The sequence below is a fragment of the Sphingomonas sp. OTU376 genome (assembly GCF_038440415.1).
In the GTDB taxonomy this organism is placed as follows: Bacteria; Pseudomonadota; Alphaproteobacteria; order Sphingomonadales; family Sphingomonadaceae; genus Sphingomonas; species Sphingomonas kyeonggiensis_A.
Genome location: NZ_JASATQ010000036.1, coordinates 1 through 51306 on the forward strand (window position 1 = coordinate 1; position 51306 = coordinate 51306).

Consider the following 51306-nt stretch of genomic DNA (forward strand, 5'->3'; position numbering starts at 1 on the left):
CCCCCCCGGGTTCCCGGCGGGCCCCCCGGGGGGCCCCCCCCCCCCCCCCCCCCCCCGGGAAGCTGTCTAAAAAGACACGCTTTCGCCTTGCAGCGACGAACGGACGAGGCCATAGGCGCTGCCCATGAAGCTCCGCATCATCGTCACCTTGAAGAACGGCGTGCTCGACCCCCAGGGCAAGGCCATCCAGCACGCCCTTGGCGGCCTCGGCTTTGACGGCGTCGAAGACGTCCGCGCCGGCAAGATCTTCGAGCTCGTGCTCGCAGACGACACCAGCGACGAGGCCATCGACGAGATGTGCCGCAAGCTGCTCGCCAACACCGTCATCGAAAACTACCGGGTGGAAAAGCTGTGAAGACCGCGGTCATCGTCTTTCCGGGCTCCAACTGCGATCGCGACATCGCAGTCGCGCTGGAAGCGGTGACGGGCGTGAAGCCCGCCATGGTGTGGCACGGCGAGACCGAGCTGCCCCAGGGTCTCGGCCTGATCGCCCTGCCCGGCGGCTTCTCGTACGGCGACTATCTCCGCTGCGGCGCCATCGCCGCGCGCTCGCCGGTGGTGAAGGCCGTGATCGAGGCAGCCGACAAGGGCATGCCGGTGATCGGCATCTGCAACGGCTTCCAGGTCCTGACCGAGACCGGTCTGCTGCCCGGCGCGCTGATGCGCAACTCCGGCCTCAACTTCGTCTGCCGCGACGTGCCGCTGACGGTCGACAATTCGCAATCGATCTTCACCTCGGCCTATCGCGCGGGCGAGCAGATCACGATCCCGGTGGCGCATCACGACGGCAACTATTTCGCCGATGCCGAGACGCTCGACCGGATCGAGGGCGAAGGCCGGGTCGCCTTCCGCTATGCCGCCGACATCAACGGCTCGGCCCGCAACATCGCCGGCGTGCTCAACAAGGCCGGCAATGTGCTCGGCATGATGCCGCATCCCGAGCGCCGCATCGAAGCCGCGCATGGCGGCACCGACGGCCGCCGCCTGTTCGAGGGCCTGCTCGAGGCGGTGGCGTAAGCCGCACCTTCGGGTCTCCAATCCGGACGACGCCCCGCTCCCCGGCGAAAGCCGGGGGCCAGCGCTCCCATGCCTCGCCGCTTGTGCCCCCGGGTCTTCCCGGCCGGATGCGCGTGGGAGCCGCGGAGGCAATTCCGGCGCCGCGCACTGAAGCAGTCAAGTCACGCACCGAACAGCGGACTGAACCCCCATCCCGCCATTGCTGCCCGTGCGTGCGCGGACCATAGTGCGACAAATGATCGCCCGAATCTCATGGCGGGCAATCGATGTCGTTTCTTTGGCGACCACGAACGAGAACATTGAGAGGGGTGGACGGGGTGCAGCCGACAATCCTGGTTTCATGGGCCCGGCGCAGTGCATTGGCGATAGCCGGCGGCCTGTCCTTGTGGATGGTCGGCGGCTGCACGCGCGGGCCACAGGGCATCGAGGCGCTGACCACCGCACCGAACCCCATCGTCCGCAGTCTCGCCAACGCCGCGCACAGCGGCGACAAGCAGTCGCAACTCACGCTCGGCATCCTGCTCGAGGAGGGCGTCGTCGCGCCCCGCGACTGGCCGACAGCCCTGTACCTGTACCGCCAGGCCGGGCAGTCGCGGGGCGGCACGCTGTGGATCTACACGCCGAATGTCGGGTCCAAGGGCGGCCAGGTCATGCCCTATGATTCCGGCCCGGCGGAACCCGGCCTCCCCGAAGCGCGGGAACGCTATCGCGCGCTGCGCAAGCGGATGCGGTAATGCGCATCCCGCGCATCCCCCGAAAGCGCCTGGCCGGCATCGGCCTCCTCCTGCTGGCGATGTCGGCATGCGGCACGCCGCAGGGGATCAGCCAGGGCAATCGCTCGGCCGAGGCAAGCTCCAGGCCCCACTCCGCCGCCAGCGCGTCCAAGGGCAATTGCCACGTTCCGGCCGGGCCGGAAGCCCGGCGCCAGTGCGGGACCGAGAAAGTCCCGCTCGAACATCTCGGCGGCTTTGAACTCCCCGCCCTTACCCTCCTGGGCTATGGCGAGGAGGCGCAACCCATTCGCGAGGCCGTCTCGACCTATAACCAGGTGGTGGTCAGGCTGCGCAGCGCCGCGCCCGAGGATTTCGCCGGCACCCTGGCCCGCGCGGCAACCGAAGTCCGCCGGCATCTCACCACGGTCTGCGCCATCGAAGCCCATCGCTTCCGCGGCGACGACGATTCCGTGACGACCAGAATTTTCGAACTCTACGCCTGGATCGGCTTCCGGCGATCCCTCATCCAGGGCGCGTCGCAGGACCTGCTCGAATGGAACGAGATAACCGCCCTGCCCTGCTTCACGCGGACGCGGGACTTCCTGTTCGCCGACCCTCCCGGCTTTCTCGCAGCGGGCGAGTCCGCCGCCTATGACTTTCCTTCTTACTTCGCCCGGCCGCTCGCCGCCCATTTCCATGCCGAAGGGCGCACGCTGCTCGCGGATGCGCTCTGGTATCGCGCCCAGCTGTCGGAGATGGACGATCGCAAATTCGCATGCGTCGCGGGCCCGCTCGCCCGCCAGCAGCCGAGCTTGCGCTCCGCGATGCCGGAACTCTGGGGCCGCTGCACGGCCAACGTGACCCGAGGGCAGTCCTGCCTCAAGACGCTGGGATCCTGCGGTGCCCTTGGCACAGCCCCGCCATGGCAAGGCCGGCGATGACGGCGAGCCCGCCCCAACGAAGGAGGCGGCCGCGGATAGCCCCCGCGACCGCCTCACCCCGTGACGAACCGTGATGCCGCCCCGCGCCCAATCGCGGGGTCGCAAATCAGTTGTACGCATGCTCCCCGGCCAGCGCGTCCGACGACGCAGCCAGCCCCCGCGCCGGGAAGGAGATCGGGCGCCCGCCCGAGACCGTGGTCGCGGCGCCGGTGGTGCGGAAGCGCGAAGCCTGCTCGGCCAGTGCCGAGATCTCGACGGTGAGATTACGCGCCGCGGCCGAGGTTTCCTCGACCATCGCGGCATTCTGCTGGGTCGACTGGTCCATCGTGCCGATCGCCGAGCTGATCTCGCTGATCACCGTCGACTGGGCGCGATTGTCGGTCGCCATCTGGTTGAGCAGCTCGTGCACGCCGCTGACATCCTCGGCGATATGCGCCAGCGCCCCATCGACCTTCTCGACCATCGCCACCGCGGCGACGATGTCGACCTGGGTCGCGGTGAGCTGTTCGCGGGCGCGGCCGGCTTCTTCCTCGGCGCGCATCGCAAGCGCGGAGACGAGATCGGCGACGACCGCGAAGCCACGGCCCGCCTCGCCGGCGCGGCCGGCTTCGACGGCGGCGTTCATCGCCAGCACCCGGGTCTGGAAGGCGATCTTGTCGAGGCCCTCGATCACGCTGTCGATGCCCTTGGCGCTGTCATTGACGCGGTTCATCGCCTGCACCGCCTCGTCGACGACCTGGCGGCCGTCAGAGACCGTCGCGGTCGCGCCATCGGCACGCTCCACGGTGCGGTTGGCGGCTTCGGCGGTGCCCTTCAGGCGCTGATCCATCTGGCTGATCGCTGCCGTGGTCTGCTCCAGGCTGGCGGCATTGGCTTCGGTCCGGCGGGCCAGGCTCTCCGAGGCCTGGGCGATCTCGCCCGAGCCGGTGCGGATGGCAATGGTGCTCTCGGTCACCGTGCCGAGCAGCGCGCGCAGCGACGCGAGCGCCGCGTTGAAATTGTCGCGCAGCTTCGCATAGGTAGCCGGATATTCCTCGATGATGTCGGCGGTCAGGTCGCCCTGGGCGAGCCGCTCGAGATTGCTGGTCATGCCGCGCACGATCTCGCCGTGACGCTCGGCTTCCTCATTCTGGCGGATCTGCGCCGCGGCGGCATCGCGGAAGGTGAACATCGCCTTGGTCAGGCGGCCCACGCAGTCCTGATATTCGGTGAACTGGATCGCGCTGGCGAGATCGCCGGCGGCAAGCGCCTCCATGCGCACCACGGTGGTGACATAGGGATCGGCGATCGCCTTGCGATACCAGACGCTCATGCCCGCGGCAGCCACGATGGTGGCGATGCCGACGGCCAGGGCAAGCGCGGGGAACAGCAGCAGCGTCAGCGGCGTGAGCGCGACGAGCGCCGTCATGGAGCCGAACGCTACTAGCAGCTTACGGCGGATGGGCGCGTTAGCGACGAACCAGTGCATGGGCACTCCCTCAGATCATGCAACAAAATGTTGCTACCTCGGAGCATTATAGAGAGCCCAGTCACGGGAAACGCCGCTTCGGCAATATACGTAACAATAATTTTTGCCTTTGCGTACAATTACATAAATTACGCAAAGTTGATCGTTACGTTCGCGCCTCGACCCATTCGAGTATGTCCGCCATCACGCTTTCCTTGCCAAGATCGGCAAGCAAGTCATGGTAATGGCCCTGATAGATCTTGAGCGTCTTGTCGCTCGATCCGGCGTGTTCGTAGAAGAACTCGCTGCCGTGGCAGACCGTGGCATGGTCCTCGGTGCCGTGCAGGATCATCACGGGAATCGTGATCGTATCGAATTCCTTGCGCATCCGCTCATCGGCGCGGACCAGCGCGGCCACGGTCGCGGCGGGCTGGACCTCATCCTTGATGTACGGATCGGCGTTGAGCTTCGCGACCCATTCGGGATCGCGCGAGAAATCCTCGTTCTTCAGCTTGAGCACGCCGAGATGCGGCGCGACATGGCTGAGCCCCTTGATCGCGGCGAGCGCGAAGCCGGGCGCGGGCACCTGGAAGGCGAAGCTCTCGCAGATGAAGCCGGCCAGTTCCTCCTGGTTGTCGAGCGTATAGGTGCAGGACGTGACGCCGCCGGCGCTGTGGCCGAGCAGGAAGACCTTCTTCCCCGGATGGCGCGACTTGGCGATGGCGATCGTACCGGCGACATCGTCGACATAGTCGGAGATCTTCTCGACATAGAAGCGCTCGCCGTCCGAACGGCCGCGCCCGCGCAGGTCGAGCGCATAGGCGGCATAGCCCTTCTCGACGAAGCGTTGCGCGGTCCATTCATGCTGGCCGCCATGCGAGTTCACCCCGTGGCAGATCACCACCACCGCCCGCGGCTCGCCCTCGGGCAGCCAGGAGCGGAAGAAGATGTTGACGTGGCCGGTGCTGCCGAAAGTTTCTTCCGTGGTCGCGGTCATGCTCTGCCCTCCTCAGAGAATTACGCGCGGAGGATGCCAGCGTTGTCGGGCTGCGTCAGCTACTCCTTCGGGTATTCGCAGGTGTCTCGAAGATCCTGGTGGTGCGGGCAAGGAGCACCAGCATCGCGGGCCAGAACATCGTGTTCCAGATGTCGTGCCAATTGCCCCACAGGTCGATACGGGTGCGGTAGATCAGGCTGTCGCGCAGATCCCAGGCCTCGCCCAGCAGCGCCGCGGCAAGCACCACGGCCAGCGGCTTCCAGCTCCGCAGCGGCCAGCGAAAGGCCAGCGCCGCGCCCAGGAACAGCGTGAGCCCGACATAGATGTGGAGTGCATCCTTGGCGAGCCCGACATGCTGGATCAGCCAGAACTTGGTCGATTGCAGCGGGCTCATCGCCTCACACCCGGGTGGCGAAGGGGGTGAAGTCGGTGCCTTCGTCGAACACGTCGACGCCCTCGCGGCGCTTGAGGAAGCCGACGACGAGATAGGTGACCGGCGTGAGGATCACTTCCCAGGCGACCTTGAGCGCCCATTGGGTGAAGAGCACCTGGATGACCAGGGCGGTGGTCCAGCCCTGGGCGCCCAGGAAGGCGAGCGGGTAGAAGATCAGGCTGTCGATCCCCTCGCCCGCGATGGTCGAGCCGATCGTGCGGCTCCACAGCATCCTGCCGCCGGTCCAGATCTTCATGCGGGCGAGGACATAGGAATTGACGAACTCGCCGGCCCAAAAGGCGCAGACCGAGGCGAGGACGATGCGCGGCACCTGGCCGAAGATCGTCTCGTACGCGGCCTGGTTGCCCCAGCTCGGCGCCGGCGGAAGTGCCACGACCACCCACGACATCAGCGCCATGAACAGCACCGCGCCGGTACCGGCCCAGATCACCCGGCGGGCGCGGGCATAGCCATAGACTTCGGTCAGCACGTCGCCGATCACATAGGAGACGGGGAAGAACAGGATGCCCGCGCCGAACGGCCAATAGTCGTTGTAGACCGGCAGCCAGATCTGCGAGACCTTGCCCGCGCCAAGCACGTTCGACAGCAGGATGATCGCGACGAACGCGGCCATCACGAAGTCGTAATAGCGGAAATGCCCGCCGCGCAGCGTGTTTGCGGCGACCTGCGCCGGCTTCCCTTCCCCCTGGCTCATGGCGGCATTTATGATCCCGGTTCCGCTGCCGCGCAATCCACGCTAGGGAGCCCCGGCGCGCGTCCGTAGCTCAGTTGGATAGAGCACGTGCCTTCTAAGCTCGTGGTCGCTGGTTCGAATCCAGCCGGGCGCGCCAATTTCCTGTTCTTCGCCCGTCCTCCGGAAGTCTTCATGCTCGAAATCTGCATCGACACGCTCGCCGGGATCGACGCCGCCATCGAAGGCGGGGCGGACCGGCTCGAGCTTTGTGCCGCGCTGGCCGTGGGCGGGCTCACTCCGCCTCTCTCGCTGGTCACCCGCGCCGCCGCCGCGCCGATTCCGTCGCACCTGCTCTGCCGCCCGCGCGACGGCGACTTCCGCTATGGCCCGGCCGAAGCCGCGATGGTCGCCGACGACATCCGCCTCGCCGCCGAGGCCGGGCTGGCCGGCGTGGTGATCGGCGCCAGCGCCGCCGACTACCGACTCGACGCCGGACTGCTCGCATCCTGGGTCGCCCATGCCCGTGCCGAAGGTGCGAAGGCCGGGCGCACGCTCAGCCTCACTCTCCACCGCGCCTTCGATCTCGTCCCCGATCCGCTCGAAGCGCTGGAGACCGCGATCGCGCTGGGCTTCGACCGGATCCTCACCTCGGGCTGCGCGCCCCGCGCCGCCGATGCGCTCGACACGCTCGCCGCCCTCGCCCGCCAGGCCGAGGGCCGCATCCGCATCCTCGCCGGCAGCGGTATTGACGCGACCAATGCCCGTGCCATCCTCGCCACCGGCGTGCCCGAGATCCACGCCTCGTGCCGCAGCCCCGGCGGTACGCCCGGCGAGGCCGAGCAGCGCTTCGGCTTCCAGACCGGCCCCAGCCTGCACACCGACCCGGAAAAGGTCGCCGCGCTGCGCCGCATCCTTGCCGACTATAGAACCTTGAACAGTACCAATATATGACTTATCACTGCCCGCTTCGATAGTAAGCGGGGGTATGATGGCGGCTGACGAAGACCTGACGACGACGACGACCGTCACGCTGATGGAGTCCGAAGCGGCCGAGGCGCCCGAGGCCGTGCGCCGGCTGGTCGCCGCGAACCAGGCAAGCTTCGCCGCGCTGGCCGAGCGGCTACGGGCCAACCCGCCCGCGCGCATCGTCACCTGCGCCCGCGGCTCGTCCGACCATGCCGCCAGCTACGGCAAATATCTGATCGAGACGCTGATCGGCATCCCCGTCGCCTCCGCCGCGCCCTCCGTGGCCTCGGTGTTCGCCGCACCGGTCACGCCCGGCTCGGCGCTGTGCATCGCGATCTCGCAGAGCGGCCGCAGCCCCGACCTGCTCGCCACCGTCCGCGCCCACCAGGCAGCCGGCGCGCATGTCGTCGCCTTCGTCAACGACGAGACCTCGCCGCTCGCCGAGATGGCCGACACGCTGATCGGCCTCAAGGCCGGCCCCGAGCGCTCGGTCGCCGCGACCAAGTCCTACATCACCGCGCTCGCCGCCTTCGTCGCGCTGGTCGCCGAATGGGCCGAGGACGACGCCCTGCGCGCCGCGCTCGACACCCTGCCCGCCCAGCTCGAGACCGCCCGCGACCTCGACTGGAGCGACGCCGTCCAGGCCTTCCGCGACGCGAACAACCTGTTCGTCATCGGCCGCGGCTACAGCTTCGGCATCGCCCAGGAAGCCGCGCTCAAGTTCAAGGAAACCTGCGGCCTCCATGCCGAGGCGTTCAGCGCCGCCGAGGTCCGCCACGGCCCGATGGCGATCGTCGGCCCGGGCTTCCCGATTCTCGCCTTCGCCACCTCGGACACCGCCGGCGACAGCGTCCGCGAAGCCGCCACCGAGTTCGCGTCGCGCGGCGCCCGCATCTGCCTGGCCGACGCCAAGGCGAGCGGCAGCCTGCCCGGCATCCCCGGCCATCCCGCGATCGAGCCGATCCTGATGGTCCAGAGCTTCTATCCGATGGCCAATGCGCTCTCGCTGGCACGCGGCCATGATCCCGATCGCCCGCTCTACCTCAAGAAGGTGACCGAGACGCGATGACCGTGTTCGCCTTCACCAACGGGCATATCGTCACGCCCGGCGGCATATTGGAACAGGCAGCCATCGAGGTCATCGACGGCCGCATCGCCGGCATCACGCCCGATGCCGCGGGCGATACCGCCATCAACCTCGACGGCGGCTGGATCGTCCCCGGCTTCATCGACACCCAGGTCAATGGCGGCGCCGGCGTGCTGTTCAACGATTCGCCCGATGTCGAAGGCATCGCGGCGATCGGCCGGGCGCATGCGCGCTACGGCACCACCGCCTTCCTGCCGACCCTGATCAGCGACACGCCCGAGATCGTCGCCCGCGCGCTCGACGCGACCGACGCGGCGATCGAAGCCGGCGTGCCCGGCGTCATCGGCGTCCATATCGAAGGCCCGGTCATCAGCGTCACCCGCAAGGGCATCCACGACGCCGACAAGTTCCGTCGCCTCGACGCGGACTTCCTCGCCTTGCTCACCCGCCCGCGCCGCGGCAAGGTGATGCTCACGCTCGCGCCCGAGATGGTCTCGCTCGAGGATATCGCCACGCTCCACAAGGCCGGCGTGATCCTCAGCATCGGCCATAGCGACGCGGACTATGACACCGCCAAGGCGGCGATCGCCGCGGGCATGACCGGCGTCACCCACCTCTACAACGCGATGTCGCCGCTGCTCCACCGCGCCCCCGGCGTGGTTGGCGCGTCGATCGAGGACCAGGCCATCTATTGCGGCCTGATCCTCGACGGCTTCCACGTGCACGACGCCCCCGTCCGCATCGCGATGCGCGCGCGCCCGCTCGATCGGTTCCTGCTGGTCACCGACGCGATGCCCTGCGTCGGCGCGGACGTGGCCGAGTTCGACCTGCACGGCCGCCGCATCCTGGTGGAAGGCGGGCGCTGCCTGGGCGAAGACGGCACGCTTGCCGGTTCGTCGCTCGACATGGCCGGCGCCTTCCGCAATGCTGTCAACCGCATCGGCCTGTCGCATGCCGATGCCGCGATGATGGCCGCGACCAGTCCTGCCGCCTTCCTGGGCCTGGGCGACGAGCGTGGGGCACTTGCCCCCGGCCTCGTCGCCGACTGGGTCCAGCTCACCAGCGACCTGATGCCCGCGGGCACCTGGATCGCTGGCAACCGCATCGCCTGATCTCCGGGAGACAAGCCCTGCCCACGCACTCGCCGCCGCCGCTCGACGAAACTCTCGCGGGGCGCATCGCCATCGTGTCTCCGCTGGCCGGCTGGCTGTCCGGCCTGGACGAGGTTCCCGATCCCGTCTTCGCCCAGCGCATGCTGGGGGACGGCGTCGCGATCGATCCCACCGGGGACTGCCTCCACGCCCCGTGCGGCGGCGAAGTCACGGTGCTTCAGCCCAGCGGTCATGCCGTGACGATCCGCACCGCCCAGGGTGCCGAGATCCTGATGCATATCGGCCTCGACACCGTGGCGCTGAAGGGCGAGGGCTTCAGCCCCTGCGTCGCCGTCGGGGACCATGTCGCGACCGGCGCGCCGCTGATCCGCTTCGATCTCGACGCGATCGCCTGCGCCGCCCCGTCGACGATCACCCCGGTGCTGCTGCTCGAGACCCCCGGCTTCGCGCTGGTCCGCAGCCGCGCGGACGGCCCGGTCCAGGTCGGCGACGCGATCTTCGCGCTCGAACCCCAGGCTGGCACTGCAGCCGAAACCGTCAAGGCTAGCGGCGAGACCGTCGAGCGCACGATCATCGTGCCGCTCGCGCACGGCATCCACGCCCGCCCCGCCGCGCGCATCCGCGATCTGCTCGGCGAGCATGCCGCCGATGTCACCATCACCAAGCAGCAGCGCAGCGCCAATGCGCGCAGCCCGGTCGGCCTGCTCACGCTGGCGATCGGCTATGGCGACGAGATCCAGATCCTCGCCACCGGCCCGGACGCCGCCGCCACGGCCGCGGCGCTGGCCGCCCTGATCGAAAGCGGCATGGGCGAGAAGGGCCATGGCCCCGCCCCCGTCGCCGCGCCGGCAGCTCCCGTCGTACAGGCTCCGGCCACCCTCCCCGCCGACGGCATCCTCACCGGCGTCACCGCCGCTCCCGGCCTCGCCGTGGGCCAGGCCCGCCGCTTCCGCCTGCCCGAGATCCAGGTCGACACTACCAGCAAGGGCGCGGCCGAGGAACAGGCCCGGCTCGACGCCGCCTGCGCCAGCCTCACCGCACGCCTCGATGCCGAGATCGGCCATGCCGCCGGCCCGCAGCGCGCGATCATCGAAGCGCACCGCGCGATGCTCGGCGATGCCGACCTTCGCGCCGGCGCCGCCAAGGCCATCCAGGACGGCGCCAGCGCCGGCATCGCCTGGCGCGCCGCGATCGCGCCGCAGGTCGAAGCGCTCGCCGCATCGGGCGACGCGCGCCTCGCCGAGCGTGCCGACGATCTGCGCGATCTCGAACGCCGCGTGCTGCTCGCCCTTTCCGGCGCCGAGGAAGCCCCGCTCACCTTCCCGCCGAACACCATCCTGATCGCCGATGACCTGCTTCCGTCGCAGGTGACCGCGATCGATCCGCGCCAGGTGATCGGCCTCTGCGTCGAGCGCGGCGGCCCGACTTCGCATGCCGCGATCCTGGCCGCGAATATCGGCCTGCCGATGCTCGTCTCGCTCGGCCCGGTGCTGCGCCAGATCGCGGAGGACACGCCGCTGATCCTCGATGCCGGCCTCGCCCGGCTCCAGGTCGCGCCTGCCGAGGCCGCGCTGGAGGAAGCCCGCCGCGAAGTCGCCGAACGTGCCGCGCGCCGTGCCGTGGCGCTCGCCGCCGCCGCCCGGCCCTGCCACATGGCCGACGGCACCCGCATCGAAGTGTTCGCCAATCTCGGCTCGCAGGCCGATGCCCGGATCGCCATCGCCAATGGTGCCGAGGGTTCGGGGCTGCTGCGCACCGAATTCCTGTTCCTCGACCGCGAGACCGCGCCGAGCGTCGACGAGCAGGCCGCCGACTATCAGGCGATCGCCGATACGCTTGCCGGCCGCCCGCTGATCGTCCGCCTGCTTGATGTCGGCGGCGACAAGCCCGCGCCCTATCTGCCGATCCCGGCGGAGGAGAACCCGGCGCTCGGCCTGCGCGGCATCCGCGTCGGCTTCGCCCATCCGCAGCTGCTGGAAGACCAGATCCGCGCGATCCTGCGCGTCCGGCCGATCGGCCAGTGCCGCATCATGATCCCGATGATCGCCGGGGTTGATGAGCTGCGCCGCGTCCGCGAAATCCTCGATCGGGCGCGGGCCGAACTCGGCATCACCGAAAAGGTCGAGCTGGGCGTGATGGTCGAGACCCCGGCAGCGGCGGTCACCGCCGATCTGCTCGCCGCCGAGGCGGATTTCCTCTCGATCGGCACCAACGATCTCACCCAATATGCCCTGGCGATGGATCGCGGCAATGCGAGCGTGGCGAGCGCGATCGACGGGCTCCATCCCGCCGTGCTGCGCCTGATCGCCGACACCTGCAAGGGTGCCGCAAGCCGGGGCCGCTGGACCGGCGTATGCGGCGGGCTCGCGTCCGATCCGCTGGCGGTGCCGATCCTGATCGGCCTCGGCGTGACGGAACTGTCCGCCACCGCCGCCATCGTCCCCGAGATCAAGGCGCTGGTGTCCGAGCTCAAGCTCGACGCCGTCCGAGCCCATGCCCAGGCCGCGCTTGCCTGCGCAACCGCCGCCGATGTCCGCGCTCTTGCCCGGGAGTTCACCGCATGAAGTCGATCCTCGAACTCCTCCAGCCGCTGGGCCGCGCCCTGATGCTGCCGATCGCGGTGCTGCCGGTCGCCGGCCTGCTGCTGCGCCTCGGCCAGCCCGACCTGCTCGACATCGCCTTCATCAGCGCCGCCGGCGATGCGCTCTTCTCCCACCTCGGCCTGCTTTTCGCGATCGGCGTCGCCACCGGCTATGCCCGCGACGGCAACGGCGCCGCGCCGCTGGCCGGCATCACCTGCTTCCTGGTCGCCACCGAAGCCGCCAAGGTGCTGCTCACCGTTCCGGCCGACGTCACCGCCGGCATGGACGGCCCGCTGCTCGAGCTGACTACCGCTGCGTGGAAGGCCAAGGCGATCGCGCGGCTCGACGTGCCGATCGGCATCCTGTCGGGCCTGATCGGCGGCAATTTCTACAACCGCTTCTCGACGATCAAGCTACCGGAATATCTCGCCTTTTTCGGCGGTCGCCGCTTCGTGCCGATCGTCAGCGGCTTTGCTGGCGTCCTCATCGCCGGCCTGATCGGCCTGTGCTTCGCCCAGCTGAGCGCCGGGATCGACGGGCTTGGTCACGGCATCACGGGCGCGGGCGAGATCGGCCTGTTCCTGTTCGGCCTGATCAACCGCCTGCTGCTCGTCACCGGCCTCCACCACATCTTCAACAATGTGTTCTGGTTCGTGCAGGGTGATTTCCACGGCGCGAACGGCGATCTGCGCCGCTTCTTCGCCGGGGATCCGACCGCCGGAGCGTTCATGGCCGGCTTCTTCCCGGTGATGATGTTCGGCCTGCCCGCCGCCTGCCTCGCCATGTACCGCGCGGCGCGTCCGGAGCGGCGCAAGGCCGTGGGCGGCATGCTGTTCAGCCTCGCGCTCACCTCGGCGCTCACCGGCGTTACCGAGCCGATCGAGTTCAGCTTCATGTTCCTCGCGCCGGCGCTGTTCGCGGTGCACGCGGTGCTCACCGGCATCGCGATGGTGGTGATGGACCTGCTGAACGTGAAGCTCGGCTTCGGCTTCTCGGCCGGCCTGTTCGATTACGTGCTGAACTTCGGCAAGGCGACCAACCCGTTGCTGCTGATCCCGGTCGGCATCGTCTATTTCGCGCTCTACTACGGCATCTTCAGCTTCGTGATCCGCCGCTTCAACCTGCAGACCCCGGGCCGCGAGCCCGAGGCTGCGGTGGCGTCCGCGTCTGTCGCCAGCACCGGCGTGCGCGGTGCCGACTTCGCCGCGGCATTGGGTGGCGGCGCGAACATCACCAGCGTCGATGCCTGCACCACCCGCCTGCGCCTGATGGTCAAGGACCAGGCCCAGGTCGATGAGGCCGCGCTCAAGGCGCTCGGTGCGCGCGGCGTGATCCGTCCCTCGGCCAATGCGCTGCAGGTCGTGCTCGGCCCGATCGCGGACTCGGTCGCGGTGGAGATCCGCGATGCGCTGGCGATGGGCGGTGTCGTTACCGCTGCCGCGCCGGTCGCGGCGCTGTCCGGGCAGACCTTGCTGACCCCGGCCGCGCTGGCGGCGCTGGGCGGCGCGGACAATGTCCTCGGCGCTCGCCTGCTCGGCTCGCGCCTGCGCGTCGAGCTGTGCGAACCGGCCAAGGCCGGCGAGCCGGCGCTGGCGGCACTCGGCGTCCGCTCGGTCGCGCACCCGTCGGAAGGCGTGGTCCACCTGCTCCTCGCCCCCGATGGCGCGAAGGCGCTGGTGGCGGCTTAGGACCCGAACCCCCCTCCGCTCCCCGGCGAAAGCCGGGGCCCAGGGTTTCTATGCCCTGGAGCTAGTTGAAATGTAGGATTTCACCTGCTTCCCTGGAGCGGCCGGCATCAAAACCGGCCGCTCTTTGATTCCGTCGGAAGCCTCAGCGCGGCGTGATCGCCACCGCGCCCAGCAGCCCGGAAGGCGCATTCGCGGCACCTTCCACCAGCAGCGCCACGATCCGCGCGCCCTGCCCGGCCGGCAGAGTCGCGTTCAGCGGGCCCGGCGCGGATCCGGCCTTGGTCGCCAGCAGCTTGCCGTCGACCCAGAGCTCCGCCTTGCCGCCGATGTTCTCGAACGCGATCGTCCCGCCTTCGCCGGCAACGCGCTTCCACGGCGTGAAGCGGGTGCGATAGACCCGCCAGCCCGGCTGCTCGGCCGGGGTCGGCACGCCGCTGCGGACAAAGTCCCAGCTGTTATTGTCCCCATCCGCCGGCGCCAGCGAGGGCTCGGGCCGCGCGGCCAGCAGCGGCGACCGGCGCCACTCCCGCAGGTCCTGCACCTGGCGCACCACAGCCACCTGCGGACGCGGCTTTACATCGGTCCTCGCGATACTCAGCGAGGCAGGTTCGAATCCCTCCGCTTCCGCGCGCAGGGCAATTTTCCCGGGTCCGGTACCGGCCCGGATCAGGATCTGGGCCAGCCCGTTGAACAGGGATCGCGACCCGGAGTTGGGCAAAACCTGCTCCGCCTCATGGCTGTTGGGATCGCCATTGCCGACGCCAAGGATGGTGGCACCCTGGACCGTGAACCGGGTCATGAAATTGGCGGTCGGCACATGCCGGCCTTTGGAATCCACGGCGTCGATCGTGATCGCCTGGCATTCCTCGTCATCCCCGGCCATCAGGCTGCGGGCAGGCGTAAGCCGCAGGGCAACGGCCTTCCCCGCGGTTTCCTTGACGGCCCGGGCAACAACCTTGCCGCCCCGCATGGCAATCGCCTCGATCCGGCCGGGCGCATAGGGCACGCTCCATTCATTGCCCATGATCCGGTCGACCTTCTGCACCCCCAGCTCCCGCCCGTTCAGCCGCAGCGCGATGGTCTCGGCATTGCAGCTGACGAACACCTTGATCGCCTCGCCCTCCCTGCCCGGCCAGGTCCAGTGCGGCGCGATCCCGACGACATCCTGATCGTCGATCCAATGGGCGCGGTGGATGTCGAACGCGGTCTTGGGGAAGCCGCACAGGTCGAGGATGCCGAAGAAGCTGGCGATCGTCGGCCAGGCATAGGGCGTCGGCTCGCCATGATAGTCAAACCCGGTCCACACAAACCCGCCGGCAACGAAGGGCCGCTCGGCGATGTTCTTCCAGGTATCGCGATGCGTAGCCCCCCAGCTCGTCGCCTCGGTATCGTAGGAGGTGATGACGTGCCCGGCCGGATCGCTGGCAAAGGCACCACGCGTCTCATAGGCGCTGGTGTCTTCCGAGCTGGTGATCGGCTGGTTCGGGTGCAGCTTGTGGTATTTGTCGTAATCGGCCTGGTAGTAGTTGAAGCCCATCACGTCGAACTCGCCGGCGACGCTGACCTCGTTGTAGAACGACCCGTTCATCGCCCCGGTCACAGGACGGCTGTCGTCCAGCCGCTTCACCGCGGCGATCATCCGCCGGACCATCTCGACGCCGGCGCCAGTGCCCTGCATCGGCTCCTCGTTGAACACCGACCAGAGGATCACGCTCGGGTGGTTGCGATCGCGCCGCACCAGCCATTCGAGCTGGGCCATATAGTCGGGCGCGGGGTTGAACAGGCGGTTCTCGTCCATGACGAGGAAGCCCATACGGTCGCACCAGTCGAGCAGTTCGGCGGTGGGTGCGTTGTGCGACATGCGGATCGCGTTGCAGCCCATGTCCTTGAGCCGCTCGAGCCGCCAGCGATGCAGCGAATCCGGCACTGCGACGCCGACACCGGCATGGTCCTGGTGGAGGCACACGCCCTTCAATTTGACGTGCTTGTCGTTGACGAACAGCCCCTGGTTCGCATCGAAGCGGATCGTGCGGAAGCCGATCGCGGTGCGCCGCTCATCGATCGCCGCACCGTCCCGCAGTACCCGCGTCCGCACCGCGTAGAGCGTCGGGTTCTCGACAAACCACAGGCGCGGCGCTCCCGCGTCGAGCAGCAGCACCGCTTCCGCGCGATCCAGCACCGGCACGCTTGCCTTGACCTCGCCACGCGCGACTTCGCGGCCATCGGGGTCGAGCAGTACCGCTTCGACCACCACAGCCGCGGCGTCGCGCGCGACATTGGCCAGGGTCACGGTCACCGGCACCTGCCAGCGCCCGTCGACCTGGCGCGGGTCGCAGTGCACGCCGTCGCTGACGATCGCCACGGGCGGACGCCGAACCAGCCAGGCATGGCGATAGAGGCCGGCGCCTTCGTACCACCAGCCTTCCTTGGCATCGGCATCGACACGGATCGCGATCACATTGGTCTCTTCGCCGAAGCGCGCGAACGGCGTCAGATCGACATAGACGCTGTTGTAGCTCGACCAGTTGTGCGCGACGGTGCTGCCGTTGATCCAGATCGTCGCATTGGTGGCGATGCCGTCGAAATGCAGCTCGAGCGTCTTGCCCTTGTCCGCCGGATCGAGGCGCAGCGTGCGGCGATACCAGCCGATCCCGCGCGGGCGATAGCCCTGCGAGACATTGGCGGTCTCGACGAAAGGCTGGGCCGCAGCCCAGTCATGTGGCAGCCGCACCTCGCGCCAGTCGCTGTCGTCATAACCGGTCGCCGCAGCGCCCACCGCGTTGCCCGCCTTGACGCTGAGATAGGTCTCGTGATGCCCCTGCGGCTCGGGCGTCGGGACATCGCCTTCATGGAAGCGCCAGCCGAGTTCGAGCAGAGTGCGCGAGGGATCGCCCTCGGGCAGGCGTGGTGCCACGCCGTTCAGCGGGCGCGGCATCGGGAAACCGTCACCTTCCCCCTTCGCCCCGGCAACCGGCGCCGCTCCGGCTTCCGCCATGGGAACCGCCAGCAGAGCGCCGACGCCGACGCTCCCTTGCAGGAGTTGACGACGATCCATGACGATACTCCGACTGAGGCCGCTGCACCGCGCGACCCGAATGGCAAGGAAAGAAGGGCTAGATGTCGCTCAGCTCAGCCACGAAGTCATAGGCGTCGCCACGATAATAGGAGCGAGTGACCTCGGCCGGACGACCGTCTCGCAGGAAGGCGCGGCGCTCGATAAGCAGGCCGGCATGGCCCGCATCGACGCCCAGCATCTTGGCATGCTCGGCCCCGAACGGCACCGCGCGCAGCCGCTGGAGCGCGCGCACCGGGCGGTTACCCACCTTGTCCAGCGCGCTGTAGAGCGAGTCCTCAACGGCATCGACGGACGGCAGGCAATAGCCGGCGATCGTCGAGAATTCGAGCGCCATCGGCTCGTCATCGGCATAGCGGATGCGCGCGAAACGCAGCACCGGCGCGCCCGGAGACAGCCCCAGCATCATCGCTTCTTCCGGATTTACCTGACCCGGCGCGCGCGAAACCCAGCTGCTGCTGGCCTTGCGCCCGCGCGCCGCCATATCCTCGGTAAAGGACGAAAGCTTGGAGAAGCTCTTCTCGACGCGCCCGGCAACGAAAGTGCCGGCGCCCCGACGCCGGGTGAGCAGCCCTTCCTCGACCAGCCCGCCGATTGCCTTGCGCACGGTGATGCGCGACACGTCATATTCGGTGGCAAGATCCCGCTCAGGCGGGATCGCGTCCCCCTGGCTGAGCACGTTCGATCCGATGCCTTCGCGAATGAGCTGCTGCAGCTGGAGGTAGAGCGGGGACGGGTTGTCCTCGCGAAAACGCCCTAACTGTTCCGAAAATCCCATCAATCCTCCCCGGGCGTGCCCCCTGCGCACTCCGTTAGCCATGAAGCTAACGCACCAGCCCTGCCTCGGCAACGGCATGCTGTGGATTTATATTGGTAACCCTTACAATATCAATATTTCGCGCGCTTGTCTGCGAGCGCAATGCCCTTGCATGGGGAAGCTGCGACAAGACCCTATTGTGCCACAGGACTTATATTGGTTACACCGCCCCCCTCAGCCAATGTCATGAGCGGGAGGAATGCATGGGCAAATCTGGAGTTCGGCGAGCACGACATCTGGCCTGGGCAGCGCTGCTGGCGAGCCCGGCATCGTTTGCGCAGGAACTGCCGATCACGCCCCTCCCCGCGTCGGTCACGCTCGGCACCGGCGGATACACGGTGCGCGACGGCGCCGCGATCGGATTTCCGGAAGGGGATGCCGGCGCCGCGGCCGCCGCGAAGCTTCTCGCGGCGCATGTGAAGATCGAACGCGGCATCACGCTCGCACCGCAGCCGAACACCGCCGCGATCCAGCTGGTCCGCGACGACGCCGTGGCGGGTGAGGAAGCCTATCGCCTCACCGTCGATGCCAGGAGCATCCGCATCGCAGCCTCCGGCGATCGCGGCCTGCTTTATGGCGCGATGACGCTTTCCCAGTTGCTCAGCCCCGATCGCGCCTTCGGCAAGTCCGTCCTGGTTCGCAGCGCGACCATCGAGGATGCGCCGCGCTTCCGCTGGCGTGGGCTGCTGATGGACGTCGCACGCCATTTCCAGCCGATCGAGGAAGTATACAAGGTCGTCGACCAGATGGCGTCGGTGAAGCTCAACACGCTGCACCTGCACCTTACCGACGACCAGGGCTGGCGCTTCGAGGTCAAGCGCTACCCGAAGCTCACCGAAATCGGCGGCTGGCGCACGCCGCCGTCGAGCGGCGGTCCGGTCGGCTCGAAGCATGGCGGCTTCTACACGCAGGAGCAGCTCAAGGCGCTGGTCGCCTATGCCGCCGAACGTGGCGTGACGATCGTCCCCGAGATCGACCTGCCCGGCCATGCCCAGGCGCTCGCGGCCGCCTATCCCGAATTCAGCGTCTTCGCCGACGCGCCCGGCGTCGGGCACGACTGGGGCGTGATGCCCTATCTGTTCAACCCGGCGCCCGAAGGCATCGCGTTCATCAAGGACGTGATCGACGAGCTGATCGAGGTCTTCCCGAGCACCTATATCCATCTGGGCGGCGACGAGGCGATCAAAGACCAGTGGGAGCGCTCGCCCAAGGTGCAGGCGCAGATCAAGGCGCTCGGCCTCAAGACCGAGAACCAGTTGCAGAGCTGGATGATCGAGCAGTTCGGCACCTATCTCGCCGGCAAGGGCCGCCGCCTGATCGGCTGGGACGAGATCCTGGAGGGCGGCCTGCCCGCCTCGGCATCGGTCATGTCGTGGCGCGGCGAGAAGGGCGCGGTGGAAGCCGCCAACCAGGGGCATGATGTGGTGCTGAGCCCGGCCCCCCTGCTCTATCTCGACCAGCTGCAGAGCAACCTTCCCGACGAGTTGAACGGCCGGCTCGCGGTGCAGTCGCTCGAGAAGATCTATCGCTACGAGCCGGTTCCGGCCGGGATCGACGCAGAGAAGGCCAAGCATGTGCTCGGCGCGCAGGGCAATGCCTGGAGCGAGTATCTGATCACCCCGCAACAGGTGCAGCACGCCTATTTTCCACGCGCCGCGGCGATTGCCGAGATGACCTGGTCGGCCAAGGATCGCCGCGACTTCGCCAGCTTCCTCGATCGCGTCCAGCCGCAGATCGCCCGCTGGCACCGCTCGGGGATGGAAGTGGCTGACGGCGCCTTCGCGGTCGGCTACCAGCTTCAGGGCAGCCCTGGCGATGCGCTGCGTGCGAACAAGGCGACTGTCGCACTGGCCACCCAGGCGCCGTACGGCACGATCCGCTACACGCTCGACGGGCGCGAACCCACCGCCAAGTCGCCGGCCTACAAGGCGCCGCTGACGCTCAAGCCGGGCCTCACGATCCGCGCCGCCGCGTTCGACAAGAGCGGCAATGCCACTGCCGCGCCCCGCGCCTTCGACACCAGCCGCGCCGCGCTGCTGACGCGCACCACCTCCGAGATGACCGCATGTCCGGGGGGCTCGCTCTATCTTCGCGTGCCGCTCACGCCGGACGCGACCGCCAATACACCGGTCTACAATGTCGACCTGTTCAACACCTGCACGGCCTATCCGGCAGCGCCGCTCGACATCGCCCGGGGCTTCACCGTCAGCGTGGCGCGGCTGGCGCGGCACTGGGGCCTGGCGCACGACACCGGCAAGCGTCGCGATCCCTATCCGGCAACGATGCATGGCGAGCTGGTGATCACCGCGCGCTGCACCGCTGCTGCCACCGACAAGAGCATCAAGCCGATCGTGATCGGCAGCTTCGCGCTGCCCGATCCCGCGACGGCGCCCACCCAGTTCAGCTTCTCGGGCACGTTTCCCGAGATGCAGGGAGAGGACGACCTTTGCTTCCAGTTCACTTCGCCGGCATCCGCCCCCTTCTATACCGTCGAGAAGGTCGTGCTGACCGAGGGAGCCGCCAAGTGAAGCGCGCACTGCTCCTGCCGCTGCTCCTCGCCAGCACCGCTGCCTGGGCCGGCCCGCGCGATACGGTGTCGCTCGACGGCGCCTGGGAAGTGCGCATCGATCCCGCCGATGCCGAAGCCGCGAAGACCCATCCCCGGGAAGCGAGCTGGTTCGCCGCGAAGGTGCCCGGCAGCGTCCAGCAGGATCTGATCGCCTCGGGTCGCGCGCCCGATCCGTTCAAGGGGATCAACCAGGCACCGATCCAATGGGCGGGCCTCACCAACTGGCAGTTCCGCAAGGTGATCGAGGTCACCCCGGAAATGCTCAAGCGCGATCATATCGACCTGGTGTTCGACGGGCTCGATACCTTCGCCACCGTGTCGCTCAACGGCCAGAAGCTGCTCACCACCGCCAATGCGCATCGCCGCTGGCGGATCGATGCGAAGTCGGCGCTCAAGCTCGGTCGCAACGAGCTGGTGATCGCGATCGCCTCGCCGATCCGCACGCTCCAGCCGATGGTGCTCGCCCAGGCCAATACGCTGCCCGGCGAATATGATTCCGAGTTCGGCGACGAGCCCAAGGGCAAGCAGACCTCGCCGTACATCCGCAAGCCCAAATACCATTACAGCTGGGACTGGGGTCCCCGCCTGGTCAATATCGGCATCTGGCGCCCCGCACGGATCGAGACATGGGACAATGCCCGGATCGACAATATGCGCGTCGATCAGGAAGCGCTGAACGATGCCGAGGCCCGGCTGGTCGCCCGCTACCGGATCGTCGCCGGCGCCAGCACCAAGCTGACCCTGCGCACCACCCTCACCGGCCCCGACGGCAAGAAGCAGACGGTGTCGCGCAGCGTCACCGTGGCGCCCGGCATCAACGAAGTCAGCGTGCCGCTCACCATCGCCTCGCCGCGCCGCTGGTGGCCGGTCGGCTATGGCGCGCAGACGATGTACGATGTGTCGGGCCAGCTCTCCGATCGTGACGGCAAGGCGGACAGCGTCAGCCACAAGACCGGGCTGCGCACCGTCGAGCTGATCCGCAAGGACGGCAGCTTCGGTTTCAAGGTCAACGGCATTCCGATCTTCGCCAAGGGCGCCAACCTGATCCCGTTCGACATGTTCCCCAGCCGCGTGCCGCGCGCCCAGATGCAGCAGGTGCTGCAGAGCGCGCGCGATACGAACATGAACATGATCCGCGTCTGGGGCGGCGGCTATTATCTCGACGACGCCTTCTACGAGATCGCCGACGAGCTCGGCCTGATGATCTGGCAGGACTTCATGTTCGGCGGCTCGGTCACGCCCCCGGATGCCGAGTTCCGCGACAATGTCCGCGTCGAGGCCGAGGAGCAGGTCGAGCGGCTCCAGCCGCATCCTTCGGTGATCGCCTGGTCGGGCGGCAACGAGATCCTGGCCGGCTGGGAGAACTGGTCCGATCGCAAGGCGTTCAAGAAGCGCGTCGGCGCCGACGAGCAGGAGCGGATCGGCGTCGGCATGGCCGTGCTGTTCGATCGCGTGCTGCGCGACGCGGTGATCACCCGCGCGCCCGGCACGCCCTATTGGAACAACTCGCCGGCCACCGATTATGAGGCGCCGACCGACACCGACAAGGATGGCGACCGCCATTTCTGGGACGTCTGGTCGGGCTCCAAGCCGGTCGAGCGCTATCTCGACAGCTGCCCGCGCTTCATGTCCGAATATGGCTTCCAGAGCATGCCGGGCCTGTCGACGATCCGCGACTTCGCGGGCGACGGACCGTTCACGCTGGAAAGCCCGGTGCTCAAGGCGCACCAGCGCTTCCTCTCGGGCGAAGGCAATGCCCGGCTCCAACTCTATCTCGACCAGCGGCTGCGCCCGGCGAAGGACTTTGCCGATACGGTGTACCTAACCCAGGTCAACCAGATGCAGGCGATCGACATGGCCGCGCGCCACCACCGCGCCTGCCGCCCGGTTACGCTGGGATCGCTATACTGGCAGCTCAACGACACCTGGCCCGCCATTTCCTGGGCGAGCATCAGCTATGACGGCCAGTGGAAGCTGCTCCAGTACGCCGCCAAGCGCTTCTTCGCGCCCCAGGCGATCGTAACCGAGCACAAGGACGGCGCCACCCGCGTCGCGCTGGTTTCGGATGCGACCACCCCGATCGCCGCCGAATGGCGGATCCGTGCCTTCGACATGTCGGGCAAGCCGCTGGGCGAGCGCGGCGACAAGGTTTCGCTCACCCCGCTCGGCGCGCAGGAAGCCGCCAGCATCGCAGATGCGGACCTGTTCGCCGGTGCCGCGCCGGAGGCGAGCTATGCCGTCGCCGAGTTGCTGATCGGCGGCCGCCAAGTCTCGCGCACGATCGTCGAGCGCGCCTTGCCCAAGGACATGGCCTATCCCGCCCCCGGCCTCAGCACCCGCTGGGACGGCAAGCGGGTGACGATCACCGCCGGCGCACTCGCCCGCGCCGTCATGCTCGATTTCGGCACCCTCGCCGCGCACCCGAGCGATGACGGCTTCGACCTGCTGTCCGGCGAGAGCATCACGATCGAGGTTCGATCCGATGCCACGGCCGAAGCGCTGCAAAACGCCCTGACCCTGCGTACCCTGGGGACCAAGTAAATGATTCCGTTCCTGCTTCTAGCCGCTGCCGAGCCCGATCCGGATGCCGATGCCGTTGCCCGCGCGATCGCGACGATGACGGTCGAGCAGAAGGCGGCCCAGCTCCAGAGCACCGCACCAGCCGATGCCGAGGCGGACCTCCCCGCCTATGACTGGTGGAACGAGGGCCTGCACGGCCTCGCCCGCAACGGCTATGCCACTGTCTTCCCCCAGGCGATCGGCCTTGCCGCGGCCTGGGACGTGAACCTGATGCACAAGGTCGGCGATGTCGTCGCCACCGAAGCCCGCGCCAAGTTCAACGCCAAGCCGCTGGGCGCCAACCGGCGCATCTATGAAGGGCTGACGATCTGGTCGCCCAACATCAACATCTTCCGCGATCCGCGCTGGGGCCGTGGCCAGGAAACCTATGGCGAGGACCCGTATCTCACCGGCCATCTCGGCGTCGCCTTCATCCAGGGTCTGCAGGGTCCGGACCCCCAATATCCCAAGGTGATCGCCACTCCGAAGCACTTCGCGGTGCATAGCGGACCGGAAGCGGGGCGCGACGGGTTCGATGTCGACCCGAGCCCGCAGGACCTGGAATCGACCTATCTCCCTGCGTTCCGGCTGGCCGTGACCGAGGGCAAGGCGCGCTCGCTGATGTGCGCGTACAACTCTATCCACGGCACCCCGGCCTGCGCGCTGTCCGACCTGATGAACACGCGGCTGCGCAAGGACTGGGGCTTCAACGGCTTCACCGTCTCGGACTGCGACGCCGTCGCCAACATCCACATGTTCCACCATTACAAGCTCGACGCAGCGGCAGCTTCGGCCGCGGCGATCAAGGGCGGCAACGACTTCAATTGCGGTACCACCTATGCCGCGCTGCCCCAGGCGGTGAAGCGCGGTCTGGTGACCGAAGCCGAGATCGACACCGCGCTCACCCGCTCGCTTTCGGCACGCCAGGCGCTGGGCACGATCTTCAGCGCGACCAGCCCGTGGAGCCGGATCAAGCCGAGCGAAGTCGGCACGCCCGCCCACCGCGCGCTGGCGTTGGATGCCGCGCGCAAGGCGATCGTGCTGCTCAAGAACGATGCCGATCGCCTGCCGCTCAAGCCCGGCAGCCGCATCGCGGTGATCGGCGCCGATGCCGATGATCTCGGCGTGCTCGAAGGCAATTATCACGGCACCGCGCAGAACCCGGTGACGCCGCTCGACGGCATCCGCCGCCAGTTCGGCGCGGCCAATGTCGTCTACGCCCAGGGCTCGGTGCTCGCCGACGGCGCGCCCGTCGTGATGCCGGAGACGGCGTTCGCCGCCGATGGCAAGCCCGGGCTCAAGGCCGAGTATTTCGCCAGCCCGACCGTGACCGGCACGCCCGTCGCCACGCGCCAGGATCGCCGGATCGACTTCAACTATACCCGCGTCGCCCCGCTGCCGCAGCTCGATCCCAAGGGCTTCGCGGTCCGCTGGTCGGGCGAGATCGTGCCACCGGGCCCGGGCCGCTACACGCTGGCGATCGACATCCCGGCCTGCTGGAAGGACTGCAAGACGCATGACAGCGTGCGGCTGTGGATCGACGGCAAGCCGCTGCACGAGGGCCTGCTCGGCAAGGGTCGGGTGGAACTGCCCTTCACCAGCGACGGCAAGCGCCATGCGTTCCGCATGGAAATCGATCATGCCGGCGAGGATGAGGGCCTGCGCCTGATGTGGCTTCCGCCCGCCGAGCCGCTGCTCGCGCAGGCGGTGACCGCCGCGAAGGACTCCGACGTCGTCGTCGCAGTGCTCGGCCTGTCGCCCGATCTGGAAGGCGAAGCGCTGCAGGTAACCGTGCCCGGCTTCGTCGGCGGTGACCGTACCGAGATCACCCTGCCCTTCGCCCAGCAGCGCCTGCTCCAGGCGCTGCGCGACACCGGCAAGCCGGTGGTGGTGGTGCTGACCAGCGGCAGCGCGGTCTCGATCGACCCGTCGCTCGCTGATGCGATACTCGCCGCCTGGTATCCGGGCGAGAGCGGCGGAATCGCGATCGCCGAGACGCTTGCCGGGCTCAACAACCCGTCGGGCCGCCTGCCGGTGACCTTCTACAAATCGGCATCCGACCTGCCGGCGTTCATCGATTACGGCATGAAGGAGCGCACCTATCGCTTCTTCACCGGCACGCCGCTCTGGGGGTTCGGCCACGGGCTGAGCTACACCAGCTTCGCCTATGACCAGCTGACCGCCAAGGCGGGCAGCACCGCAGCCCCGGTCGAAGTCACCGTGCGGGTGCGCAACAGCGGCGCGCGGCCGGGCGAAGAAGTGGTCCAGGCCTATCTGGTGCCGCCGGCGAGCAAGGCGCGCGGCACCGGCATGACCACGCCGGTGCTCCAGCGCGAGCTGGTCGGCTTCCAGCGCGTGTCGCTCAAGCCGGGCAAAGCGGGAACGCTGCGCTTCAGCCTAGATCCGCGCAGCATCAGCTCTGTGTCGCGCGACGGCACGCGCCAGGTGGTTCCGGGCGCCTATCGCCTGTGGGTCGGCGGTGGCCAGCCGGGGACTGCGCCGGGGCAATGGACCGACTTCACCCTGACCGGCGAAGCACAGGAGCTGCCCAAGTGATGATGGACCGCCGTACCGTGATCGGTGCCGGGCTCGCCCTCACCACCACGCCTGCCTTCGCCCAGAAGGCGACCGGCTTCACCAGCAAGCGCCCTGCCCCGACCGAGCGTAAATTCGTCAGCAAGTCGGTCGAGCGCGAGATCGTTCGCGTCTCGAAGAAGATCGGCGACACCAAGCTGCGCTGGATGTTCGGCAATTGCTATCCGAACACGCTCGATACCACCGTGGCGATGCGCACGATCGACGGCGCACCCGATGCGTTCGTGCGCACCGGCGACATCAACGCGCTGTGGCTGCGCGACAGCTCCGCCCAGGTGAAGCCGTACCTGCATCTCGCCAAGCAGGATGCGGATCTGCGCCGGCTCTATCACGGCCTGATCGCCCGCCAGTCGCGCTCGATCCTGATCGATCCCTATGCCAATGCGTATATGGAAGATCCCGCGGCGATGACCAATCTGAGCTGGTCGCTCGACGATCGCTTCCCGCTCAAGCCCGGCGTGGCCGAACGGAAGTGGGAGATCGACTCGCTCTGCTATCCGATGCGCCTCGCGCACGGATACTGGCAGGCGACCGGCGACAAGACGCCGTTCGATGCTCGCTGGGCCGAAGCGGCGCGCCTGAGCGTCGCGACTTTCCGCGAGCAGCAGCGCAAAGACGGCAAGGGGCCCTACCGCTTCCAGCGCAAGAGCCCGATCCCGACAGAAAGCCTGATGCTCGATGGCTATGGCGCGCCGACCAAACCGGTGGGAATGATCCATTCGGGTTTCCGTCCCTCGGACGATGCCTGTGTCTATCCGTTCCTGATCCCGTCCAACTATTTCGCGGTCACAGCACTGCGCGAGCTCGCCGTGGTCGCCAATGCCGCACGCGGGGATGCAGCCCTTGCCAACGACGCCGTCGCACTGGCCGACGAAGTCGATGCGGCGCTGCGCAAATATGCCCGGATGCGCCTGCCCGATGGCAGCGAAGTGATCCCGTTCGAAGTCGATGGCTTCGGCAACACGCTGTTCATGGACGACGCCAATGTGCCGTCGCTCTCGGCGCTCGCCTATCTCGGCTGCCTGAAGGCGGACGATCCGCTGTTCCAGCGCACCGCGGCTGCGGCGTGGAGCGACAACAACCCCTATTGGTCGCGCGGCAAGGTCGTCGAAGGCATCGGTGGGCCGCATGTCGGCCTCGGCCAGGTCTGGCCGATGTCGCTGGTGATGCGTGCGCTGACCTCGTCGGACGACGCGACGATCCGCCAGTGCCTGCGCATGATCCGCGACAGCGATGGCGGCACCGGCTTCATCCATGAGGCAGTCGACCAGGACGATCCCTCGAAATTCACCCGCGAGTGGTTCGCCTGGGCCAATGGCCTGTTCGGCGAACTCATCGTCCACCTCGCCGATACCCGTCCTCAATTGCTGGCAGAAACGCTGTGAACCCTACGCGTCGTCAACTCCTCGCTTCCACCGGCCTCGGTCTTGCCGCCACTGCCGCGCTTCCGGCACATGCCCGCCTGCCGGCCGTGCCGGTCAAGCCCAACCTGTTCATCGGCACCGGTGGCACCGGCCATACCTATCCCGGTGCCACCCTGCCCTTTGGCATGGTCCAGTTGAGCCCGGACACCGGCGTCGAGCGCTGGGAAACCTGCTCGGGCTATTACAAGACCGACACCTCGATCCTCGGCTTCTCGCACACCCACCTTTCCGGCACCGGCATCGGCGACATGCTCGACGTGCTGGTGGTGCCGTCGGCAGGTCCGGTGCAACTCCAGCCCGGCACGATCGAGAACCCCGATGCCGGCTATCGTCAGCGCTTCTCGGCCGAGCATGCCGAGCCGGGCTATTACCGGGTCGCGCTGGAAACCGGCGTCCAGGCCGAGCTGACCGTTACCGAGCGCACCGGCTGGCACCGCTATCGGTTCCCGGCGGGCAAGGGCCATGTGCTGATCGACCTGTCGCACCTGATCCTCGACAAGTCGGACTCGCCGCCGCTCGTTGACGAAGCGCTGCTCGAACTTGCCGCGGACGGCACGCTCAGCGGCACGCGCCGCGTGTTCCGCTGGGCCAAGGGGCGGCGGATCTTCTTCGCGATGCAACTGTCGCGGAAGCCCGATCGCATCACCTTCATCGGCGACGATGACGCTACCCAGCCGGCAGGCGCGACCCGCGTTGCGGGCAAGCGGCTCAAGGCCGTGCTCCAGTTTGACGATGCCGGCAGCGCGCCGCTTGTCATCCGCTGCGGCATTTCCGCCGTCGATGCCGATGGCGCCCGCGCCAATCTCGCCGCCGAGGCGAAGCATTGGGACTTCGACCGGGTCCGCCGCGATGCCGCCACGCTGTGGAGCAAGTCGCTCGGCAGCGTGAAAGTCGAGGGCGGCACGCCGGACCAGCGCACGATCCTCTCCTCCGCGCTCTACCATGCCCAGCTCGCACCTACGCTCGTGTCGGACGTCGATGGCCGCTATCCCGGCATGGACGGCAAGACGCAGACCGTGCCCGCCGGCGGCGCGGCGTTCAGCACCTATTCGCTGTGGGACACTTATCGCGCGCTGCACCCACTGCTCACTTTGGTCGCGCCCGAGCAGACCAAACTGCTGATCGACGACATGATCCGCCAGACCGCCCAGTCGCGCTTCGGCCCGCTGGTCTGGCCGCTGCAGGGCAAGGAAACCGGAACAATGATCGGCTGGCACGGCGTCGTCCCGCTCGCCGAGGCACATGCCAAGGGCATTCCCGCCGACTATGCCGCCGCCTGGCCGGCGATCCGCAAGCGCAGCTTCGACTTCACCGCGCCGGACAAGGACAACAGCCTTGGCCGCGACCTGTACGACAAGCTCGGCTATGTCCCGGCGGACAAGGTGTTCGAGAGCGTCAGCCGGACCCAGGAATATGCCTATGACGACTGGGCCTCGTCGCACCTCGCGCGCGTTGCCGGCGCGGCGGACGATGCCGAGCGGCTGCACAAGCGCTCGGGCAACTGGCGCAACGTCATCGACGGCAAGATCGGCTTCGCCCGCCCCCGCTTCGAGAATGGCCAGTGGTGGAAGGACTATGATCCCGTCCAGCTCGGCCACATGCCCAAGCCGTGGTGGCGCGACTATACCGAGGCGAATGGCTGGCAGGCGACCTTCCTCAACCAGCACGACATCTATGGCATGATCGCGCATATGGGCGGCGATGCGGCGTATGAGGCAAAGCTCGACGCGCTGTTCACCGCGCCCTCGACCCTGCCCGACAATGCACCGCCCGACATTTCGGGGCTGGTCGGCCAATACGCCCATGGCAACGAGCCGGACCAGCACTCCGCCTATCTCTACAGCTATGTCGGCGCGCCCTGGAAGACGCAGGCGATGATCCGCCGCCTGTGCACCGAGATGTACAAGAACGATCCCGACGGCATCATCGGCAATGACGATTGCGGCCAGATGAGCGCGTGGTTCGTGCTGTCGTCGCTCGGCTTCTATCCGGTCGATCCGGTCGAGGCCGTCTATGTCTTCGGCTCGCCGCTGTTCGAGCGCGCCGAGCTGCAGCTGGGCAAAGGCCGCAAGCTGGTGGTCGAGGCGCCGGGCAACCGCGCCGACACCCCCTATGTTGCCGCGGTGACCTGGAACGGCCGCCCGTGGCGCAAGAGCTGGATCTCGCACCACGACCTGGCCGCCGGCGGCACGCTTCGTTTCACCATGTCCGCCAAACCCAACCGCGCCTTTGGCCGCGCGCTCGCTGACCGGCCGCCGTCCTTCGGCCGCAGCCCCGCCTGATCCTGGAGAGATTGATGACCGAACTGTCCCGGCGCACCCTGCTCGCCACCGGCCTTGCCGCCGGCGCGCTGCCTGCCGTTCCCGCGCAGGCCAGCGCAGCGCCTGCCAACACCCCCAAGCCCTTCGGCGCGACGCCGAGCCCGCGCCAGTGGCGCTGGCACGGGCGCGAGCAATACGCCTTCGTCCATTTCTCGATCAACACCTTCACCGACAAGGAATGGGGCTTTGGCGACGAGAGCCCGAAGCTGTTCAATCCCAGCGACTTCGATGCCGATCAGATCGTCGCCGCGGTCAAGGCCGGTGGGCTCGAGGGGCTGATCCTCACCGCCAAGCATCATGACGGCTTCTGCCTGTGGCCGACTTTGCTCACCGAGCATTGCATCCGCAACAGCCCCTACAAGGAGGGCAAGGGCGATATCGTCCGCGAGATGGCCGACGCCTGCAAGCGCGCGAAGTTGCCCTTCGGCCTCTATCTGTCGCCCTGGGACCGCAACCATGCCGAATATGGCCGCCCGGCCTATGTCACCTATTACCGCGCCCAGCTGACCGAGCTGTGCACCCGCTATGGCGACCTGTTCGAAGTATGGTTCGACGGCGCCAATGGCGGCGACGGTTATTATGGCGGCGCGCGCGAAGCCCGGAAGATCGATGCGCCGCGCTATTATGACTGGCCGTCGATCGTCGCTTTGGTCCACAAGCTCCAGCCCAACGCCTGCACCTTCGATCCGCTCGGCGCGGACATCCGCTGGGTGGGCAATGAGGACGGCGTCGCCGGCGATCCCTGCTGGCCGACCATGCCGAATGAGCCCTATGACCAGAAGAACGGCAATGCCGGCGTGCGCGGTGGCGCGATCTGGTGGCCGGCGGAAACCGACGTGTCGATCCGCCCGGGCTGGTTCTACCATTCGGACGAGGACTCCAAGGTGAAGAGCCCCGAACGGCTGATCCGCCTCTACGATGAGTCGGTGGGTCGTGGGACCAATCTGAACCTCAACATCCCCCCTGATCGCCGCGGACGCATTCCCGACCAGGATTTCAAGATCCTCAAATCCTATGGCGACGCGATCCGCGCGACCTTCGCCAGGGATCTGGCCAAGGGCGCGGTGGCGCATGCCAGCACCAGCCGCCCGGGCTTCGCCCCCGCGCGCGTACTCGATGGCAATCGCGAGACCTATTGGACCACGCCCGACCAAGCGGCCACGCCGACCCTGACGCTCGACCTCAAGCCCGGCACCCGCTTCGACGTGATCCGGCTGCGCGAGTATCTCCCGCTCGGCGTGCGCGTGACCCGCTTCGCGGTCGATGCCGAGATCGACGGTACCTGGAAGACGCTGGCTGAGCATGAATGCATCTCGGCACAGCGCGTGATCCGCCTGCCTGCCCCTATCACGCCGCGCCGCGTGCGCCTGCGCATCCTCGAGGCACCGGCCTGCCCGGCGATCAGCGAGTTCGCGCTGTTCGCCTCGGTCACGCCGGTCCCGGTGTCCGCAATCGTATCGACCGACCCGACGGTGCTCGATGTGACCAAGTGGCGCGTCGTCGATGCCAGCGCGCCCAATGCCGAACGGTTGCTCGACAATGAGGCCGGCACGATCTGGGTCCAGTCGAGCCCCAGGCCCGGCGCTCCGGCATACGTCACCGTCGATCTCGGCGGATCGACCGACCTGGCCGGCTTCAGCCTCACGCCTTCGCGCCAGGTGATGACCGGCGCTGCTCCGCCGCGCGGTTACGTGGCGGAAACCAGCGCCGATGGTACCAATTGGGAACCGGCAGCATCCGGCGAGTTCTCCAACATCGCCTATGCGCTATCCACTCAGCGCATCAATTTCGCCCGTGCGCGTACCGCGCGCTATCTGCGCCTGACCTTTGTCGAGACCGCTGTTCCGGCCGGCCGGCTGGCAATCGCCGGAATCGGAGGATTCCTGCCCGCGCGCTGAGCGCAACGATCCCCTCCCGGGCCATGCACCCGGGAGGGAAATCCCCATCGGGATTAGCTGGTTAGCCTGTCATTTCCCGCGGCTCGCGATGGCGAGTGACGCAATTTTGCAACGGCGATGTGCTATTTATCGGATCGATAGCACCAAAGTCGATTTTGGTATTGAAGTGATATTCCACCTATGACAACCATACGACAAGGCTAGGACGTCCTGGTGACGATCCGAACCATTCGCGGTCGCATGTTAGCGCTCGCATTCAGGGTTGGCATCGATGGAAACTACGCGTCGGAGAGCAATGGCATTGGGTATCGGCGGCGCTACGCTCGCCGCGGCGGCGCCCGTCGTCGCCAAGCCTGGTAACCGCGCCCTCATCGTTTCGACCTGGGATTTTGGCGCGGCCGCCAATGCCGCTGCCTTTGCCCAGTGGAAGAAGACCAACAGCCTGCTCGATGCGGTCGAGGCCGGCGCCCGCGTTCCCGAGGCTGATCCCGAGAATCATTCGGTCGGCTATAGCGGCTATCCCGATCGCGACGGTCACGTGACGCTCGATGCGATCCTGATGGACGATCGCGGCAATGTCGGCGCCGTCGCGGCGCTAGAGGATTTCATGCATCCGATCTCGGTCGCGCGCCGGGTGATGGAAAAGACGCCGCACACTTTCCTGGTCGGCGAAGGCGCACGGCAATTCGCCATTTCGGAGGGATTCGAGCGCACCAAGCTGCTTACCCCCGAGGCTGAGGCTGCGTGGCGCGAATGGCTCAAGACGGCGAAGTACAAGCCGATCGCCAATAGCGAGAACATGCGCGGTACCGCGCTGGATCACGACACGATCGGCATCGTCGCCTGCGGTCCCGATGGCCGCCTTGCTGGTGCCTGCACCACCTCGGGCATGGCGTTCAAGCTTCGTGGCCGCGTCGGCGATTCGCCGCAATGCGGCTCGGGTCTGTTCGTGGAGGCCGGCGTCGGCGCCGCGACCGCGACCGGGGTCGGCGAGGAAGTCACCCGGATCGCCGGCTCGGCACGCGTGGTCGCGTCGATGCGCGCCGGCATGTCGCCCCAGGCGGCGTGCCGCGAAGCCGTGCTCCATATTGCCAAGCTCCGCGGCGACGCGGTGCGCGACGCCCAGGTCGGCTTCCTGGCGATCAACGACCGCGGCGAGATCGGCGCCTTCGCGCTGCAGCCCGGCTTCACCTTCGCAGTAACCGACCTTGAGGGACGAACCCAAGTGCGGCCCGCTGAGAGCTTAAAAAAGCCTGCGGCCACCAAATAACCCGAAACAATTTCCTGATTCCAAGGGGGATGTAATGAAGAAGCTTAATGCCCTGTTGCTGAGTTCAACTTGCTTTGCGGTACTGCTCGCCGCGCCTGCCATGGCGCAGGAAGCCGAGCAGGATACCACGTCGGTCTCGACCGCCGACGCCCAGGACAACGGCGCCATCGTCGTCACGGGCAGCCGCATCACGCGTCCGAACGCCGCCGCCGCGTCGCCGATCACCTCGGTCACCTCGGAAGCGATCCGCGCCCAGGCAGCCGTGAACATCGAAGAAGTGCTGAACCGCATTCCGTCGGTCGCGCCGGACAGCCAGCAGAACTATCAGGATTCGGACGGCCGCCAGCGCATCAAGCTGCGTAACCTCGGCTTCGAGCGCACCCTCATCCTGGTCGATGGCAAGCGCCTCGGCACGATGAACGGCCTCGACGCCAACATGATCCCGACCGCGCTCGTCTCGCGCGTCGACGTGCTGACCGGCGGCGCCTCGGCCGTCTACGGTTCGGACGCCGTCGCCGGCGTGGTCAACTTCATCCTGGACAACAATTTCGAAGGCATCCAGGCGAACGCGAACTACAATTTCTACGCGCACGACAACAAGCCGGGACTCGTCTCGCAGGTTGCCAAGAACTACGGCTTCGCCCAGCCCGCCCAGGGCCTGAGCACCGATGGTGGCCGCGTCGACCTGTCGCTTACCGCCGGCAAGAAGTTCTTCGACGATCGCATGCACGTGTCGGCCTATGTCGATTACCGCAAGGCGAACCTCGTTCCCTACAGCGCGCGCGAGACTTCGGGCTGCCAGCTCGTCGAAGGCACCAAGGACGGCCCGCTCAGCTGCTCGATCTCGAGCTACACCGGCTATGGCTATGTCTCGCCGCAGAGCGGCCCGAACGCCGGCAACGCCTATCTGAACAACCCGAACGGCACCCGCACCTTCGTGCCCTATTCGTCGGCCCTGGCCGCGAACCCGTATGACGGCTACTCGTTCCAGCGCAAGAACGAGCGCTGGAATGCCGGCGGCTTCGCTTCGTTCAAGATCTCGGACGCGGCGGAAGTCTATGCCAACGCGATGTGGTTCCGCGACAAGTCGGCGAACGTCTATCCGGCCCGCGTCTACAGCTCGACCGCCTATGCGGACGGCCCCTACCAGGTCCGCTGCAACAACCCGTACATGTCGGCCGCCCAGGCGACCGCGATCTGCGGCACCGCGGCAGGCACCAGCACCTTCGTGCCGATCGAACTGCGCTACCGCATGACCAGCGTTCCCGATCTCGAGGACCGCTACACCAATGAAGGCCTGCGCATCACCGGCGGCGTCCGCGGCGAGTTCGCCAAGGGCTGGAGCTACGATGTCGGCGGCGTCTATGCGCGCAACCAGATGGACACCAGCTGGGCCGGCCCGCTCTATGCGCGCGTCAACAACGCCCTGAACGTCGTCAACAACAACGGCACGATCAGCTGCGTCAACGACGTCGCCAACGGCTGCGTGCCCTTCGATCCGTTCAGCGCCAACTCGGCGACGAACAACACCGCGCTGTACAACTACCTGATCGCGGGCACCTACGGCACCTCGACCACGACCAACACGCTCTACAACGGCATCGCCACCATCCAGGGCGATCTCGGCACCTACGGCATCAAGAGCCCGTGGGCGGACGAAGGCGTGGCGATCGCGTTCGGCGCCGAATATCGCGAAGACCAGCTCAAGAGCCATGCCGATGCGATCTGGCGCGAGTCGGTCAGCGACGACGCGGACCGCTATCTCGCCCAGCACGTCTGGGAAGGTAACGTCGAGCTCCAGGTTCCGATCGCCCAGCACAAGGCTTTCGCCGACCTGCTCCAGGTGAACGGTGCGTATCGTCTGTCGAAGTACAGCAGCAACCCGGACACCTTCTCGACCTGGAAGGCCGAGGCGATCTGGGCTCCGGTCGAGGACATCACGTTCCGCGCCTCGATCAACCGCGCCCAGCGCGCTCCGACCGTGGTGGAGTCCTTCCAGGGCTCGAACACCAGCTATGGCCGGATCACCACCGCCTATAACGATATCTGCGCGCCGACCGTCGTCAGCACGTCGATCGATCCGGTCACGGGTCGCCCGGTCAATGTCTATGGCGCCCCGACGGCATCGCGCGAAGCGTGCCGCGCAACCGGCCTGGCCGACAACCTCTACGGCAGCGCCACCCTGCTCTGCCCGACCGATGTTGGCTGCACCTATCGCGCCGGCGGGTTCACCGTGGATCCGGAAACCGCCTACACCAAGACCTTCGGTGTGGTGCTGAAGCCGCGCTTCCTCCCGGGCCTGGTGGTTTCGGCCGATCGCTTCCTGATCGATCTGAACCAGTCGATCGGCTACAACGACTACGCCTACTTCTCGCAGGGCTGCCAGCAGACCGCCGATCCGTTCTTCTGCAGCATGTTCGTGCGTAACGCGGACGGCACGCTGTCGAGCAACCCGACGACCAACCCGACCACTGGCTTCATCCGCCAGGGCACGACCAACTACTACAAGAGCAAGTCGCATGGCTGGGACTTCCAGGGCCAGTATGCGCTGCCGCTCGGTGGCAACATCGGTCGCCTGGACTTCGACTTCGCCGGCACGCTGACCACGCTGGCTGGCGCGCAGGACGCGTCGTTCCTCGCGGAGCGTAACTGCGTTGGCTATTATGGCGGCGCCGGCTGCGGACAGTTCATCGCCAAGTGGACGCACAACCTGCGTGGCACCTACACCACGCCGGACCAGTTCTTCAGCATGTCGCTGAACTGGCGCCACCTGGGTCCGCTGACCCGTACCTCGAACTCGGGCGAGGCCAGCCTCGGCGCGGATGCGAGCACGGTGCGCAAGACCTTCTACCGGATCGACGCGTATGATTACTTCGATCTGTCGCTGAACTTCCGCGTCGAGAAGAGCTTCTCGTTCCGGATCGCGGCGAACAACATCCTCGACAAGACGCCGCCGGTCATGCCGAACTCGTATGACATCGGCCTGTCGCGCGCGAACACGATCTCGGCCCGGTACGACTCGCTCGGCCGCCAGATCGCCTTCAGCACGACGGTCAACTTCTAAAACTAGCCCTTCGCTAGAACCTCAGGGCCCGCCTTCTCCGGAAGGCGGGCCCTTTTATTTGCCCGTCGCGCACCCGGCCTCGATGGCGCCTCCGCCGAAAAAATTGTCCGGATATCGCCGACCTTCCGTCTTCCCTTCGAGGCCCCATGGACGCCCGGCGGAAGGATCGAGGCATTGCGCGACCAGACCACCGGAATCCGTCTTCCAGAAAGAACGGACCAACGAATAATATCCTTACCAGAAACGCAATATGAATATTGAAACATTAGTTTCACAGTATCGCGCGAATTAAATCATGCGCGATTCGCTAAAAGTATAGAATAAAATACTTCGCAACTATAATTGCGGAGGCGATTTGGCGCAACTTCACTCCATATTTTCTTGCATTGGGAGATTGTATGAAGAGCCAATTCAAAACACTGGCCATTGCCGCCCTTGGCACACTGACGATCCTGCTACCCGAAGCCGCACAGGCGCAGGGTTGGCCCGCACCGGTGGCGCCGCTGCCCGAGCTGGCGACCGCGCTCGACAAGCGCTTCCAGCCGGCGATCGATTTCGACACCGACGTCTGCTTCAACGTGCCGGCGGTCAATGCATCGGGCGCGATCAGCGCCGGCGCCTCGACCTACGCCACGCTGCCGCCGGCCTCGTGCCGCAACGCGAGCTACCGCACGACGAGCAACGTCTATGTCCGCGCCCGCTGCAACAACGGCTATTGCGCCCGCGTCTACAGCTATTTCTGGCAGTCGGATTTCTCGCACGCCTATGACTGGGAATCGGTGATCGTGTGGACCACCGACCAGGGCACAAGCAGCACCGTGGTCGGCGTAACCCGCGGCAACCACGGCGGCTGGGAAACCCGCGCGACCAGCGGCGGGCAGTTGCGCTTCCAGAGCGACACCAGCGGCCAGCACGTGAAGATGGTCTATCACTACGAAACCTGGGGTTTCTCGCACCTTTGGCGCTTCTCGAAGACCGACAATGGCGACGAGCCGCCCGAAAACGGCACCGGCCAGTGGCTGATCCAGCCGCTGGTGAGCTGGAACGGCTACCCCTCGGCCAGCGTCCGCAACGCCATCTCGAACTATAATTTCGGCAGCGGCAATTTCGACCTGAAGGACTCGCGCTTCTCGAGCGTCCTCGCCGCGACGGTGAACTCGAGCATCACTCCGGGCTTCGATCCGAACACCGATTCGGGCGCGAACTCGCCGGGCTGCCCGACCGGCTCGACCATCTGCTGACCCTGCGCCGCCCCGTGCCACCGGCATGGGGCGGACCTTCCGGCGAGATACAAATGGCTTCGAAATATCTGCCGCTGCTCGGCGGCACGGCGCTGATCGTCGCGATCGGCAGCTTCTGGCTTACCCAGCGGGGCGCCGAGAGCACCCCGATGCCCAGCACGGGCGCGGTGGTCGTCACTACCCCCGCCGCAACAGAAAGCCCCTCCCCCGCACCTGTTGCCCCGACGAACCTGCCGACGCCGCCGGACAAGGTGATCGCGCATGTCCGCCAGGCCTATCCGCTGCTCGAGAAGGTGGACTTCTCCTGCGACGCGAAGGGCTGCGCCGTCACCGCGACGATACCGCCGCCTACCGGCGACGAGTTCCTCAAGGTGCGGCAGGAAATGCTGCTGGGCGGGCTGGCCAGGCTGGTCGAGGCGGACGGGTATCGCATGCCCGGACCGGTCCATATGGACGAGATCGAGAGCAACCTGTTCCATATCCGCGCGGACGTGGTGCCGGCACAACCGCCGGCTTCCTAGCGATCCAGGACGGACGCCCCGCAAGCGAGGCGTCCGTCAGGCACCGGGTTGGGCGTCGATCCGCACCGGCACAGGGATGTATGCCGCCCCAACTGTCGGGTTCAGGTCGAAACGGCATGCAGAGGCTGTGGCCGGATGCGTGCACCCGGGCGAGCCGGGTGCGACGGAGGCGGAGGATTGGGCGACGAATCAGGTTCGTCGCCCGGAAGATTATTTCTTGCCGCCACGCCAATAGAGCAGGCCCGCGACGATCGCGGCCGAACCGATGCCGATCGCGGCGCCCATGCCGATCTGCTTGGCATCGGGCTTCCAGCGCTTCTTGGCCTCGACGATGTCCTTCACCGCCTGGAGCGCCTCGCTGCCCTCGTCGTGATGATCGTGCGGCGCCTCCTCGATCGGATAAGGCGGCTTTGCTTCCTGCGGCTTGGGCGGGGTCTTAGTCATGATCTTCCCTTATTGGCGCTAGGCTGAACGCGAGGCTAATGCGGCGGTTGCACCCAAAGATGCAAGCGGCCACAAGCTCGGGCCATGAACCCGCTCTACGCCCAGCTCGGCACCACCATCTTCGAAGCAATGTCCGCTCGCGCACGTGAGACGGGGGCGATCAACCTGGGCCAGGGCTTTGCCGACGGCCGCGGGCCGGAAGCGGTTCTCGAAGCCGCGGCCAGGGCGGTGATCGAGAAGTCGAACCAATACCCGCCGATGATCGGCCTGCCCGAGCTGCGCGGCGCGGTGGCGGACCATTATGCGCGCCACCAGGGGCTCAACCTGGCGGCGGAGGAAGTGGTGGTAACCTCGGGCGCGACCGAGGCGCTGGCGGCGGCGATCTTCGCCTGCGTCTCGCCCGGCGACGAGGTGATCTGCTTCCAGCCGCTCTACGACGCCTATGTCCCACTGATCCGCCAGGCCGGCGGCGTGCCGAAGTTCGTGCGGCTGAGCCCGCCCGAATGGAAGATCGACAAGGCAGCGCTGGAAGCCGCCGTCTCCAGCAAGACGCGCGTGCTTATCCTCAACAACCCGCTCAACCCCGCCGCGACGATGTGCAGCGCCGACGAGCTGGCGATGCTGGCGGACTTCTGCGTGAGCCATGACCTGATCGCGATCTGCGACGAGGTCTGGGAGCATGTGACCTTCGACGGCGCGCGCCATCTGCCGCTGATCGGCTTCCCCGGCATGCGCGAGCGTACCGTGAAGATCGGTTCGGCCGGCAAGATCTTCGCGCTGACCGGCTTCAAGGTCGGCTGGATGTGCGCGGCGCCGGCGATAGCCCGCGTGCTTTCGAAAGCGCACCAGTTCCTCACCTTCACCACCCCGCCTAACCTGCAATGGGCGGTTGCCGAAGGCCTCGCCACCCAGGATGCCTGGGTGCAGGAAGCACGCCACCGCTTCCAGGCCGGACGCGACCGATTGCGCACCGGGCTGGAGGGCGCAGGCTTCGCCGTGTTGCCGAGCGCCGCGACCTATTTCCTGTCGATCGATCTCACCGCCTCGGGCATCGCGCTCGACGATGTCAGCTTCGCCAACAAGCTGATCGACGAGGCCGGCGTCGCCTCGATCCCGGTCTCGGCTTTCTATGCCGAGGATGCCGTCACCAACGTGCTGCGCTTCTGTTTCGTCAAGGAAGACGCGACGCTCGACGCGGCCATCGCCCGAATCGCCGAGGCACGCGACCGGCTGGCCTGACGACTCGGCGCACCTTCGTTTCATCGGCGGAAGCACCCGCTTCACCGTGACGCGCGCAACTCGCCGCGTTTCCGGCACGTTCGCCGGGCCGCGGGACAAGTGGAGTTGTATCATGCGTAACATGAAGTTCCTGATGCGCGGCGCTGCGGTTGCCGCGATCCTGATCGCGACGCCGTCGCTGGCCCAGAGCCGGATCGACCGCGCGCGCACCGCCGTTGCCGAAGCGACGGCCAAGGTGGAAGCCGCCCAGACCGCCGGCGCCGACAAATATGCCCCGGACGCCTATGCGCGCGCCGAAGAATCGCTGCGCACCGCCAAGGACCAGCTGGCACGCGACCACCGCGATTCGACGATCAACGAGGCACGCCGCGCTTCGGGTCTCGCCGATGCGGCGCTGGCCGAATCCGAACGCAACAAGGGCGCGCAGATCGCCGCCGAGCAGGACGCGCGCCGCGATGCACAGGCCGCAGCCGCCAATGCCTCGGCCGATGCCGCCGCGGAAGCCAGCCAGCGCGCAGCCGCGCAGGATGCGGCACTGACCGCGCAGAGTGACGCGGCTGCGGCGAACGCGCGCGCCGAAGCGGCAGCGGTAGCCGCCCAGTCGGCTGCGGCGGATGCGGCAGCGGCGCGTGCCGCGGCGGCCCAGCCGGTAGCGACCACGATCGAGACCACGACCACCCAGCCGGCGCGCACCTATTCCTCGTCGCGCACGACGACGCGCAAGGTCGTGAAGAAGCCGGTCCGCAAGACGACCACCACCGTCACCCGTCCGGCAGCTTCGACGACCACTACGACGACGGTGAAGACCGAGCCGCGCTAAGCGCGTCCGGCGGATACCAAGGGGGACAGGGTCAGATCCTGTCCAGCACCCCACGCTCGGTGATGTAACCCGTCACCAGGCGTGCGGGAGTTACATCGAATGCTGGATTGGCGGCGGGGGAATCGGTTACCCGGACAGTGCCGATTTCCCCGTTTGCCAGCGGCCCGCTGAGCCGGGTCAGCTCCTCGGCGCTGCGCTCCTCGATCGGAATGTCGGCGCCGCTTTCGGTATTCGGGTCGAAGGTCGTGTAGGGCAGCGCAACATAGAACGGCACGTCATTGTCGTGTGCCGCAAGCGCCTTCAGATAGGTGCCGATCTTGTTGCAGACATCGCCGTTGCGGGTGACACGGTCGGTGCCGACCACCACCGCATCCACCTGCCCCTTCATCATCAGCAGCCCGCCGGCATTGTCGGCGATCACCGTGTGCGGCACGCCGTGGTTGCGCAGCTCGAACGCCGTGAGCAGCGCGCCCTGGTTGCGCGGTCGGGTCTCGTCGACCCATACATGCACCGGGATTCCTGCATCATGCGCGAGATAGATCGGCGCGGTGGCCGTGCCATAGTCGACCGTCGCCAGCCAGCCGGCATTGCAATGGGTCAGGATGTTGAGCGGGCGATCCGGGTTCTTCGCGTGCAGCTGCTTGAACAGCGCAAGCCCATGCTCGCCGATCGAGCGGCAAAGTTCGGCATCCTCATCGCAGATTTCATCCGCCCGCTTGAAGGCTGCCTCGGCGCGTTCGCCTTCGGGCAGATCGGCCACCGCCGCGCGCACCGCGTCAAGCGCCCAGCGCAGGTTGATCGCGGTGGGGCGGGTCTCGAACAGCTTGTCATAGGCAGCGGCCAGGCTCGCATCGCCCGGATCGACCGCCAACGCCATCGCATAGCCGTAGGCGGCCGTCGCACCGATCATCGGCGCGCCGCGTGTCCACATTTCGCGGATCGCCACCGCAGCGGCATCGACGTCGCGCAGCTCGACCCATTTGATGTCCCAGGGCAGCTTGCGCTGGTCGAGGATCACCGCGCCCTTGCCGTCTTCGGTGCGACGGATCGAGCGGGTCGGACGGCCTTCGAGGATCATGGGAGCACTTCCGCGAGAGAATGGACATCGGCCGCGCCACCGGCGCGATCGATCAGCAATGCCTGGAGCCCCGCCTCATGCGCGGCATCGACCTCCGCCACCATATCGGAGACGAACAGCAGTTCGGACGGCGCGAGATCGAGGGCATCGACGATCTTCGTATAGGAATCGCTGTCGCGCTTGGGGCCGGTGGTGGTGTCGAAATAGCCGCTCAGGAATGGTGTCAGGTCCCCGGCGATCGAGTGCCCGAAGATCAGCTTCTGCGCCGCGATCGAGCCCGAGGAATAGATGTTCACCTTGATCCCCGCCTCGGTCCAGCGGCGCAGCGCCTCGGGCGTGTCGGGATAGACATGGCCCTTGAGCTCGCCATCGGCATAGCCCTGCGCCCAGATCAGGCCCTGGAGCGTCTTGAGCGGCGTTTCCTTGCGGTCCTCGTCGATCCACTGCAGCAGGGTCGCGACCGGATCGTCCCCCGGCACCTGCGCCAGGATCGGTGCGGCGACTTCGGGGTTCGCTTCAACAAATGCCGCCAAATGCTTGCGCGCATAGGGGAAAAGCTCGGCGGCAACGAAGCTGATGCTGCTCGTCGTGCCTTCGATGTCGAGGAGAATGGCTTTGGGTTTCATGATACTCTCGTCATCCCCGCGAAAGCCGGGATCTCAGGCGAAGGCGCATATGGCACGAGATCCCGGCTTTCGCCGGGATGACGGTTATGCCTCGGCCGGCTCGTGCCGTGGAAAGCGGTCCGCGATCGCGTCGCCGGTGAAGTTGGCGATCCAGCCATCGGCATTGGTGAACAGGCGGATCGCGGTAAACCGAGGCGAAGGCCCCATGTCGAACCAGTGGCGCGTGCCGGCCGGAACCGAGATCAGGTCTCCCTCCTCGCACAGCACGGCGTAGATCCTCTCGCCCTCGCGCAGGGTGAACAACCCCTCGCCTTCCACGAAGAAGCGGACCTCATCCTCCGAATGGCGATGCTCGGAGAGGAACTTGGTGCGCAGGTTCGCCTTTTCGGGGTGATCGGGAACCATGCGGATCACGTCGACCGACTGATAGCCATTCTCTGCCTTGAGCCGCTCGACCTCGGGCGCGAAAGCCTCGAGCACCTCGTCCTGCCCGGCATCGGCGGCGAGCGGGCGCGAGGGCCATTGCTCGAAGCGCACCCCGATCGGGGCGAGTGCGGCGGCGATGGCAACGGCGTCGCGGGTATCGGTCAGCGGGGCGCCGCCCGCTTCGTCGAAGATGCGGAGATGGGTCATCGTTTCCATGCCCTTTCGGCCAGTTCGGCGGCGATCAGCCATTCGGTGCCTTCCAGCACGCGCTCGGCTTCGGCCAGGTCCTTGCCCCAGGCATAGAGCCCATGGCTGCGGATAAGATAGGCAGGCGCGGCGTTCGGCGCCAGCAAGGCGGGACGGATCGCTTCCTCGATCACCGCCATGTCCTGGCTGTTGTCGACGATCGGCAGGCGGACCTCGGCCTCATGCGTGGTGTTGCCCGGGAAGACCTTGAGCATCTCGTGCCCGGCGAACACCCATTCGCTGGCGTCGGCGGCGGCCCGGCTCATGCCCACGGCCTCGGGCGAATGGCCGTGCAGCACGGCGCCGACATGGGGGAACAGCCGGTAGATCGCCAAATGCAGGTCGGTCTCGGCCGAGGGCTTGCCCGGGGTGAGCGGGGTGCCGTCCAGATCGACGCGCATCACGCCCTCGGGCGTCAGTCGCCCCTTGTGCCAGCCGGACACGGTGACGGCGATGCTGCCGTCGTCGAGCCGCACCGAGTAATTGCCGGCCGTGGCGGGCGCCCAGCCGCGCGCGTCGAGCCGGCGGCCGACCTCGACCAGGCCTGTCGCGGCATCTTCGAAGGACATCGTCATGGAATCGCGCTTAGCCGATCCAAGGCTACGCGCGCATTACAGAATTTATTTCGAGCCGCGTCGCCCGATCGGCTGGACGATCTCGCGCGCCGGGCCGGTGACGAAGGTCGCGGGCTGCGGGCGCGGCGCGGGCCCCGACATCGTCACCATGTTGAACGCCTCGCCGCCCAGATTGCGGGCGTCGGCCATCAGCAGCGGGGTGGCGGGGCCGGAGCGCTCGGGCGTGATCACCGGCTCATCGGTGACCATCACGTCGCCGCCCAGCTCGGTCAGCGCGTAGAGCTGCTTGGCGAAGGCTGCGGGGAAGCGGATGCAGCCATGCGAGGCCGGATAGCCCGGCAGGCGGCCGGCATGGAGCGCGATCCCATCCCAGGTCAGCCGCTGCATGTAGGGCATCGGGGCGTTCGAATAGAGGTTCGAGCGGTGAAACACCTTCTTCTGCAGGATGGTGAAGGCGCCGGTCGGCGTCTCGTGCCCGTCCGATCCGGTCGAGACGGTGCTGGCGCCGACCAGCTTGCCGCCGCGATAGACATAGGCCCGCTGGTCCGGGATGCTGACCACGATCGAGACGGGATCCCAGTCATTGGTGCTCGCCTTGATCAGCTGCGGCTCCTCGTACCAGGCCCATTGCCCGTTGCGCAGCGTATCGGGGGCCAGCTGCATCGTGTCCGACGCGGCGACCTGCGCGGTAGCGGGAATGGCGGGAAGGATCGTGGCACTGGCCAGCAGCAGGACGGCAAGGGCGCCGGAACGCATCAAACAGCTCTCCGAATCCGGTGAGCCAGGACGGCTCAGGGCGATTCCTTAACGAAATTAACCTAATTTCGCTCCGCTGCCGAATCGCGGATATTTCACGCAGGCAAATCGCTGGCAATGTTCCGGATTTTCGCCCCGCTTCGGCGAACCGGGCATGCGTTGCGGCGAGCCGCGCAACTTGGGACAGATGTTAAGCGCCCCGCTTACCATCTGTCTGATATAGATTCCCCCAAGGGGTAAAGCAGCGGGTTCTTTGGATAGTGATGGATAGCCTCGATACGATTCAGACGCGTCGCGCCTTGCTGAAGGCTGCGATGGTGATGACCAGCGGTGCGGTGGTTTCGGCCTGCGCCTCGCGCACGATCAACACCGCGATGGCACCGGCGCCGGTGCCGGCCCCCTCCTCGGTCCCGCCCATCCCCAAGGCACCCGAACTGGCAACCGTCGCCAAGGTGCCGGGCGTGCCGAACGGCATCCGCCCCGAATTGTTCAAGAAGGCGGTCGCCGCGCTCAATCGCCATTCGATGCGCATCGCCTCGCATGACCGCATCGCGATCGCCGATTTCGCCACCTCGTCGAACAATCCGCGCTTCCATGTCGTCAACCTCGGCACCGGCCAGGTCGAGCGCTTCCTCGTCGCGCACGGCATCGGCTCGGATCCGAACCATAGCGGCATGCTCCAGCGCTTCTCGAACGAAGTGAATTCGGAAGCGACCTGCGAAGGCGCGTTCCTCACCGCCGATTATTATGTCGGCAAGCATGGCGACTCGCAGCGCCTGCTCGGCCTCGACCCGACCAACAACAACGCGCTCGATCGTGCGATCGTCGTCCACTCGGCCTGGTATGCCAATGCCGACATGATCGGCAAGCATGGCAAGCTCGGCCGCAGCCAGGGCTGCTTCGCGGTAGGCGAGAACGAGCTGGCCAAGCTGTTCGAGCGCCTTGGCCCGGGCCGGATGATCTACGCCGCCAAGGTTTGAGCGCCCATTGCCGGGACACTCCTGTCCCGTTGCAATGTAGGATTTCGCATGTTTCGCTGGAGCGGTCGGGACCCCGGTCCCGGCCGCTCCTTGCTTTGTAGGAAAGATAGGATCGCGCGCACGCAAGGATATTGCGAGATGCGCAGCCAATACGGGAACTATGTCAACTTAGGGCACCCGAGAACACGCTCCTGGCCTGTACTTTGTGTACTTTCACGAGTCGTCCCAACTCCGATGTTGGACGCCGGCACCGCCTAGTTCTTCGGCAGTCCCGGCCCCGGCCCTGTCCCGCATGGGAAGGGCGGCGCCCAGCATGGGTAGCCGAAGGTCAGCTTGGTCGCGTAGCGCGCGATCGGCCTTTGCGGCCAGCTGCCCGGCAGCACCACATCCGCCTTGCCGCTGCCCTTGGGCCAGGTCGCGACGCTGGCAGGCGTGACGCCGTACCAGAGCACATCCCCCTCGAACCGGCGCTTGAAGGCGATGGCCATCACCCGGTCGCCCATCGGCAGCTGGTGATAATCGGCCGGGCTGCGCTGCGCACCCTTCGCATCGACCACCGCCGAGCGGGCGAAATAGATGTCCTGCCAGGGCGCTTGCGGCGCGGCGAAAGCGATCGCCTTGGCCGGCTCCCGCGGCTCGGCCGGGCGCGGGACGATGCGGAAGCTGGCGAGCAGCACCAGCGCCACCACCACCGCGATCCCGCGCGCATCGCGCCAACGGACCAGCAGCCAGGTGAACAGCGCCGCCATCGGGAACAGCCATTTGAAGTAGTGCGCGTTGAAGAAGCGCCACATGCCGCTGGGAACCAGATCGACATAGGCGAGCATCATCGTCGTGTAGATCAGGGCGACCAGCACCATGCAGAGCGTCAGCCAGCGCGTCGGCCCCTGGAGGCGCATCACGCCGAGGATCAGGCCCGCCGTGCCGGTGAGCAGCCAGGGCAGCTCGCGCAGCAGCCCGGTCTCGCCGGGGAACCAGGGCGAGGGATCGACGAGCAGGATGCTCGCCTTCCAGCCGAGATCGGCAAAGGCGAAGCCGTAATCGCCTGACAGGATCGTATACTCAGTGAGGCGCGGGCCATAGATGGCGAGATAGAGTAGCAGATAGGGCAGCAGCGCCGCCCCCGCCCCGCCCAGCCCCTTCGCCAGATCGCCCCAGCGCTTCTCGATCAGCACCGGCCGCCACAGCGCGAAGCCGCCGATCACCGCGCTGACCACCACATCGGCCGGGCGGACCAGCGCGATCGCCATCAACAGCGCGCCGAGCAGCCAGGCCCGGCGGCGCTCGCCGAACATCATGTCGGCAGCCTCGGCGAAGGCCAGCCAGATGAAGGCGGCCGACATCGTCGTCGTCCAGGGCTCGAGCCAGAATTTGGAGATGCGCAGGTCGCCGATCGTCGCGGCGAGGAACAGCAGGCCCGCCGCAAGGCTCCCCACCCCGAAGCGCGCGCAGACGCGGTGGAAGCCGATAAAGGCGCCCGCGTAGCAAAGCAGGTTGATCGGCACGAACGGCGTCGGCGCCCAGGCGAAGGGCGCGCCGGCAAGCGGGTAGAGCAAGGGGTACCAATGCTGGTCCGGGCTCAGGTCGAAATGCAGGAACGCCCTTGCCGATTTCAGATATTGCATCTGATCGTGCCAGCCGCGCCACCACGGCCCCGCCGGCGCGAAGAACTTCAGGTTGATCTTGAAGACCGTATAAGCGGCGAAGACCACCATGACCGCGCGCACCGGATGCGCATCGAACTGGCGACGGATCCAGTGGAGCATCGCCTGCGGGTAGAGCCTGAGCGGGACTGGCACAAGCGGAGCCGAGCGACTAGGGGATGCAACAGATCGAAACATGTCGCTGCAAGACGGAGACGATGGCCCAGTCCCACCCTTTTTATTCGATCCACCGCCAGGGAATGATCCGCGCGGGCGTGTGCACCCCGATTACCACGGTGGCCGACCCCATTGCCAATGCCGAGGCGGCGATCGCGCTGGCGCGGCAGGGCGACGCAATGGGCGCGGACCTGCTCGTCTTTCCCGAGCTCAACATCACTTCCTACGCGATCGACGATCTGCACCTGCAGGACGTGATCTGCGACGCGACCGAAGCGGGTGTCGCCGCGATCGTGACAGCCAGCACCGAGCTGAAGCCGGTGCTGCTGGTCGGCGCGGCGCTGCGGCGGAGCGGACGGCTGTACAATTGCGCGGTGGTGATCGCGCGCGGGCGCATCCTGGGCGTGGTGCCCAAGAGCTACCTGCCCAATTACCGCGAATATTATGAGAAGCGCTGGTTCGCGCTCGGCGCCGGGCTCGCCGGGCTGGAGATCGACGTTGCGGGACAGACCGTGCCCTTCGGCACCGACCTGATCTTCGCCGCCGAGGAACTGCCCGACTTCGTCTTCCATGCCGAGATCTGCGAGGATTACTGGGCGCCGCTGCCTCCCTCTACCGAGGGGGCGCTGGCCGGTGCGCTGGTGCTGTGCAACCTTTCCGCCTCGAACATCACCGTCGGCAAGGCCCGCGAACGGGCGCTGCTCTGCGCCGCGCAATCGGCACGCGCGGTGGCGGCCTATGTCTATTCCGCCTCGGGGCCCGGCGAGAGCACGACCGACCTTGCCTGGGACGGCCAGGGCATGATCCACGAACTGGGTGAGCAGATCGCCAGCACCGAGCGCTTCGAGCTGACCACCGAAGTCGTCTGCGCGGACATCGATCTGGAGCGCATCCGGCTCGAGCGGATGCGGATGGGCACGTTCAACGACTGCGCCGCCGCCAATGGCGATCCCGAGACGCGCTTCCGGCGCATCGTCTTCCAGCACCGGCCCGATTATGCCGACAAGGGCCTGCTGCGGAAGCTGCGCCGCTTTCCGTTCGTGCCCAACACCCCGTCGAAGCTCGAAGAGGATTGCTACGAGGCGTTCAATATCCAGGTGGAGGGCCTGCGCAAGCGGCTGGAATCCACCGGCGCGAAGCATATCGTCATCGGCGTCTCGGGCGGGCTCGACTCCACCCATGCGCTGATCGTCGCTGCCAGGGCGATGGACCGGCTCGGCCGTCCGCGCACCGACATCCTTGGCTTCACCATGCCGGGCTTTGCGACCAGCGACGGCACCAAGTCGAACGCCTGGGCGCTGATGAACGCATTGGGCGTGACCGGTGCCGAGATCGACATCCGCCCGGCGGCGAAGACGATGCTCGAGGGGATCGGGCATCCCTATGCCAATGGCGAGCCGGTCTATGACGTGACCTTCGAGAACGTCCAGGCGGGCCTGCGCACCGACTATCTCTTCCGCCTTGCCAACCAGCGTCAGGGCTTCGTGCTGGGCACCGGGGATCTCAGCGAACTGGCGCTCGGCTGGTGCACCTATGGCGTCGGCGATCAGATGAGCCATTACGGCGTGAACGCCGGCGTACCCAAGACGCTGATCCAGTATCTGATCCGGTGGACCGTGCAGACCGACCAGTTCACCGGCGAAGCGGCGGACGTGCTGACCGCCATCCTCGACACCGAGATCTCGCCCGAGCTCGTGCCCGCCGATGCCGACGGCAGGATGCAGAGCACGCAGGACCGGATCGGGCCGTACGAGCTGCACGACTTCTTCCTCCACTACACGATCCGCTTCGGGCTGAAGCCCAGCAAGATCGCCTTCCTCGCCTGGCATGCCTGGCAGGACGCCAACGCGGGACAATGGCCGATCGGCTTCCCCGAGGATGCGCGCAACCGCTATGATCTGGAGACGATCGCAAGGTGGCTGCGGGAATTCCTGTTCCGCTTCTTCCAGACCAGCCAGTTCAAGCGCTCCGCCCTGCCCAATGGACCCAAGGTCTCGGCCGGTGGTGCGCTGAGCCCGCGCGGCGACTGGCGCGCACCGTCGGACAGCGTGGCGCGGGCGTGGCAGGCCGAGCTGAAGGCGAACCTGCCCTAAACGGTGCGATCGGCGCTCGACGCCCTGCCCGGTGCCGCTAAGCTCGATCTCCTGCGTCAGTCGGGAGGATCGCTTTGCACGGAAACTGGGCCGAGGCGCTGGGCGTCCCGTCATTCGAGACGCGGTGGTTCCTGCCGCGCTACCAGCCCATCCGCAGCGGCGACTGGGAAATCCAGATCGGCCGGAACATCCTGGCGCAGGGCTATTGGGGCCCGACCAGCTTCATGGCGGAAGTGCCGGTGCTGCTTCGCGCCGGCGAGACCTGGATGTCGATCACGCCGCTGGAGATCGAGAGCCAGACGATCGGGCTGGCGCTGGCCCACGGGCATGTCGTGATCATGGGCCTCGGCATGGGCTGGGCCGCTGGTGCGGCGGCGCTGCACGAGAAGGTGACGCAGGTGACCGTGATCGAGCGCGACCCGGAGGTGCTGGCGCTGCACCGCGAACTGGACCTCTTCGGCCAGCTGCCTGACGCCGCCCGCGCCAAGCTGCGCGTCCTTCAAGGGGACGCGCTGGAATGGCGGGCAGATACGCCGGTCGATCTGCTGATGCCCGATATCTGGCTGCCACTGATCAGTGACGGGCGCGTGGAAGAGGTGCGCCGCATGCAGGCCAATGTCCAGGCCGGCGCGATCTATTTCTGGGGACAGGAACTGGAGATCGCCCGCCACGCCCGTGCCGCCGGCCTGGCGCTCGACGCGGCGGGGATCATGGCGACGATCGCACGCGTGGGCCTGCCATTGATCGGGCCCGGCTATCCCGGTCATGCCGCCATTGTCGATGCCGTGGCCCGGCGCTGGATGCGCGAACGCTGGCTGCCGACTACGACCATCTGAGTGATAGCGTTACCACAGCTTGACGGATATAAGCTCGCCGACAACGCTGACAAAAAGTCGGGAGAGGGAATCATGAAGATGCGCCGCCATGCCGTTGCAGGTTCGTTGATCGCGCTGGGCATCGCCCTGGCCGCTGCGGCACCCGCCGCCGCGCAGGACCAGCCCCGGCCCTGGCTCGACGCCAAGCGCGCGCCCGACGAGCGGGTGAAGGCAGTGCTCGCCCAGATGACCGAGGACGAGAAGCTCACCCTGGTCTTCGGCTATTTCGGCACCGATTTCGCGCCCAAGAACGGCTACAAGGCGCCTGCCGAGGCGCGGCCGGGCTCGGCCGGCTATATCCCGGGCATCCCGCGGCTGGGCATCCCGCCCCAGTGGCAGACCGATGCCGGCGTCGGCGTCGCCACCCAGGGCGGCGCGGCGAAGAAGCGCGGACGCACTGCCCTGCCCTCGGGCCTGGCCACGACCGCGAGCTGGGACGTCGACCTGGCCCATGCCGGCGGCGCGATGATCGGTGCGGAGGCGCGCGCGTCGGGCTTCAACGTGATGCTCGCCGGCGGCGTCAACCTGATGCGCGAGCCGCGCAACGGGCGGAACTTCGAATATGGCGGCGAGGATCCGCTGCTTGCGGGCACGATGGTCGGCGCGCAGATCGCCGGCATCCAGTCGAACCATATCGTCTCGACCGTAAAGCATTATGCGATCAACGATCAGGAAACCGATCGCGATACCGGCAACTCGATCATCGACCAGGTAGCGGCGCGGACCAGCGACCTGCTCGCCTTCCAGTTCGCGATCGAGAAGGGCGATCCCGGCTCGGTGATGTGCTCGTACAACCGGGTGAACGGCACCCATGCCTGCGAGAATCCGTGGCTGCTGAATGACGTGCTCCGCCGCGACTGGGGCTACAAGGGCTATGTGATGTCGGACTGGGGCGCGACCCATTCGACCGCGCCGGCCGCCAATGCCGGGCTCGACCAGGACTCCGGCTTCCCGTTCGACAAGGAGCCCTATTTCGGCGCGCCGCTAAAGGCCGCGGTGGCCAAGGGCGAAGTCCCGGCCGCACGGCTCGACGCGATGGCCGGCGCGATCCTGCACGCGATCTTCGCCAACGGGCTGGTCGACCAGCCGGTGACCGACGCGCCGATGGACCTGGCGCCGGCGATGCTCGCCGATCACGGAGAAGTGACCCGCAAGGATGCCGAGGGCGGCGCGGTGCTGCTCCAGAACAAGGGCGCGATCCTGCCGCTCTCGCCGGCGACGCGGAAGATCGTCGTGATCGGCGGACGCGCCGACAAGGGCGTGCTGGCCGGCAGCGGCTCCTCGCTGGTCTATCCAGTGGCGGGCAATGCGGTGCCCGGGCTCAAGCCGACCAGCTGGCCGGGGCCGGTAATGTATTATCCCGACGCGCCGCTCGCCGCGATCAAGGCACAGGCGCCCAATGCCGAAGTGGTGTTCGCCGATGGCGGCAATGTCGGCAGCGCGGCGAAGCTGGCCAAGGGCGCGGACGTGGCGATCGTCTTCGCGACGCAATGGGCGGGCGAGGCGTTCGACGTATCGCTTACGCTCGAGGACGATCAGGACAAGCTTATCGCAGCGGTAGCCAAGGCCAATCCGCGCACCGTGGTGGTGCTCGAGACCGGCGGGCCGGTGCTGACGCCGTGGCGTGGCCAGGTCGCCGGCATCCTCGCCGCCTGGTATCCGGGCACCCAGGGCGGCGGCGCGATCGCCCACCTGCTGTTCGGCAAGGTCAATCCCTCGGGTCATCTGCCCGCCACCTTCCCCGCCAGCATCGACCAGCTGCCCAAGCCGTCGACCCCGAACAAGGGCGACACGACCTACAGCGAAGGCGCGACGGTCGGCTACAAATGGTATGACGCCAAGGGGCTGACTCCGGCTTTCCCGTTCGGCCACGGGCTCAGCTATACCGAGTTCGGCTATTCGGGGCTGAGTGCGCGTGCCGATGACGGCAGCATTTCCGCCAGCTTCACCGTGCGCAACACCGGCAAGGTGAAGGGCAAGGCGGTGCCGCAGCTCTATGTTGCCGGCGCGGGCTGGGAAGCGCCGAAGCGTCTGGGCGCGTTCGACAAGGTCGAGCTGGCGCCGGGTGAAGCGAAGAAGATCTCGCTCAAGGTCGATCCGCGCCTGCTCGCAACCTGGGACGCGGCGAGCAGCAGCTGGAAGATCGCGGGTGGCAGCTACAAGGTGCTGCTCGGCACCTCGGCGAAGGACATCGTCGCGACGGTGCCGGTGACGCTGACCCCGCGGACGATCGCAGTGGGCTGGCGGCCCTGATCTCTCCCTCGTGCAGCCCCCCCCACCCGGGGGGGGGGGGTTTGGG

Annotated in this window: 38 protein-coding genes and 1 tRNA gene; 26 read left to right on the forward strand and 13 right to left on the reverse strand. The window is 67.2% G+C overall.

Annotated elements, in window-relative coordinates:
• Positions 1-124: 124 nt before the first annotated feature.
• From purS to AAHM44_RS15065, 4 genes are all read left to right on the forward strand, one after another.
• Positions 125-355 carry a phosphoribosylformylglycinamidine synthase subunit PurS gene (gene purS, locus AAHM44_RS15050; RefSeq protein ID WP_342250498.1) on the forward strand — a complete coding sequence of 77 codons (231 nt, stop codon included), beginning with the start codon at positions 125-127 and terminating at the stop codon, positions 353-355.
• Positions 352-1017: a phosphoribosylformylglycinamidine synthase subunit PurQ gene (gene purQ, locus AAHM44_RS15055; protein WP_342250499.1), complete on the forward strand. Its 666-nt coding sequence runs from the start codon at positions 352-354 to the stop codon at positions 1015-1017. Before purS ends, purQ begins: the two co-directional genes overlap by 4 nt.
• 359 nt (positions 1018-1376) lie before the next feature.
• The gene (locus tag AAHM44_RS15060) at positions 1377-1751 is read left to right on the forward strand and encodes a hypothetical protein (protein ID WP_342250500.1); all 375 of its coding nucleotides are present in this window, start codon (positions 1377-1379) and stop codon (positions 1749-1751) included.
• A complete protein-coding gene (locus AAHM44_RS15065; RefSeq protein ID WP_342250501.1) occupies positions 1751-2671 on the forward strand; it encodes a hypothetical protein in 921 nt (306 codons plus the stop codon). The genes AAHM44_RS15060 and AAHM44_RS15065 overlap by 1 nt, the downstream gene beginning before the upstream one ends.
• Before the next feature lie 106 nt (positions 2672-2777).
• On the opposite strand, the gene AAHM44_RS15070 is transcribed toward AAHM44_RS15065, so the two are convergent.
• From AAHM44_RS15070 to AAHM44_RS15085, 4 genes are all read right to left on the reverse strand, one after another.
• Entirely contained in the window at positions 2778-4139 is a 1362-nt protein-coding gene (locus tag AAHM44_RS15070) for a methyl-accepting chemotaxis protein (protein ID WP_342250502.1), read from the reverse strand.
• A 145-nt stretch (positions 4140-4284) separates the two neighbouring features.
• Positions 4285-5115, reverse strand: coding sequence for an alpha/beta hydrolase (locus AAHM44_RS15075; RefSeq protein WP_269575562.1), 831 nt, complete (start codon positions 5113-5115; stop codon positions 4285-4287).
• Positions 5116-5170: 55 nt separating this feature from the next.
• On the reverse strand, positions 5171-5509 hold the full coding sequence (locus AAHM44_RS15080; RefSeq protein ID WP_342250503.1) for a hypothetical protein: 339 nt from the start codon (positions 5507-5509) through the stop codon (positions 5171-5173).
• Between the two features lie 4 nt (positions 5510-5513).
• Entirely contained in the window at positions 5514-6263 is a 750-nt protein-coding gene (locus AAHM44_RS15085; RefSeq protein ID WP_342250504.1) for a queuosine precursor transporter, read from the reverse strand.
• 59 nt (positions 6264-6322) lie between these two features.
• On the opposite strand from AAHM44_RS15085, the gene AAHM44_RS15090 reads away from it, so the two are divergent.
• From AAHM44_RS15090 to nagE, 6 genes are all read left to right on the forward strand, one after another.
• Positions 6323-6399: transfer RNA gene (locus tag AAHM44_RS15090), tRNA-Arg, on the forward strand.
• Positions 6366-7193, forward strand: coding sequence for a copper homeostasis protein CutC (locus AAHM44_RS15095; RefSeq protein ID WP_342250505.1), 828 nt, complete (start codon positions 6366-6368; stop codon positions 7191-7193). Before AAHM44_RS15090 ends, AAHM44_RS15095 begins: the two co-directional genes overlap by 34 nt.
• A gap of 37 nt (positions 7194-7230) precedes the next feature.
• Complete coding sequence (locus tag AAHM44_RS15100; protein WP_342250506.1) at positions 7231-8277, forward strand: SIS domain-containing protein; 1047 nt, start codon at positions 7231-7233, stop codon at positions 8275-8277.
• Positions 8274-9407, forward strand: coding sequence for an N-acetylglucosamine-6-phosphate deacetylase (nagA, locus tag AAHM44_RS15105; protein ID WP_342250507.1), 1134 nt, complete (start codon positions 8274-8276; stop codon positions 9405-9407). The genes AAHM44_RS15100 and nagA overlap by 4 nt, the downstream gene beginning before the upstream one ends.
• A 74-nt stretch (positions 9408-9481) precedes the next feature.
• Positions 9482-11971 carry a phosphoenolpyruvate--protein phosphotransferase gene (gene ptsP / locus AAHM44_RS15110; RefSeq protein WP_342250508.1) on the forward strand — a complete coding sequence of 830 codons (2490 nt, stop codon included), beginning with the start codon at positions 9482-9484 and terminating at the stop codon, positions 11969-11971.
• Positions 11968-13677, forward strand: coding sequence for an N-acetylglucosamine-specific PTS transporter subunit IIBC (gene nagE, locus AAHM44_RS15115; RefSeq protein WP_342250509.1), 1710 nt, complete (start codon positions 11968-11970; stop codon positions 13675-13677). The genes ptsP and nagE overlap by 4 nt, the downstream gene beginning before the upstream one ends.
• Positions 13678-13819: 142 nt before the next feature.
• Here the strand turns inward: nagE and galA are convergent, their stop codons facing one another.
• A complete protein-coding gene (galA, locus tag AAHM44_RS15120; protein ID WP_342250510.1) occupies positions 13820-16732 on the reverse strand; it encodes a beta-galactosidase GalA in 2913 nt (970 codons plus the stop codon).
• Positions 16733-16790: 58 nt separating this feature from the next.
• Positions 16791-17528, reverse strand: coding sequence for a GntR family transcriptional regulator (locus AAHM44_RS15125; RefSeq protein WP_269575570.1), 738 nt, complete (start codon positions 17526-17528; stop codon positions 16791-16793).
• A 242-nt stretch (positions 17529-17770) separates the two neighbouring features.
• On the opposite strand from AAHM44_RS15125, the gene AAHM44_RS15130 reads away from it, so the two are divergent.
• The 10 genes from AAHM44_RS15130 (at position 17771) to AAHM44_RS15175 (ending at position 37029) form a co-directional block, all read left to right on the forward strand.
• On the forward strand, positions 17771-20095 hold the full coding sequence (locus AAHM44_RS15130; RefSeq protein ID WP_342250511.1) for a beta-N-acetylhexosaminidase: 2325 nt from the start codon (positions 17771-17773) through the stop codon (positions 20093-20095).
• A complete protein-coding gene (locus AAHM44_RS15135) occupies positions 20092-22677 on the forward strand; it encodes a beta-mannosidase (RefSeq protein ID WP_342250512.1) in 2586 nt (861 codons plus the stop codon). The genes AAHM44_RS15130 and AAHM44_RS15135 overlap by 4 nt, the downstream gene beginning before the upstream one ends.
• On the forward strand, positions 22678-25251 hold the full coding sequence (locus AAHM44_RS15140; protein WP_342250513.1) for a glycoside hydrolase family 3 C-terminal domain-containing protein: 2574 nt from the start codon (positions 22678-22680) through the stop codon (positions 25249-25251).
• A complete protein-coding gene (locus tag AAHM44_RS15145) occupies positions 25251-26675 on the forward strand; it encodes a glycoside hydrolase family 125 protein (RefSeq protein WP_342250514.1) in 1425 nt (474 codons plus the stop codon). Before AAHM44_RS15140 ends, AAHM44_RS15145 begins: the two co-directional genes overlap by 1 nt.
• Positions 26672-28996, forward strand: a complete 2325-nt coding sequence (locus AAHM44_RS15150; RefSeq protein ID WP_342250515.1) for a GH92 family glycosyl hydrolase — start codon at positions 26672-26674, stop codon at positions 28994-28996. Before AAHM44_RS15145 ends, AAHM44_RS15150 begins: the two co-directional genes overlap by 4 nt.
• Positions 28997-29010: 14 nt before the next feature.
• The gene (locus AAHM44_RS15155) at positions 29011-30933 is read left to right on the forward strand and encodes an alpha-L-fucosidase (RefSeq protein ID WP_342250516.1); all 1923 of its coding nucleotides are present in this window, start codon (positions 29011-29013) and stop codon (positions 30931-30933) included.
• A 271-nt stretch (positions 30934-31204) separates the two neighbouring features.
• Positions 31205-32203, forward strand: coding sequence for a N(4)-(beta-N-acetylglucosaminyl)-L-asparaginase (locus AAHM44_RS15160; protein ID WP_269575577.1), 999 nt, complete (start codon positions 31205-31207; stop codon positions 32201-32203).
• 34 nt (positions 32204-32237) lie between these two features.
• Positions 32238-35267 (forward strand): TonB-dependent receptor domain-containing protein, encoded by a 3030-nt coding sequence (locus tag AAHM44_RS15165; RefSeq protein ID WP_269575578.1) that lies wholly within the window; start codon positions 32238-32240, stop codon positions 35265-35267.
• 398 nt (positions 35268-35665) lie between these two features.
• Positions 35666-36508 (forward strand): NPP1 family protein, encoded by an 843-nt coding sequence (locus AAHM44_RS15170; protein ID WP_269575579.1) that lies wholly within the window; start codon positions 35666-35668, stop codon positions 36506-36508.
• A 53-nt stretch (positions 36509-36561) separates the two neighbouring features.
• The gene (locus AAHM44_RS15175; RefSeq protein ID WP_342250517.1) at positions 36562-37029 is read left to right on the forward strand and encodes a hypothetical protein; all 468 of its coding nucleotides are present in this window, start codon (positions 36562-36564) and stop codon (positions 37027-37029) included.
• 210 nt (positions 37030-37239) lie between these two features.
• Here the strand turns inward: AAHM44_RS15175 and AAHM44_RS15180 are convergent, their stop codons facing one another.
• Positions 37240-37473, reverse strand: a complete 234-nt coding sequence (locus tag AAHM44_RS15180; protein WP_269575581.1) for a hypothetical protein — start codon at positions 37471-37473, stop codon at positions 37240-37242.
• A gap of 84 nt (positions 37474-37557) precedes the next feature.
• On the opposite strand from AAHM44_RS15180, the gene AAHM44_RS15185 reads away from it, so the two are divergent.
• Positions 37558-38712 carry an aminotransferase gene (locus tag AAHM44_RS15185; RefSeq protein ID WP_269575582.1) on the forward strand — a complete coding sequence of 385 codons (1155 nt, stop codon included), beginning with the start codon at positions 37558-37560 and terminating at the stop codon, positions 38710-38712.
• A 112-nt stretch (positions 38713-38824) separates the two neighbouring features.
• Positions 38825-39532 (forward strand): hypothetical protein, encoded by a 708-nt coding sequence (locus AAHM44_RS15190; RefSeq protein WP_184165378.1) that lies wholly within the window; start codon positions 38825-38827, stop codon positions 39530-39532.
• 31 nt (positions 39533-39563) lie between these two features.
• On the opposite strand, the gene mtnA is transcribed toward AAHM44_RS15190, so the two are convergent.
• The 5 genes from mtnA to AAHM44_RS15215 all read right to left on the reverse strand — a co-directional run bounded on the left by mtnA (position 39564) and on the right by AAHM44_RS15215 (position 43239).
• Positions 39564-40610, reverse strand: a complete 1047-nt coding sequence (gene mtnA, locus AAHM44_RS15195; protein WP_342250518.1) for an S-methyl-5-thioribose-1-phosphate isomerase — start codon at positions 40608-40610, stop codon at positions 39564-39566.
• The gene (gene mtnC / locus AAHM44_RS15200) at positions 40607-41236 is read right to left on the reverse strand and encodes an acireductone synthase (RefSeq protein WP_342250519.1); all 630 of its coding nucleotides are present in this window, start codon (positions 41234-41236) and stop codon (positions 40607-40609) included. The genes mtnA and mtnC overlap by 4 nt, the downstream gene beginning before the upstream one ends.
• Positions 41237-41320: 84 nt before the next feature.
• Positions 41321-41878, reverse strand: coding sequence for a 1,2-dihydroxy-3-keto-5-methylthiopentene dioxygenase (locus AAHM44_RS15205; RefSeq protein ID WP_342250520.1), 558 nt, complete (start codon positions 41876-41878; stop codon positions 41321-41323).
• Positions 41866-42483, reverse strand: coding sequence for a methylthioribulose 1-phosphate dehydratase (locus AAHM44_RS15210; RefSeq protein ID WP_342250521.1), 618 nt, complete (start codon positions 42481-42483; stop codon positions 41866-41868). Before AAHM44_RS15210 ends, AAHM44_RS15205 begins: the two co-directional genes overlap by 13 nt.
• A 45-nt stretch (positions 42484-42528) precedes the next feature.
• Entirely contained in the window at positions 42529-43239 is a 711-nt protein-coding gene (locus AAHM44_RS15215) for a L,D-transpeptidase family protein (protein ID WP_184165362.1), read from the reverse strand.
• A gap of 263 nt (positions 43240-43502) precedes the next feature.
• Here AAHM44_RS15215 and AAHM44_RS15220 point away from each other — a divergent pair, with 263 nt between their 5' ends.
• Positions 43503-44219 carry a murein L,D-transpeptidase catalytic domain family protein gene (locus tag AAHM44_RS15220; RefSeq protein WP_342250522.1) on the forward strand — a complete coding sequence of 239 codons (717 nt, stop codon included), beginning with the start codon at positions 43503-43505 and terminating at the stop codon, positions 44217-44219.
• A 254-nt stretch (positions 44220-44473) separates the two neighbouring features.
• On the opposite strand, the gene AAHM44_RS15225 is transcribed toward AAHM44_RS15220, so the two are convergent.
• On the reverse strand, positions 44474-45985 hold the full coding sequence (locus AAHM44_RS15225; RefSeq protein WP_342250523.1) for a hypothetical protein: 1512 nt from the start codon (positions 45983-45985) through the stop codon (positions 44474-44476).
• 95 nt (positions 45986-46080) lie between these two features.
• On the opposite strand from AAHM44_RS15225, the gene AAHM44_RS15230 reads away from it, so the two are divergent.
• From AAHM44_RS15230 to AAHM44_RS15240, 3 genes are all read left to right on the forward strand, one after another.
• Complete coding sequence (locus AAHM44_RS15230) at positions 46081-48132, forward strand: NAD(+) synthase (RefSeq protein WP_342250524.1); 2052 nt, start codon at positions 46081-46083, stop codon at positions 48130-48132.
• A 74-nt stretch (positions 48133-48206) separates the two neighbouring features.
• Positions 48207-48968, forward strand: a complete 762-nt coding sequence (locus tag AAHM44_RS15235) for a hypothetical protein (protein WP_342250525.1) — start codon at positions 48207-48209, stop codon at positions 48966-48968.
• A 78-nt stretch (positions 48969-49046) separates the two neighbouring features.
• Positions 49047-51260, forward strand: coding sequence for a beta-glucosidase (locus AAHM44_RS15240; protein ID WP_446745993.1), 2214 nt, complete (start codon positions 49047-49049; stop codon positions 51258-51260).
• Positions 51261-51306: the final 46 nt, after the last annotated feature.

What these genes read in the sequence shown, in the direction of transcription:
- nagE (WP_342250509.1), top strand. Translation starts at nt 11,968, where the DNA reads ATGAAGTCGATCCTCGAACTCCTCCAGCCGCTGGGCCGCGCCCTGATG.
- AAHM44_RS15065 (WP_342250501.1), top strand. Translation starts at nt 1,751, where the DNA reads ATGCGCATCCCGCGCATCCCCCGAAAGCGCCTGGCCGGCATCGGCCTC.
- AAHM44_RS15085 (WP_342250504.1), bottom strand. Translation starts at nt 6,263, where the DNA reads ATGAGCCAGGGGGAAGGGAAGCCGGCGCAGGTCGCCGCAAACACGCTG.
- AAHM44_RS15175 (WP_342250517.1), top strand. Translation starts at nt 36,562, where the DNA reads ATGGCTTCGAAATATCTGCCGCTGCTCGGCGGCACGGCGCTGATCGTC.
- AAHM44_RS15185 (WP_269575582.1), top strand. Translation starts at nt 37,558, where the DNA reads ATGAACCCGCTCTACGCCCAGCTCGGCACCACCATCTTCGAAGCAATG.
- AAHM44_RS15220 (WP_342250522.1), top strand. Translation starts at nt 43,503, where the DNA reads ATGGATAGCCTCGATACGATTCAGACGCGTCGCGCCTTGCTGAAGGCT.
- AAHM44_RS15140 (WP_342250513.1), top strand. Translation starts at nt 22,678, where the DNA reads ATGATTCCGTTCCTGCTTCTAGCCGCTGCCGAGCCCGATCCGGATGCC.
- nagA (WP_342250507.1), top strand. Translation starts at nt 8,274, where the DNA reads ATGACCGTGTTCGCCTTCACCAACGGGCATATCGTCACGCCCGGCGGC.
- galA (WP_342250510.1), bottom strand. Translation starts at nt 16,732, where the DNA reads ATGGATCGTCGTCAACTCCTGCAAGGGAGCGTCGGCGTCGGCGCTCTG.
- AAHM44_RS15190 (WP_184165378.1), top strand. Translation starts at nt 38,825, where the DNA reads ATGCGTAACATGAAGTTCCTGATGCGCGGCGCTGCGGTTGCCGCGATC.
- AAHM44_RS15155 (WP_342250516.1), top strand. Translation starts at nt 29,011, where the DNA reads ATGACCGAACTGTCCCGGCGCACCCTGCTCGCCACCGGCCTTGCCGCC.
- AAHM44_RS15215 (WP_184165362.1), bottom strand. Translation starts at nt 43,239, where the DNA reads ATGCGTTCCGGCGCCCTTGCCGTCCTGCTGCTGGCCAGTGCCACGATC.
- AAHM44_RS15130 (WP_342250511.1), top strand. Translation starts at nt 17,771, where the DNA reads ATGGGCAAATCTGGAGTTCGGCGAGCACGACATCTGGCCTGGGCAGCG.
- AAHM44_RS15240 (WP_446745993.1), top strand. Translation starts at nt 49,047, where the DNA reads ATGCGCCGCCATGCCGTTGCAGGTTCGTTGATCGCGCTGGGCATCGCC.
- AAHM44_RS15125 (WP_269575570.1), bottom strand. Translation starts at nt 17,528, where the DNA reads ATGGGATTTTCGGAACAGTTAGGGCGTTTTCGCGAGGACAACCCGTCC.
- AAHM44_RS15165 (WP_269575578.1), top strand. Translation starts at nt 32,238, where the DNA reads ATGAAGAAGCTTAATGCCCTGTTGCTGAGTTCAACTTGCTTTGCGGTA.
- AAHM44_RS15205 (WP_342250520.1), bottom strand. Translation starts at nt 41,878, where the DNA reads ATGGAAACGATGACCCATCTCCGCATCTTCGACGAAGCGGGCGGCGCC.
- AAHM44_RS15100 (WP_342250506.1), top strand. Translation starts at nt 7,231, where the DNA reads ATGGCGGCTGACGAAGACCTGACGACGACGACGACCGTCACGCTGATG.
- purS (WP_342250498.1), top strand. Translation starts at nt 125, where the DNA reads ATGAAGCTCCGCATCATCGTCACCTTGAAGAACGGCGTGCTCGACCCC.
- AAHM44_RS15210 (WP_342250521.1), bottom strand. Translation starts at nt 42,483, where the DNA reads ATGACGATGTCCTTCGAAGATGCCGCGACAGGCCTGGTCGAGGTCGGC.
- AAHM44_RS15080 (WP_342250503.1), bottom strand. Translation starts at nt 5,509, where the DNA reads ATGAGCCCGCTGCAATCGACCAAGTTCTGGCTGATCCAGCATGTCGGG.
- mtnA (WP_342250518.1), bottom strand. Translation starts at nt 40,610, where the DNA reads ATGATCCTCGAAGGCCGTCCGACCCGCTCGATCCGTCGCACCGAAGAC.
- AAHM44_RS15070 (WP_342250502.1), bottom strand. Translation starts at nt 4,139, where the DNA reads ATGCACTGGTTCGTCGCTAACGCGCCCATCCGCCGTAAGCTGCTAGTA.
- AAHM44_RS15230 (WP_342250524.1), top strand. Translation starts at nt 46,081, where the DNA reads ATGGCCCAGTCCCACCCTTTTTATTCGATCCACCGCCAGGGAATGATC.
- AAHM44_RS15075 (WP_269575562.1), bottom strand. Translation starts at nt 5,115, where the DNA reads ATGACCGCGACCACGGAAGAAACTTTCGGCAGCACCGGCCACGTCAAC.
- AAHM44_RS15170 (WP_269575579.1), top strand. Translation starts at nt 35,666, where the DNA reads ATGAAGAGCCAATTCAAAACACTGGCCATTGCCGCCCTTGGCACACTG.
- mtnC (WP_342250519.1), bottom strand. Translation starts at nt 41,236, where the DNA reads ATGAAACCCAAAGCCATTCTCCTCGACATCGAAGGCACGACGAGCAGC.
- AAHM44_RS15160 (WP_269575577.1), top strand. Translation starts at nt 31,205, where the DNA reads ATGGAAACTACGCGTCGGAGAGCAATGGCATTGGGTATCGGCGGCGCT.
- AAHM44_RS15180 (WP_269575581.1), bottom strand. Translation starts at nt 37,473, where the DNA reads ATGACTAAGACCCCGCCCAAGCCGCAGGAAGCAAAGCCGCCTTATCCG.
- AAHM44_RS15225 (WP_342250523.1), bottom strand. Translation starts at nt 45,985, where the DNA reads ATGCTCCACTGGATCCGTCGCCAGTTCGATGCGCATCCGGTGCGCGCG.
- AAHM44_RS15145 (WP_342250514.1), top strand. Translation starts at nt 25,251, where the DNA reads ATGATGGACCGCCGTACCGTGATCGGTGCCGGGCTCGCCCTCACCACC.